Raw genomic sequence first — 56,804 nt, forward strand, 5'->3', positions numbered from 1 at the left:
AGGCCAACCACTGCCAGTAGGCGGTCAATTACGGGACCACACGGTCACCGTCTTGTTCCGACCGGAGTCACTTCAACTACCTCGACCGCCACACATGGCTCGTCGGGCTGGGGCGAAGCCCCATTAGCCGATCGAGTTGCAGGGGCGCTCCCGCAGCTCCTTGACGTAGTCGTCGGGGGCGCCCGCCCGCTCGGCCGCCTCGGCCAGGCTGCCCAGGTAGCGGGCCGACGGCAGGCCGCCCTCGTAGCCGTCGAGCACGTAGAACCAGGCCAGGGCCTCGCCCTCGAGCGTCTGCACCCGCAGCCGCACCTTGTGGTAGGCCCCGCGGACCGCGCCCTCCCACTGGTCGAGCGAGGTCTCCTCCCACTCGGGAACGTCGTAGAGCACCACGAACACGTGCTCGTCGGGATCCTCGACGATCGTGGCGATCGAGCCCTCCCAGGCCAGGTCCATCCCCCCGAACGTCAACCGCCAGCCTTGGAGCCAGCCCACACCCCAGATCGGGGAGTGCGGGGCACGCATGGCCATCTGCTCGGGATCCATGTTCGAGCCGTACGCGGCATAAAGTCTGGGCTCACTGGGCTTTCCCGCAGGATCCGAAAGCCACGCCACGATCCACCCCTCTCGCCGGGTGCTGCTCGTCATCCAGCTACCGCGCCATCCTGCCACGCTGGACCGCCGAGTCGGTCCATCGGGCTCAGGAGGAAGGCCGACGTGTCATCGGCCCGGTTACAGGTTTGCCGAGCTCGTGCGGGACAATGGGATACGTGACGAGGATCGTGATCATCGGTGGCGGACCAGGCGGCTACGAGGCGGCGCTGGTGGCCGCCCAGCTAGGCGCGCAGGTCACCATGGTCGAGCAGGACGGCCCGGGCGGCGCGTGCGTGCTGACCGACTGCGTGCCCTCCAAGACGCTGATCGCGACCTCGGTCCGCAAGCAGGCCCTGCTCGACGCGCCCTCGCTGGGGGTGGCGTTCTCCGGGGGGCCCGACGGTGACGCGGGTGTGGTGGGCGTCGATCTGCCGCTGGTCAACAAGCGGGTGAAGGAGCTGGCCCAGGCGCAGTCCGCCGACATCGCCACGCGGGTGGAGGCCGAGGGCGTCGAGATCATCAGGGCCCGCGGGCGGCTGGTGGATCCGCAGGTGGTGCGGGCCGGTGACCGGACGATCAGGGCCGACGTCGTGCTCCTGGCCACCGGCGCGACGCCGCGCGTGTTGCCCGGCGCCGAGCCCGACGGCGAGCGCATACTCAACTGGCGTCAGCTCTACGACCTGGAAGAGCTGCCCGAGCACCTGATCGTGGTCGGCTCCGGCGTGACGGGCGCGGAGTTCGCCGGCGCCTACCGCTCGCTCGGGTCGGAGGTCACGCTGGTCTCCAGCCGCGACCGGATGATGCCCAACGAGGACGCCGACGGTGCCGAGGTGCTCGAAGAGGTCTACCGCCGCCGCGGCATGAACGTCATGGGCCGCTCCCGCGCCGCCTCCGCCAAACGCACTGACGGCGGCGTGGTCGTGACCCTGGAGGACGGCCGCACGGCCGAGGGGTCCCACGTGCTGATGACGGTCGGCATGATCCCCAACACCCCCGGCATCGGGCTGGAGGAGGCCGGGGTCCAGCTCGACCAGGGCGGCTTCGTCAAGGTCGACAAGGTCTCGCGCACCTCCGCGCCCGGCGTCTACGCGGCCGGCGACTGCACGGGGGTGCAGATGCTGGCCTCGGTCGCGGCCATGCAGGGCCGGATCGCGGTCTGGCACGCGCTCGGGGAGGCCGTCCAGCCGCTGCGGCTGGCCACGGTGGCCTCCAACATCTTCACCGACCCGGAGATCGCCGCGGTCGGGGTCGCGCAGCAGGCCATCGAATCCGGGGAGATCGAGGCCAACGTCGTCAAGCTGCCCCTCGCCACCAACGCCCGGGCCAAGATGTCGGGCTTCAACGACGGGTTCGTCAAGCTGTTCTGCCGCCCGCACACCGGGATCGTGCTGGGGGGCGTGGTGGTGGCGCCGCGGGCGTCGGAGCTGATCCTGGCCGTGTCGGTGGCCGTGCAGCAGCGGCTGACCGTTGACCAGCTGGCGCACACGTTCGCGGTCTACCCGTCGTTGTCGGGCTCGATCACAGAGGCCGCCCGCCGCCTCATGCAGCCCGGCGTCTCCATCTAACTTCCTGCTTTCCGGTACGGCGCCCCGCCGTCATTTCGCCATGCCCGCCGGACGGGGATGGAGCTCGAACGCGAGCTTTTACCGTTGACGTTTGTTGGTATGGACAGCAAACTAACTCACGAGTTGGCGCAGCGTTCGAAGGAGCTTCCATGCCCTATCGCCCCCCACTGGTCGCGCACGAGTACTTCGTCGCGGACCCGCCCGAGTTGCCGGTACGCGCGCGCGGCGAGGGTGGCCTGTCGGCGTTGACCGCCGCCGAGCTGGTCGCGGCCGACGGTGCCGAGGTGATGCTGAAGGCGGTGACCACGGCGGAGGAGACGCTGGTCGTCCAGGTGGGCGTGGCGGGCGAGGGGGTCATCCGGGTGCGGTTGTCGGCGGACGCGACCGCCCGGCCTCGATCGGAGGGGGCCGTCTCGCTGGTGACTCCCGGCACGTATCCAGGGGCACGTGCCGGGGTGGCGCCGGGTGAGCCGATCGTGATCGACGCCGGGTCGTTGCGGGCCGAGATCGACCTCGCGCCGTGGCATCTGCGGTTCACCGACGCCTCGGGTACGACGCTGGTCGAGCAGGATCGCGGGCACACCGACATCTCCGGGCGGCTGCGTACGTTGCCGTTCGGGCGGTCCAGCTCGGGCGGCGAGCCCGTGGCGTACCACGAGAGCTTCGCCGCCGCCCCCGACGAGGCGTTCGCCGGGTTCGGGGAGTCGTTCACCCGGCTGGACAAGCGCGGCCAGCGGCCCGTCATGTGGAACTTCGACGCCTTCGGGGCCGAGTCGCAGCGGGCGTACAAGAACATCCCCCTGTACGTCTCCAGCAGGGGCTATGGCGTCCTCGTCGACAGTGGGGCGCCGACGGAGTTCGACGTGTGCCAGTCCACGCACAGCGTCGTGCAGATCGTGGTGCCCGACGACGTGATGGACTACTACGTGATCGCCGGGCCCACGCCGTCCGAGGTGCTGGACCGTTACGACCTGCTCACCTGCCGGCCCTCCCTGCCGCCGAAGTGGGCGTTCGGCACCTGGATCTCCTCCGGGTTCCGGGTGGACAGCCAGGAGCGGGTGCTGGCCAGGGCGCGGACGATCAGGGAGCGCGGCATTCCGTGCGACGTGCTGCACCTGGACACGTACTGGCAGACCGACGGGCACTGGTCGGACCTGCGCTGGGACCCGGTGAACTTCCCGGACCCGGGCGGGATGCTGGCCGAGCTGGAGGGGATGGGGTTCAAGGTCTGTCTGTGGATGAATCCGTACATTTCCCACCTAAGCCCGACATTTCGCGAGGCCGACCAGGCCGGATATTTCCTGAAAAATCAGGAGGGCGAGACGTATGTCGCCGACTGCTGGCACGGTTCGTACCCGCCCTGCGGGATCGTCGACTTCACCAATCCCGGGGCCGTCGAATGGTTCAAGGGCCTGCTCCGGGCCCTCCTAAGGCAGGGCGTCGCCGCCTTCAAGACCGACTTCGCCGAAGGCGTGCCGAGTGACGCGGTGGCGTTCAACGGGATGACCGGCACTGACCTGCACAACGTCTACACCCTGCTGTTCAACGACGTCGTCGCCGGCGTCACCCGCGAGGTCAACGGGCACGACCTGGTCTGGGCGCGCTCGTCGTACCTAGGGGGCCAGCGCCACAGCGCCCAGTGGGGCGGCGACACCTACACCAGCTACGCCGCCATGGGCAGCACCATCAGGGGCGGGCTCGCGCACGGCCTGTCCGGCGTGCCGTTCTGGAGCCACGACGCCGGCGGCTTCACCGGCCGGCCCACCGACGACCTGTACGTGCGCTGGACCCAGTTCGGCGCGCTCTCCCCGCTGCTGCGCCTGCACGGCACGACCACCCGCGAGCCGTGGGAGTTCCCGGCCGTCGAGGAACAGGCCGTCCAGGCGTTGAAGCTGCGTTACCGGCTGATGCCGTACATCTACTCGGCGGCCGTCGAGGCCGCGCGCACCGGCGCGCCGATGATGCGGGCGCTGTGCGTGGACCATCCGGACGACCCGGTGGCCTGGCAGGCCGACCTGGAGTACCTGCTCGGCCGCGACCTGCTCGTCGCCCCCATGACCGCGCCGGAGGGCACCCGCCAGGTGTACCTGCCGCGCGGCGAGTGGGTGGACTACTGGACCGGCGAGGTGCTCACGGGCTCCCGCTACGTCAAGGTCGGCAAGCCGCTCGACCAGATCCCCCTCTTCGTACGACACGGCGCGCTCATCCCCATGGCCCAGCCGAAAGACACGATCGACGTGCCGGAAGAGATCACCCTCGTCGCCTTCGGGGGCGGCGACGGTACTGCCGAAATCCACGACGCGGACGGCGTGACGGTCGCCGTCGCCACCAGGGACGGCGACGTGCTGCGTGTCGCCGTCACCGGCCCGAAGCGCGTCACCGGGGTCGAGATCGTCCCGGTGACCGGAGCTCCCGCGCGGGCTGAAATCTCGTAACACCCCCTGGAGGGATCATGCTCAAGATGAGAGGCGCGGCGGTGCTGGCTGCCGCCGCGCTCGCTCTGTCGGCTTGCGGCTCGGGATCGGAAAGCCCGCCCGCCCAGAGCAATCAGCCCCGCGTGCTCAAGTTGTGGCACTACGAGTCGGCCGACAGCGCCATGGGCAAGGCGTGGGCCGAGGCGATCAAGAAGTTCGAGGCGTCGCACCCGAACGTGACCGTCAAGTTCGAGGAGAAGGGCTTCGAGAACATCCAGAAGACGGCCAGCATGGTGCTCAACTCGGACGAGGCGCCCGACATCATGGAGTACAACAAGGGCAACGCCACCGCCGGGCTGCTGTCCAAGCAGGGCCTGCTCACCGACCTGACCGAGGAGGCCGCCAAGCGCGGCTGGGACAAGCTGCTGCCCGGCGGCCTGCAGACCACCGCCAAATATGACGACCGGGGCGTCATGGGCTCCGGCAAGTGGTACGGCGTGCCGAACTACGGCGAGTTCGTGATGGTCTATTACAACAAGGACCTGTTCGACGAGCACAAAGTCAAGGTCCCGGCGACGTTCGAGGAGTTCACGGCCGGGCTGGACACGTTCGTCAAGGCCGGAGTGACGCCCATTGCCAACGCGGGCGCCGAATACCCGGCCCAGCAGATCCTCTACCAGCTCGCGCTGACCAAGGCGCAGAAGCCGTGGCTGGACGCCTTCCAGTCCTACAAGGGCAAGGTCGACTTCCACGGCCCCGAGTTCACCTACGGCGCCGACACGTTCGCCGACTGGGTGAAGAAGGGCTACATCGCCAAGAACTCGGCCGGGCTCAAGGCCGAGGACATGGGCGTGGCGTTCATGAACGGCAAGTTCCCCGTCGTGATCAGCGGTAGCTGGTGGTACGGCCGGTTCGCCTCGGAGATCAAGAAGTTCGAGTGGGGCCACTTCCTCTTCCCGGGCGCCACGATGTCGCCGGGTTCGAGCGGAAACGTCTGGGTCGTGCCGGAGAAGTCGCAGAACAAGGATCTGGCCTACGACTTCATCGACATCACGATGAGCAAGGACATCCAGAACCTGCTGGGCAACTCCGGCGGCGTCCCGGTGGCCGCCGACCCGGCCGCGATCACCGACGCGAAGAGCAAGGAGCTCATCGAGACGTTCAACAAGCTGACCACGTCCGACGGCCTGGCCTTCTACCCCGACTGGCCCGCGCCCGGCTACTACGACGTGCTGGTGGCCGGCGTCCAGGAGCTCATCAACGGCAGCAAGACCTCCGCCGAGGTGCTGGACGAGATCGCGAAGCCGTACGAGGACAACCTCGCCGACATTGGCAACTGAATGAGAGTGCGCACCAAGGGGTACTGGCTCTACCTGGTCCCCAGCCTGCTGTTGTTCGTCGCCGTCATCGTCGTGCCGTTCCTGATGAACGTCGGGGCGAGCTTCACCCGCTGGTCGGGGGTGGGCACGCCGCGGTGGATCGGGCTCGACAACTACACCCGGCTGCTGGCGGACGAGCGGTTCTGGAAGTCGTTCCAGCACAACGTGGGGCTGATCGTGGCCATGGCCATCGTGCCGACCGCGATCGGCCTGGTGCTGGCGGCCGCGTTGTTCGACTACATCGGCCGGCGGTTCGGGGCGCGCACGGCCTCCGCGCTGCGCGCCATGTACTACCTGCCGCAGGTGTTGCCGGTGGCGATCGCCGGCGTGGTGTGGGGCTGGATGTTGCACCCGTCGTACGGCGCGGTCAACCAGATCTTCGGGCTGGACCTGGACTGGCTCGGCGATCCCGACCTGGCGCTGGCCACCGTCATGGCGGTCATGGTCTGGTTCCAGCTCGGCTACCCGGTGGTGATCTTCATGGCCGGGTTGCAGCGGGTGGACCCGGCCTACTACGAGGCGGCCGAGATCGACGGGGCCTCGTGGTGGCGCAGGTTCTGGCACATCACGATCCCGCAGATCCGGCCGGAGATCTTCGTGGTGCTGCTGACGTGCACGATCGCGGCGCTGAAGGTGTTCGGGCCGATCTTCGTGCTGACCCGCGGCGGCCCCGGCAACGCGACGATGGTGCCGTCGTACTTCTCGTACCTGAACTTCTTCCAGAAGAGCAACGTCGGGTACGGCTCCGCCATCGCCACCGTGCTGGCCTTGATCATCATCGTGGTGACGTTCCTGTTCCTGCGGGTCCAGGAGCGTGCCGAATGAGGGGCCCGGGACGCTGGGCGGTGTTGTTCGCGCTGGTCGTGCTGGCGGTCGTGATGGTGTTCCCGTTCGTGATCGTGGCGATCAACGCGGTCAAGTCGCCGGCCGAGTACAGCTCCCAGGGGCCGCTGAGCCTGCCTGACGGGCTCTACCTGCAGGGGATCGTGGACTTCTGGAACCGGGTCGAGTTCGGCAGGAAGCTCTGGAACAGCTTCCTGATCAGCGCTTCCGTGTCGGTGCTTGCCGTCGTGTTGTCGGTGCTCAACGCGTACGCGCTGGGCATCGGCAGGGTGCGCGGCCGGCTCTGGATCCTCGTGTTGTTCCTGGTGGCCAACACGCTGCCGCAGGAGGCGCTGGCCTACCCGCTCTACTACCTGGTCAAGGCCGTCGGGCTCTACGACACCCAGTTGGCCGTGATCATCGTCATGACGGTGATCCAGGCGGCGTTCGGGACGTACCTGCTGAGTGCGGTCCTGGGCCAGTTCCCGAAGGAGATCCTGGAGGCGGCGGCGATCGACGGCGCGGGGCGGTTGCGGTCGCTCTGGCGGATCGTGGTGCCGATCAGCCGGCCCACGCTCAACGTGCTGCTGATCTTCTTCTTCATCTGGACCTGGAACGAGTTCTTCCTGCCGCTGATCTTCCTGATCTCGAACGACACCCAGACGGTGCCCGTCGCGCTCGGTGTCCTGCAGGGCGAGAAGTACATGGACGCCACGACGTCCAGCGCCTCGGCCCTGCTCGGCGTCGTACCGGCGATCGCCTTCTTCCTGATCTTCCAGCGCACGCTGACCCGAGGTGTGACGGTCGGCGCCATCAAGTGATGGAGAGCCCTCATGAGAATCCCGTTATTAGCCATCCTCACGCTGGCGGCCTCGGTGCTCGCCGCGCCCGCCGCCCAGGCCGCCGACCTCCCGTTCCAGAACCCCAGATTGCCGCTGGAGCAGCGGGTCGGCGACCTGCTCGGGCGGCTCACGCTGCCGGAGAAGCTCGGCCTGCTGCACCAGTCGCAGCAGCCGATCCCGCGGCTGGGCATCGGATACCACAAGAACGGCACCGAGGCGCTGCACGGCGTCGGCTGGTCCAACCAGCTCAACGACAACTGGAACCAGAAGTTCGCCAGCGGCACGGTGTTCCCGCAGGCCGTGGGGCTGGCCAGCACCTGGGATCCGGCGCTGATCAAGAAGGTCGGCGGCGCGGTCGGCGAAGAGGCCCGCGGGTACAACGCCGTCGATCCCGTCCTGTGGGGGCTGCAGGTGTGGGCTCCCGTGGTGGACCTGCTGCGCGATCCGCGGGCCGGTCGCAACGAGGAGGGCTATTCGGAGGACCCGCTGCTGACCGGGGCGATCTCCACCGCCTACGGCAAGGGACTGCAGGGTGACGACCCCTTCTATCTGAAGACCGCGCCCGTGCTGAAGCACTTCCTGGCCTACAACAACGAGGCCGACCGCAGCCTCACCTCCTCCAACCTGACCCCCAAGCTCAGGCACGAGTACTACGAGCCCGCCTTCAAGGCCGCGATCTCGGCCAATGCCGCGACCGGGGTCATGGCCTCGTACAACCTGGTCAACGGGCGGCCCAACCACGTCAACCCCGACCTGAACGCGACGGTCAGGTCGTGGACGGACAAGACGCTCTACAACGTCAGCGACGCCTGGGGGCCGCACGCGCTCACCGACCTGGAGCGGTACTACGACAACAAGCCAGAGGCGTTCGCCGCCGTGCTCAAGGCCGGGCTGGACAGCTACACGATCGACGGCAGCGACACTGGGCCGATGGTCCAGAACCTCACGGCCGCCCTGAACCAGGGGCTCATCACCGAGGCCGACGTGGACAAGGCGGTACGTAGCGTCCTGTCCATCCGGACCCGGCTGGGGCACTTCGACCCGGACGGCGGGCCGTACCAGAAGATCACCAAAGACGTGATCAACAGCGCCGCGAACCAGCGGCTGAACCGCGAGACCGCGGGCAAGTCCGCGGTGCTGCTCCGGAACTCCGGCGTGCTCCCGCTGGCCAAGCCCCAGTCGGCGGCCGTGGTCGGCCCGCTGGCCGGGACGCTCTACCGGGACTGGTACTCCGGCCAGCTGCCCTACCAGGTGACGCCGCTCGACGGCGTCAAGGAACGCGTCGGGAACGTCACCACCGGCGCCGGCCTGGAACGCATCGCGCTCAAGCACCTGGACTCCGGCAAGTACATTACCGCCACCGGCACCGGCCCCGACAACAACGCGGCCCTCACCGACACCGCGCCCACGGCCGCCTCGCAGTGGGACCTGACCGACTGGACCGGCGGCGTGTCCACGCTGCGCAACGCGGGCAACGGCAAGCTGCTCGGCGGCGACTGGCGCTCGCTCGACACCGACGACGCCGACCCCGACGGCTGGTACGTCTCCCAGCAGTTCGCCCTGGAACGCCAGTCCGACGGCAGCTACCTGATCAGGTACGCCGGCTACGAGGCGGTCGAGAGCTGGTACGCCCTGCCCGACCCGTACGTGAGCGTCGCCGCCGACGGCACGCTCGGCCTGGCGCCCAAGGCCCAGGCGGCCAAGTTCGGCAAGGAGGTCGTGTCCGACGGCGTCGCCGCGGCCGCCGCGCAGGCCGCCAAGGCCGAGGTCGCCGTCGTGGTGGTGGGCAGCCACCCGTTCGTGGCCGGGCGCGAGTTCCACGACCGCCCCAACCTGCGGCTCGGCGACGGACAACGACGGCTGATCGAGGCCGTGCGCAAGGCCAACCCGAAGACCGTCGTCGTCCTGGAGACCAGCTATCCGGTCATCGTGGACGCGCCGAACCTGCTGTGGACCACGCACGCGGGCGCGGAGACCGGTCACGCCATCGCCGACGTGCTCTTCGGCGACGTCAACCCGGCCGGCCGCCTCACCCAGACCTGGCCCGGCACGGACACGTTGCCGAGCATCCTGGACTACGACCTGGCCAAGACCGGGATGACGTACCTGTACGGAAAGGACAAGCCGCTCTACTCCTTCGGGTACGGGCTGAGCTACACGTCGTTCGGCTACCAGGGGCTGGCCGTGCAGGGTGACAAGGTGAGCGTGAAGGTCACCAACACCGGCAAGGTCAAGGGTGACGAGGTGGTCCAGCTCTACACCCACCAGCGCGACTCCCGCTTCCAGCAGCCGGTCAAGCAGCTACGCGGCTTCCAGCGGATCACGCTGAACCCGGGCGAGTCCCGTACGGTGAGCTTCACCCTGAAGAAGTCGGACCTGGCCATCTGGGACCACACCCGGGGTAAGTGGGCCGTCGAGAACGCCACCCACGACATCCTGGTCGGCTCCTCCTCCGACAAGATCCGCCAGTCCACCACGCTGCGCGTCTCCAGCGAGACCATCCCCGTACGCGACCTGGCCAAGAACACCAGGGCGATGGACTTCGACGACTACTCGGGCGTGTCCTTCGCGGACGAGACCAAGGCCAGCGGCGAGGCCGTGGCCGGCACGGCGGGCGACTGGATCTCCTTCACCGGCGCCTCCTACGGGCCCCGCTTCACGGCCGGGGTGTCGTCGGTGAGCGGCGGCGCGTTGGAGCTCCGCCTCGGCTCGCCGACCGGCGCCCTGCTGGGGACCGCGCAGGTGCCCGCCACCGGCGGGATCTACCAGTGGGGTACGGCCAGCGCCTCCGTCAAGGCGGGCAAGGGGAACCTGTACCTCGTGTTCAAGGGCGACCTGCGGATCAAGGACTTCGCGCTCGCCCGGTGATGCTTCGTGGCGGCCATGAGTATGGTCGTGGCCGCCACGAACCGTTCTCAGCGGACCGTCCAGCCGCCGTCCACGACGAGCGTGTGGCCGGTGACCAGCGAGGCGGCCGGTGAGACCAGGAAGAGCACCGCACCGGCGACGTCCATGGGTTCGCCGATGCGGTGCAGGGCCGCGATCCGCTCGATGACGTCCGCCTCGAACGCCGGGTCGGACAGGGCCTCCGCGGTGCCCGGCGTGCGGATGAAGGTGGGGGCCACGTTGTTCACGGTGACGCCGTGGGGGCCCCATTCGACGGCGAGGCAGCGGGTGAGGTGGGCGATGGCGGCCTTGGTCATGCAATAGATGGATTCGCCGGGCAGGGCGACCTCGCCCGCCTGCGAGCCCAGGTTGACGATTCGACCGTACTTCTGCCGGATCATGGCCCGCCCCACGGCCTGGCTGGCCAGGAAAGTGCCCTTCAGGTTGATCTGCAGCGTCCGGTCGAAGTCGTCCTCCGTGACGTCCTCCGCCGGGTTTCCTGGAGCGATGCCGGCGTTGTTGATGAGGATGTCGATCCTGCCGAACCGGTCGAGCACCTCCTGCACCGACTGCGCGATCTGCCCCGGATCGGTCATGTCCATCTGCAAGGGGAGCGCGGTGCGGCCCATCGACTGGACCTCCGGCGCCAGCCCTCCGTCCTCATCGACGTCCCGCAGACCCAGGGCGACCTCGGCGCCCGCGTTGGCCAGGGCCAGCGAGATCGCCCGGCCCAGACCCCGCGCCGCGCCCGTGACCAGGGCAACCTTGCCGTCGACCCGGTATTCGGGAAACTCTGTCATTCCGAACCTCCTGCGTCCATTAATTCGTTGTCTATCCAAACTATTGACCTTCGACGCACGCGTGTGTGAGCCTTCAGATGAGCTCATGCGCGAAGGCGCGGCGACGGTCAGGGTCCTGCACTCTGCTCGTGCATGGCGGTCATCTGGAGCCTTTGGGGAGCCTCCCGGCGCCCCTGGAAAGGAAGAGCCGCGCATGCGAAGAAGATTATTCGTCATGCTCGCGACCGCCGCCGTCCTGCTCGTGGCGGCGGTCGTGCGGATGTCGCCGGTCTCGGCCGTGGCCTCGGATCCGTACGCGTACAAGAACGTACGGATCGACGGCGGCGGCTTCGTACCCGGCATCATCTTCAACCCGACGGAGCGGAACCTCATCTACGCCCGCACCGACATCGGTGGCGCGTACCGGTGGAACCAGTCCACCAAATCATGGACCCCCTTGCTCGACTGGGCCGGGTGGGACAGGTGGGGCTACAACGGCGTGATCAGCCTCGCCACCGACCCCGTGCAGACCAACCGTGTGTACGCCGCCGTCGGCATGTACACCAACAGCTGGGATCCCAACAACGGCGCGATCCTGCGTTCGACCGACAAGGGCGACAACTGGCAGGTCACGCCGCTGCCGTTCAAGCTCGGCGGCAACATGCCGGGCCGCGGCATGGGCGAGGCGCTGTCCGTCGACCCGAACAACAACAGCGTCCTCTACTTCGGCACCCCCAACGGCAACGGATTGTGGCGCAGCACCGACTTCGGGGCGAACTGGGCCAAGGTGGCGAGTTTCCCCAACCCCGGCAACTACGCCCAGGACCCGAACGACTCCAACGGCTACCTCAGCCACAAGCCGGGCGTGATCTGGGTGACGTACGACCCGCGCTCGTCCGCCAAGGGCACCGCCACCAAGACCATCTACGTTGGCGTCGCCGACAAGGAGAACAGCGTCTACCGCACCACGGACGCGGGCGCCACCTGGACCCGCCTGGCCGGGCAGCCGACCGGCTACCTGCCGCACAAGGGCGTGCTCGACCCGGTCAACGGCTATCTGTACCTCGCCACGAGCGACACCGGCGGCCCGTACGACGGAGGCAAGGGCGACGTGTGGCGCTACGCCACCGCCACGGGCACCTGGACTCAGATCAGCCCCATCCCGTCGTCCAGCGCCGACGACTACTTCGGCTACAGCGGGCTGACCATCGACAAACAGAAGCCGGGCACGCTCATGGTGGCCACCCAGATCTCCTGGTGGCCCGACGTGATCTTCTTCCGCTCCACGGACTCCGGCGCCACCTGGACCCGGGTCTGGGACTTCGGCTCGTACCCGAACCGCACCTTCCGCTACAAGATGGACATCGCGGAGAACCCCTGGCTGACGTTCGGCAGCAACCCGCAACTCCCCGAGGTCACGCCGAAGCTCGGCTGGATGACCGAGTCGATGGAGATCGACCCGTTCGACTCCAACCGGATGATGTACGGCACCGGCGCCACGCTCTACGGCACCGAGAACCTGACCCAGTGGGACTCGGGTGGCCAGTTCACCATCAAGCCCATGGCCAAGGGGCTGGAGGAGACGGCCGTACTCGACCTGATCAGCCCGCCGAGCGGTGCGCCCCTGGTCAGCGGCCTGGGCGACATCGGCGGCTTCCGCCACGCCAACCTGGACGCGGTCCCGCCGATGATGTACACCGCGCCCGTCTTCACCTCCACCACCAGCCTGGACTACGCGGAGAAGACGCCGTCAGTCATGGTGCGGGCGGGCAACTTCACCGACGCCGACCGCCCGAACGACAGCCACGTGGCCTTCTCCACGGACGGGGGCGCCAACTGGTTCCAGGCCACGGAGCCGGGCGGCGTCAACGAGGGCGGCACGGTGGCGGCGGCCGCCGACGGCTCCCGTTTCGTCTGGGCACCGAAGGGCGTGACCCCGGTCTACTCGGTCGGCTACGGCAACTCCTGGCAACAGGCGTCCGGCCTGCCCACGGAGGCGATCGTGGAGTCGGACCGCGTCAACCCGATGAAGTTCTACGGCCTCAACGGCGGTCGGCTGTACGTCAGCACGAACGGCGGCGCCACCTTCACCGCCACCGCCGCCACGGGCCTGCCGGCCACCGGCAAGTTCAAGGCCGTGCCCGGCAGGGAGGGCGACCTCTGGCTGGCCGGGGACGGCGGCCTGTGGCACTCGACGAACAGCGGCACGTCCTTCACCAAGGTGTCCGGCATCACCAGTTCGGTGAACGTCGGCTTCGGCAAGGCGGCACCTGGTGGGACGTACCTGGCCCTTTACACGGTGGCCACGATCGGCGGGGTGACGGGCCTGTACCGCTCGGACGACGCCGGGACGAACTGGCTCCGCATCAACGACGACAAACACCAGTGGGGCAACATGGGCGAGGCCCTCACGGGCGACCCACGGGTCTACGGCCGCGTATACGTGGGCACGAACGGCCGAGGCATCCTGTACGGCGACCGCACGGGCCCACCCGTCACCGTCACGCCAACCGTCACCCCCACGGTGACCCCCACGGTCACGCCCACGGTGACCCCCACGGTCACACCGACCGTCACTCCGACGACAGGCACGGGCTGCACGGCGACCTACAAGGCAGGCAACCAGTGGCCGGGCGGCTTCGCGGCGGAGGTCACGGTCAAGAACACCGGAACCGCGTCGATCACAGGCTGGCGGGTCACCTGGACCTGGGCAGGAGACCAGAAGTTCACCCAACTGTGGAGCGGCACCCCGACCCAGACGGGCGCCAACGTGAGCGTCGTGAACGCCTCGTACAACGGCAACCTGGCCGCTAACGGGACGACGACGTTCGGCTTCAACGGCAGCTACACCGGCACCAACACCCCACCCACCACCCTCACCTGCACCCCGGCGTAGAAAGGGCATGGGAAGCCCGCTCGCTTCGCTCGCCGAAGGCCCACCCGTTGCATGGTTAGGCGGTGGGCCTAGGGAGCCGAAACAGTCCTCGCCATCGCTCGGGCTTTTTGCTGGTCAGGCGACGCGTACCGAGTGGGGTCCAACGCTGATCGTCACATCGACGTGGCCGCCCAGAGCGGCGGCATAAGCCCGGATGGTCTCAAGTTCCATCGAGTCCAGGTCACCGTTCTCGATCTGGGAGACACGTGCCTGAGAGATCCCAAGGGCGGCCGCCACGTCAGCCTGCGTCTTGCCGAGGGATTTGCGTAGTTCCTTCAGGTGATGTCCGGCAACGTAGGCATCCAGGTGCACATCGGCAGCGGCCTGGCGCTCCGGGTCACCCAGTTCGGGGTACAACCGGTGTGCTTCCGCTTTGACCTCGCGCCGCCGACGTGGTCGGAGGCATGCAGGGGGACGTCACGGATGGCACGATAGGGCGGGATCGCAGAGAGCTATACGGATGCGACGGAACGTGTCCGATCGCTCTTCTATCGGAGGGCTCCACGTCCGGCAGGTGAACACCCCGCTGCATGATGTGGTCCTGTCCAAGGGCCGAGCTCCTGCCCCGGTTGCGACCGTGACAGGCATCGGGGTGGGAGCCGACCGGTCAGTCCTGGACAGAGCTGTGCCCCGGCTGCTTGCTGAGCAGAGGCACCACCGGGGCTTATGTATCGACCGTACCACGCCATCGAGAGGGCAGTCTGGATGCAAGCGACAGAAGCCAAGCGGCTGAGGGATTTGCTCTCTCCCATGCGCCTGGCCGAGTACGAACTGCGCTGCTCAGGTGATCCCGGCGCTGCCCTGCGCCTGCACTGTTGGAACACCGAGATCAGCGAAGCGTTCTATGGGCCGCTGCAGTCTTGGAGATTTCCATCCGAACGGCTATGACGAGGGAGCTCTCGGCCATGTTCGGGCGCCGGGATTGGTGGTGCCATCCTCAGGCGGCGCTGACGTCCTTGATCGCACGGGAGGTCCCAGAACTCCTAACAGAAGCGATTCATGTGCGCCTACCGTGCCGCCCGCTACCCGCTGAAGATGTCCTCCGGCAGGAACGCCGACACCAGGAAGCTGGGCACGTCCACGAGCTGGCTGACCTTCAGATCCACGGCGACGCTGCAGATCGCGTACGCCTGCTGCGCGCTCCACCCCCGCTCCCCGAGATGATCGATCATGTCCAGCAGCGCGTTGCGGGCCGCCAGCGTGGCGTCCTCGGCCGCCACCTGCCCGTCCCGGCTCACCGACATCCCGGTCGTCGCGTAGAACCTCCGGGGAGCCGCGAACGGTGCCGCCACCCAGTAGTCCGAACGGGCGAACCGCGGCCCTCTGATCCCCTTCTCCGCCGCCTCCCCGGCGTGCACGGTGAACCGCACCCGCAAGGTGGCGGTCATCTCGATGGCCGTCCCGCAGGCCTCGCAGTCCCCTTGCGCGAAGTGCGCGTCCCCGGCCGAGAACAGCGCCCCCGGCGTGTCCACCGGGATGTACAGCCGGGTGCCCGCCCCGAGCTGCTTGATGTCGACGTTCCCCGCCTGCTCCCGGGGCGGGATCGTGCGTAACCCCGTGGCGCCGGCCTCGACCGGCACCGCGCCGTCGGGCGACGGCGGCAACACGAACCCGCCGCGCTCCAGCGCCGCCTGCTCCCGAGCCGTGATCCTGGCCAGTGACGCATGCCCCGGGGACAACCCGATCGTGCCCATGAACGGCGCCGCCGGGATCCGCACCCCGGGCAGATCCTCGGAGACGGCCCACCCGTCGGCCAACTGCCAGCGCACCATGAACGGCTCCGGGAACACCTCACGCAGGAACCCGAAGCCCGGCACCTGCACGGTGTACCCGTAGGAGCCGGGCACGACCTCCAGGATCTCGATCTCCAGCAGGTCCCCCGGCTGCGCGCCCTCCACGTAGACGGGACCGGTCAGCGGATGCACGACGTCGAGATCGGGCGCCTCCACCGTCTTCAACGTGGCGTTCGGCCCCATCTGGCCGTCGAACGCGTCCCGCGTCTCCATGACGACCTCGTCGCCGGGCTCGCACCGCACAACAGGCGAGATATCCGGGTGCCAGCGGTTGTGCCCGGTCCCGGGCTGCTCGCTGAGGGTGAGAGCGGAGTCGATGCGGATCTCGTGTACGGCCATGGCAGGCCCCCTCGCGTGACGCGTGTGAGCGCCACGCTCTGCCCGCTCATCCCGCCTGTCAAGACCTCAACAGCTCGTACGCCACATACGCCGCGACCCCGTACGCCAGATATGAGGCGACGTCCAGCGCGGTGGTACCTGCCGCGCCCGCGATCAAACCTTTCACGAGTGTGTGCATGCGCCGACCGCTACCCCGGCGATCGTCGTACAAGCCCGGGAGCGGGCCCTGATCATCAGCCCACCTTCCGGAAGACGACGGTGGCGCGGTAGTGGCCGTCGCCCTCCGCATCCGGCTCGGCTTCGGCGCTGATGACGTCCAACTCGGCACCATCGCCGAAAAAGATGAGCGCCCGAGCTACGGCCTTCTCTCTGATCTCGTCTGGTGTCGCTTCGCTCACGGTGATGCGCAGGGTAAGCGGGAACGATCTCACGCTCATGGTGATCTTCTTTCAAAGAAGGATTGATCCACTTTCGAGCGTAATGCCAGAAAAAGGGAATATAACGAAAATTGTCCTCTCTGCTAAAAGATCACGCTCGATTTGACCACGGTTATGGAGGTGCTTTTAGCCCTTGATTGCCCCCACGATGACGCCCTTGGTGAAGTGGCGCTGGACGAAGGGGTAGATGATCAGGGCGGGCACCACGGCGATCACCACGATGGCCATTTTGATGGCCAGTGTCGGCGGGGCGTCGCCCGTCACGCCCGCCGTGGCGCTGGGCAGCGGGTTGGAGTCCACCACGTACTGGCGCAGGATCAGCGCCAGCGGCCATTTGCGCGTGTCGTCGATGTACAGCATCGCGTTGAACCACGCGTTCCAATAACCGACCGCATAGAACATCGCGACGACCGCGGTGACGGCCTTCGACATGGGCAGGATGATGCGGAACAGGATGCGGAACTCCCCGGCCCCGTCAATGCGCGCGCTGTCCAGGATCTCCCCGGGGATGCTCATGAAGAACGATCGCAACACGATCACGTTGAACGCCGAAACGGCCGTCGGCAGGATCAGCGACCAGTAGCCGTCCTTCAACCCCAGCCCGCTCACCATCAGGTAGACGGGGATGATGCCGGGAAAGAAGACGAACATCAGCAGGACGCTGAACAGCAGCGGCCGGTGCAGGAACGAGCCGGGCCGGGACAGCGAGTACGCCCCCAGCACGCTCACCCCGGCGCTGATCAGCGTTCCCACGACGGTCACCCCGGTGCTGACCAGCACGGCCCTGCTGACCACGGTGTCGGAGAAGATCTGCCGGTACGCCTCGAACGTGAGCCCGTCGGGCACCAGCACGAGCCCTCCGACGCGGTTGACGGTGGCGGAGGAGCTGAGGCTGGTCAGGACGATCGTGTAGAGCGGGCCGAGCACGACCACGACGATCAGCGTCACCAGCGCGCCCTTGCCGGCCCGGCCGACCGGCGACGGCCGCTCCTCCCAGGGCGCCAGCCCAGAGGGCTTGCCGGAGCGGAGCCTGGAGGTCAGGACTGTCATGATCGCGAATACACCCCTCGCTCGCCGAACGCGTGCGCCACCCGGTTGGCCGCCACGATGAGCAGCAGCCCGACCAGGCCCTTGAACAACCCGGCCGCCGCCCCGTACCCGAGGTCGCCGGTACGCAGGCCCGACCAGTACACGAACGTGTCGAACACCTCGGACGCCTGGCTGCCGACGGCGCTGCGTTGCAGCATGAACTGCTCGAACCCGACGTTCAGCGCGTCTCCGAGCCGCAGGATCAGCAGCAGCACGATCACCGGACGCAGCCCGGGCAACGTGATGTGCCACATGCGCCGCCACCGGCGGGCGCCGTCCACGGCGGCGGCCTCGTACAGGTTCGGGTCGATCGTGCTGAGCGCGGCCAGGAAGATGATCGCGCCCCAGCCCGCGTCCTTCCAGATCGTCTGAGACGTGATCAGCAGGATGAACGTGTCCGAGTTCGTCATCCAGTCGAGGGCTTCGCGGCCGTTCTCCCGCAGGATCTGCGCCAGCAGGCCCGCCCCGCCGAACATCTGCTGGAAGATGGCCACGACCAGCACCCAGGAGAAGAAGAACGGCATGTAGACCACGCCCTGCACGAATGCCCTCAGCCGGGCCGAGACGATGCTGTTCAGCAGCAGCGCCAGCATGATCGGCACGGGGAAGTAGAAGACGAGCTGGAAGGCCGTGATCGACAGCGTGTTCAGCATCGCGCGCAGGAACTGCGGATCCTCGAAGAGCAGCGCGAAGTTGGTGAAGCCGATGACCGGGCTGCCGAGGATGCCGCCGGTGTAGGGGTTGAAGTCCTGGAACGCGATGACGTTGCCGAGCGCGGGCAGCCACCAGAAGGCAAGGACGACCAGCAACATCGGCAGGTTCATCACCAGCAGCGGCCAGTCCCTGCGCAGTTTGCCCCGCCACCCCAACTCGTGCGGAGAGGCGGCCGGCCCTGACGGGGACGCGCCGCGCCGGACCGGCCGCTTGGCTGTCACCGCCCCCACGAAAAGCCCCTCACAACCGGCCGTTCTCGCGGGCGACCTTCATGTAGAACTCGCGCGCCTCGTTCCCGCCCTGCTCCTGCCACTCCTTGACGACCTTCGGCCACTCGGACACGGGCCGCTTGCCGCGGAAGATCTCCTGCATCTTGTCCTCGGTGGGTGTCACCAGGCCCGCCATCTTGGACGGCGTCTCCACCCGGATCCCCACGAACGGGTCCTTCTCCAGGAGCTTCGCGGCCCCGGTCGACCAGTCCCACAACCCCTGGACGAGGCCCTCGTACTGGCTCATCGCGTTGGCGTTCGGCCGCCCGGACAGGAACATGTACGTGGGTGCGACCTCCTTGCGCCCGAGCGCGGTCTGCTTGACCTTGCCGTCCTCGACCGTGTAGTGCTTGCCCTCGATGCCGTTGTTGACCAGCTCGTACTCCTGCGTGCCGAACGGCGCCGAGCACCAGTTGGCCAGCGCCAGCAACTCGCGTGTGCGGGCGTCGCCGAGCCCCTTCTTGATGAAGCAGAACATGCTGGCGGGCTCGTTGCGCCACATGATGGGCGTGCCGCCGGCGTGCGCCGGGTAGGGGGCGACGATCTGCTGGTCGAAGTCGGGGTTATCGGGCTGGAAGCGGCCCAGGTTCTCGTGCCAGGAGCCGAGCCCGTCCCGGTAGATGACCATCTGGCCGCTGCCGAAGACGCCTTTGTTGTCGGCGTCCTTGTTGGCCACGATGTCGGGGTGCACGTAGCCGGCGTCGAACAGCTTGGTGAGGAACTCGATCGACGCGGCGAACTCGGCGGTCTCGTACTTGTACTCGAGGGTGCCGTCGCTCTTCTTGCGCCACTCGCGCGGGGCGCCGAACGCCCGCTGCAGCTCCTGATCCATGCCGCCGCCGAACGCCCAGCGCTTCTTCTTCGCGTCGGTGATCGCCTTGCCGAGCGCGACCAGGTCGTCGGCGCTCTTCGGGTGTTGCAGGCCCAGTTGCGCCAGGATGTCCTGGCGGACGAAGGTGGCGAACGGGAACGGGTCGTTCTGCCAGGGGATGCCCTGCAGCAGGCCGCCGAAGACGCCGTACTGCCAGGCGGCGGTGTCGTAGTTGGCCAGCAGGGGGAACTCCTTGGCCTTGTCCCCCGCCAGGTAGGGGGACAGGTCGGCGAAGAGCTTGTTGGCCGCCTCGGTGAAGCGGGCCTGCTTGATGAGCTCCCAGTTCGGGACCTGGAGCATCTCCGGTACGTCGCCGCTGGCCAGCAGGGTGCTCAGCTTCTGGCCGTAGGTGTTGCCGTCCGAGATGTTGAACCGTACGGTGCCGCCGAGGCGTTCGTTGACGACGTCGTAGTAGGAGTTGTCGCCCAGGCCAGGCGGCACCGTGCCCCACAGAGGCGTCATCGCGGTGACCTCTTTGCCGCTGGTCAGCGGCTTGGCGGTGACCGCCTGCACCATGGCGGCCGGGCGTGTCAGGAAGCCGGGCTGGACGAACTCGCTGCCCGGCAGGTCGGGCTGGAGCCCGGGGATCTGGAACGGGATCCGCGTCGGCACCAGGTTCTTGAGCTTGTCGGCCGCGACGGCCGTGCCCTTGGACAGCTGCTTCTTCTCGGCGCAGCCCGCTACCAGGACGCTCGCACCGACCAGGCCGAGGAACCCGCGGCGAGTCGTGTCATTTGGCATGGCTCGCTCCCTTCTCCGAGTGGGGATGGCCTTATTAAACTTAGTTGGTATTACGACCAAACAAATTAGTAGACTGTGACCGCAGCCACAAGGGATCGCGACGGTCACAGGTTGGTGAAGGGAGCCCACGATGCGGCATGCTGGGGTCATCTCTTGGCGGGAACGGGGCTGATATTGATCACTTCTACGACCGGCCCGCAGCCGGCCGACTTCGCCGACGTACGGGCCACCAACCTCGCGGTCGTGTTGCGGTTCGTCCGCGAGCACGCGCCCTGCTCGCGGGCCGACATCGCGGCCTCCACCGGGCTGAACAAGGCGACGGTGTCCAGCCTGGTCGCGGACCTGATCGACCGGCGGCTGGTGCGCGAGACCGGGTTGACGGAAAACCGGGTCGGCCGGCCGGCCACGATGCTCGTCCTGGACGGCTCGCCGTACGCGGCCATCGGGGTCGAGATCAACATCGACTACGTGTCGGCCGTGGCCGTCGATCTCGCGGGGGAGCGGCTGCTGACGTGGCGGCGCTCGTTCTCGAGCGGAGAGTCCGTCAACCAGGGCGTGGCCGGCGTCGGCGCGATCATCCGGCGCGTGGTCAACCGCATGGCCAAGGAGGAGCGTCAGATCCTGGGCCTGGCCGTGGCCGTGCCGGGACTCGTCGACGTGCAGGGCACCGTGCGCCTCGCGCCCAATCTCGGCTGGCGCGACGCCGACATCGGCGGCGACCTGGCCAAGGCGCTGCGGGACCCAGGATTTCCCATCCAGGTCGACAACGACGCCAACCTCGGCGCCCTGGCCGAGCAGCGCTTCGGCGCCCATGCCGGGGCCTCCGACCTGGTCTACCTCACCGGCGAGGTGGGCGTGGGCGCGGGCATCATCCTGGACGGGCGGCTGCGCCGCGGCGGGCGCGGCTACAGCGGTGAGATCGGCCACGTGCAGCTCGACCCCGACGGCCCGGAGTGCCACTGCGGCCGGCGGGGTTGCCTGGAGGTCATGGCGGGCATCGGCGCCGTGCTGGGCAAGGACCCGTCTCCGGGGGAGATCCAGGTCGAGATCGAGGAGTCGGTGCGCCTGGCCCGCGCGGGCGACGCCGGCACCCTGGCCACGCTGGAGTCGGCCGGCAGGAGCCTGGGCAGGGGCGTGTCCGTTCTCGCCAACCTGCTCAACCCCGAGCTGGTGATCCTCGGAGGCTATTACGTCCCGCTGGCACCCTGGCTGCTGCCCGCGGTCCAGGGCGAGCTGGGCGGCCGCGTCATCGCCTCGGAGGCGGGCGGTTGCCGGGTCGTGGCCTCGACTCTGGGTCACGATGCCGCTGCGCTGGGTGGTGCGGCGAGGGTGCTGGATTCCGTGGATTCGGGAAGATTGCCGGGAGGATTGTCGCGAATCCCTTGACCTTGGTCACCGGGAAGTGCACCCTTCAGTCAACCCACCGAAACGTCCGCGTAACTTCCCCAGGCCGGTCGTCGAAGCGCTTCGACACTCTCAGAGGGATGACCATGCACGAACCCTTCCGCGACCCATCGGTCCCGCTGCCCGACCGGATCGACGACCTGATGCGCAGGCTCAGTCTCGACGAGAAGGTGGGCCTGCTGCACCAGTACCAGGCCCCGGTCGAGCGGCTGGGACTCGGCGCGTTCCGTACGGGCACCGAGGCGCTGCACGGCCTGGCCTGGCTCGGCCCGGCCACGGTGTTCCCGCAGGCCGTGGGCCTGGCCACGACCTGGGAACCCGACCTCGTACGCCGGGTGGGCGAGGCGACCGGTGACGAGGTGCTGGCCTTCCACCACAAGGACCCGGCCGGCGCGGGGCGCAACGTGTGGGCCCCCGTGGTGAACCCGCTGCGCGACCCTCGCTGGGGCCGCAACGAGGAGGGTTACTCCGAAGATCCGTGGCTGACCGGCGTCATGGCCACCGCCTACGCGCGGGGGCTTCGTGGGAGCGCTCCCGAAACTTTCAAGACCGCGCCCACGCTCAAACACTTCCTGGCCTACAACAACGAGACGGACCGCTGCACGACGTCGAGCAACCTGCCGCCCCGGGTGTTGCGCGAGTACGAGCTGCCCGCCTTCAGGCCGGCCATCGAGCAGGGCGCGGCGGTGGCCGTGATGCCGTCGTACAACCTGGTCAACGGCCGTCCCGCGCACCTCAGTCCGCTGATCGGGCAGGTCCTGCGGGACTGGGCGCCGGACGACCTGCTGGTGGTCAGCGACGCGTACGCGCCGGGCAACCTCACCGGCCCGCAGGGGTACCACGACACGCTGCCCGAGGCTTACGCGCACGCGGTCAAGGCCGGGATCGACAGCTTCACCCAGGACGACGACCGCTCGGAGGCGACTCTGGGGCACCTCCACACGGCGCTCGATCTGGGCCTGCTGGCCGAGGAGGACGTCGACAGGGCTGTGCGGCACACGTTGTCGATCAGGTTCAGGCTGGGCGAGTTCGACCGGGCGACGCCGTACGAGGACATCACCGACAGCGTGGTCAACTGCCCCGAGCACCAGGCGCTGGCCAGGGAGGCGGCGCGGCGCTCGTTCGTGCTGCTGCGGAACGACGGGCTGCTGCCGCTGGCCGGCGCGCCGAAGGTCGCGGTGCTCGGGCAGCTTGGCGACCTGCTGATGGAGGACTGGTACAGCGGCACCCTGCCCTACGCCGTCACCGCCCGCACCGGGCTGGCCGAGCGGTGCGAGACCGTGTTCTGCGAGGCCGTGGACCGGGTGACGCTGACCTCCGACGCTGGAGCCGTGACCGCCGATCCCGCGGGCGGGCCGCTGCGCGTGGGGGCGTTCGAGGTGGGCTCGTTCGACCTGCTTGACTGGGGTGGCGGCGCCTACGCGCTGCGGGCCGTGGCGACCGGGCGGTTCGTGTCGGTGGACGGCGTCACGCTGGTGAACGACCAGCCGGGGCCGAACGGGTGGGAGGTGCGGCAGACGTTCCGCATGGAGGAGCGCCCACGCGGCACCCTCGCTCTGCGCCACATCTCGACGGGCTGTTACGTCGGCGCGGGTGAGGACGGCGTGTTGCGCCTGGTGGACGACGCCGACCAGGCCGTGTGGCTGGCCATGGACGTGGTCAGGAGCGGCACCGAGCAGGCGGCCCGCCTGGCCGCCGCCGCGGACGTGGCGGTCGTGGTGGTCGGCGACCACCCTCTCGTGAACGGCCGCGAGACCGAGGACCGCATGACCCTGGCCCTCGCGCCCGCCCAGGACGCCGTGATCAGGGCCGTGCGCAAGGCGAACCCGCGCACCGTCCTGGTGATCACCAGCGGCTACCCGCTGACCTGGACCGACGACGAGGTCCCCGCCGTGTTGTGGTCGGCGCACGGCGGCCAGGAATACGGCCACGCCCTGGCCGAGGTGCTCTTCGGCGACGCCGACCCCGAGGGCCGCCTCACCCAGACCTGGTACCGCTCCGAGCAGGAGCTGCCCGACCTCCTCGACTACGACATCATCGCCTCCGACGCCACGTACCTGTATTTCCGGGGCGTCCCGCTGCACCCGTTCGGCCACGGCCTCAGCTACACGACCTTCGAGTACGCGGACCTGCGCGTGCACCTGGACGGCGACCTGGTCAGAGCCGAGGCCACGGTGACGAACACCGGCATGCGGCCGGGCGTCGAAGTCGTCCAGTTCTACACCCACCAGCAACGCTCGCGGGTCAAGCAGCCGCTGCGCCGCCTGCGCGGGTTCGAGAAGGTACGCCTCGCGCCCGGCGAGAGCCGTACCGTCGCCCTGGCGTTGCCCGTCTCCGAGCTGGCGTTCTGGGACGTGACGCGGAGCAGGTTCGTGGTGGAGAGCGCGCCGCACCGGATCATGGTCGGCCGCAGCGCCACCGACGTGCGCCTGAGCGCCCGCTTCGAGATCGCGGGCGAGACCATCCCGCCCCAGTCGGGGCTGCTGCGCGCGGCCGACCACGACGAGTACGACGCGGTCACGTTCGTGGACGAGACCAAGGTGGACGGCGACGCCATCCGGTCCGACGCGGAAGGCGCCTGGATCCTGTTCCGGCAGGTGGACCTCACCGGTAGCGCGCAATGCGTGGCGACGGCGGGCAGCGCGGAAGGCGGCATGATCACCATCCGCCGCGGCGACCCCCTCTACGGCCAGGCGCTGGCCACCTTCCCCGTGCCCAGGACCGGCCGTTACACCTATCAAGACATCACGGCATCCCTTGCGGCTGTGGACGGGGTGCACGATCTTTATGTGGTGTTCGAGAACGACGGGGTGACGCTGGCCCGGATCGACTTCGGAGCCGGGGCTTGAGCGGGCGCGCGGTCACGATCGCCGAGGTCGCCAAGCACGCGGGCGTGGCCGTCAGCACGGTCTCCTACGTGCTCAGCGGCAAGCGTACGATCTCGGCCGGCACCAGGCGGCGGGTGCTCGACAGCATCTCGGCGCTCGGCTACCACCCGAACGCCGGCGCCCGCGCCCTGGCCAGCAAACGTTCCAACGTGATCGCGCTGGTGCTGCCGCTGCGGGCGGGCATGCACGTGCCCGTGCTGATGCGCTTCGCCAGCGCCGTCGTCACCGCCGCCCGCCGCTTCGACCACGACGTGCTGCTGCTGACCGCCGACGAGGGCACGCAGGGCATCCGGCGGGTGGCCGCGAGCGCGCTGGTGGACGCGCTGGTCCTCATGGACGTCGAACTCGACGATCAGCGGGTGCCGCTGCTGCGCGAGCTGGCCGAGCCGAGCGTGCTCATCGGCTTCCCCGCCTCGCCGGCCGGGCTGACGTGCGTGGACCTGGACTTCGCCGCCGCGGGCGCGCGCTGCGTGGAGCACCTGGCCGAGCGCGGTCACGAGGAGATCGCCCTGCTCGGGGCCCCTTCCGTGGTGTACGAGCGGGGGACCGGCTTCGCCAAGCGGACCCGTGAGGGATTCGTGGCGGCGCTGGACTCCCACGGGCTCGCGGGGGTGGCGCTGCCGTGCGAGGAGACGTTCGACGAGGTGTACGAGACCGTCCGCGACCTGCTCCTCGACCGGCCAGGGCTGTCAGGTCTGGTCGTGCACAACGAGGCGGCGGTCGGCCACGTGCTGGCGGCGCTGCGCCAGCTCGACCGGCGGGTGCCGCACGACGTGGCCGTGGTGGCGATCTGTCCCGACGACGTGGCCGACCGGGCCGGCCCGCCCCTCACCTCGGTGCTGATCCCCGCGGAGGAGGTGGGCAGGGAGGCGGTCCGCCTGGTCATGGACAAGTTGGAAGGCCGGGCCGTCCCCGACTCCACCCTCCTCACCCCCCTCCTGGCGGTCCGCGCCAGCACCTGACCCCAAACACCGCCGAGCCCCAAGTTTGCGCAGGTCATCAGGCACAGGCGTCAAGTATGGGGACTTTTCCGTCGTATGCAGTTCTGTGCCGGTTTCCCTGGGCAGGCTCGCGGAGGTCGAGAGGGGAAGCCTTATGAGCACGGCTGCGCAACCGGCGGAGGACCTGGATGTCTGACTCCGGCACGTACCTGTACGCGGTCGCGGGCGATTCGATCCCCCTGGGGCTGACCGGTGTGTCCGGGATGGCCGTACGCACGATCTCCTGCGCCGGCCTCGTCGCCTACGTGAGCACCGTGCCCTTGGCCGAGTTCGGCGAGGAGCCCCTGCGCCGCTCCCTGGAGGACCTGGACTGGCTGGCGGAGACGGCCAGGGCCCATCACCGCGTGGTGGAGGCCGTGGCCGGGGCCCCGGTGGCCCCGGTGCGGCTGGTCACGGTGTACGGGGACGACGACCAGGTACGCGAGCTGCTGAACCGCCGCAGGGCCGACTTCCTGGCGGTGCTCTCCCACGTCACGGGGCGCCGGGAGTGGGGCGTCAAGGCGTACGCGGGACAGGCGGCGGGACCGACGGCGTCCCCCGTGAACGGAAGCGGCGGCCGGGCGGCCCCGGCGAGCCTGCGCGGCCGGGAGCGAGCCCGCCACCAGGCTGTCACCTGGGCGGACCACATCCACGCCGCTCTGTCGTCCGTCGCCGCCGGGAGCCGCCGCCACCGCGCCCAGGACCCCCGGCTGTCCGGCCGCGACGAGTGGATGTTGCTGAACGGCGCGTACCTCGTCGACGAGGGCCGCGACGAGGAGTTCGCCGCCACGGTCGAGGCCCTCGGCGGAAAGGGCGTGGACGTACGCCTCACCGGCCCTTGGGCGCCCTACTCCTTCACGGTGCTGGAAGCCGCGACCTGACCCAGCGGACCTGAACCTCGACCTCGGCCCCTCAGCGCCGATATCCGGTGACCCCAACGGGCACACCGGACTCCACAGCCCGGATAACCGATTCGGCACCTTCGGGCCCGGACCCGCCGTACAACTCGAACTCCCAGTTCAAGGGCACAGAGACCCCTGGGACCGGTTCATCTCGACGGTGACGGCCCAGCGCTCGTGGTCCCTCCATGCCCCGTCGATGAACTGGAAGTTGCTCGAATAGCCCTCTCGCCGGAAGCCGACGCGTTTGATCAGGCTCAGGGAGGGCGCGTTCGCCGGCTGGATGTTCGCTTCGATGCGGTGCAGCCCCAGCTCACCGAAGGCGTACGGGACGAGCAGCCCGAGCCCTTCGGTCATGTATCCGCGACCGGTCGTGGAGGCGTAGGCGCAGTAGCCGAGGGTTCCGGCCTGGTGGCTGCCCCGGACGATGTTGTTGATGTTCGCGCGGCCCACGATCGCATCGGTGTCCAGCCGGCAGATGACGAAGCCTTCGTTCGCCGGCTCGTCGAAGCGCGCGACGTACGCCTCGAAGGCTTCGTCGGTGGTGACGGGCCCGCCGGGCATCCACTGACCGAGCAGTTCGGCGCTTTCCCGGTTCAGGGCCAGGAATTCCGTGCGATCCCGCCGATCGATGCGGCGAATTCCGGTACGAGTCCCCCGGGCAAGGTAGATCATTCGCGGGATCGTACTCAAAACGGCCACGACGCACACCGCCACGCGCGCCCGTCCCACTCGACGAGGAACGGCACCGCGTGCGGGAGACGCGCCCTCCAAACCTGTGCCCGCCCCTTGCCGGTCAGGTTCGCGGGGGCGGCGGTCTGTGCTGTGACGTTCTCCGACACTCATGGTGCCAGGGTCAGGCCACCACCCTGATGGCCCGGCTCAGGCCGGTGACGTGCAGCAGGCTGACCATGTACGGGCTGGGCGCCGTCAGGGCGAACGTGATGCCCATCGATCTGGCCCGGCGTTGCACGCCCACCAGCACGGCCAGCCCGGAGACGTCGCAGAACACCAGGCCGGACACGTCCAGGACGAGCGGCCCGCGGCTGGAGTCCAGAGCGTTCAGCAACTGCTCGCGCAGAGCCCTGCTGGTGAAGATGTCGATCTCGCCGGACGGGCGGACGGTGGTCACGGTTTTGCTGGGAGTCGAGGCGTCGAGGATGGTCATGCGGTGCTCCGATCCAGCGAAGAAAGCCACTCAGACCGCGTCGGTCTATGGATTTGACCTGGGAGAATCGCAGCGGCGCTGACACTCGGCGACTTGAGGCGGGAACGGAACGTCGGCATCATGTTTGCCCGGCCTGTCAGGCCCCAGCAGGGCCGAAGCGTTATATCGCCGCGGGCGACGCCAGCCCAAATGCCAACGCACGAGATGTCCTCGGTACTTTTCACCCTACCTTGCCGTATCCGTCACCGCCCCTCGGCCGTCACGTGAACCATCCACAACCGTCGCGTGAACCGTGCCGTATTTCGCCGGAAACCGGGGGCGCCAGCCCGGCATCGCCCGCGTCCGTCTGGTGAACCGGCAGCACCATGTGGCCGACGCGTGTGCTACGTTGTGGAGTGTTGCACTTGTGGTACCCATAAAGACTTTGCGCGCATCTGACTGAGTCGGATTCTTCAGGTGCGTTTTTCTTTACCGGTCATCTCCGGATGGGCTTATCGCGGCGCACATGGGATTCGCACAGGGTGAATTCCCTATGCACGTATCTAGAGGAGATCGGCATGGCAACCGGAACCGTGAAGTGGTTCAACTCGGAAAAGGGCTTCGGCTTCATCGCGCAGGACGGCGGCGGCGCCGACGTCTTCGCGCACTACTCCAACATCGTCTCCAACGGCGGCTACCGTGAGCTGACCGAGGGCCAGAAGGTGTCCTTCGACATCGTCCAGGGCCAGAAGGGCCCGCAGGCGGAGAACATCGTCCCCGCCTGACACCGCACACGGAGCTCGCCACTGGGCGAGCAGCGCGTCACCGTCCTCGTTGACGGTCCCGTCGGGCGGCTTGTCGGCCACATCGTTGGCCGCGAGCCGCCCGACGCAAATCAGGCGGGCAGGCTCCAGCCCCCATCTTCTCCGCCGAAGGCGCACCGAGCTGGGCGACGAACAGCCCGGTCCAGTCGTCGAGCAGGTTCGGATCGATCGCGCTGTCGCGCTCCTCGCCCACCCCGATCAGGTACGACGACCGCAGCGGCCGGGCATGCGGGCGAGCGAACATGAACGCCACATCGTCGGCCAGGAACCGCCCGCTGGCACTGCCGTCGCCGTGATCAACTGCGCGAGCCAGTTGATGGCGATCTAAGGCGGCCAAGAGTCTGAACCAGAGCACTGAACGATTCCTCCGGGGTTTGCCCGGCGGTGTCGATGATGATGTGCTCCCGGTTCCAGGGCTCGTATTCGCGGTCGATGACCTGCCGCCAGTCGGGCGGTCGCAGATCGGGAATGTCGATTGTTCGCGAGGTCACGCGCCGCTGGTGTTCAACGGGGTCGGAGCAGGTCACTTCCACCTCGACCACCGGTACGTCCGCCTTGGCTCCGACTTCTCGCCAGGCGTCACGGGTGATCGCCAAGGGGTTCACCGACTCCGCGATCACGGTCAGCCGTTGGCGCAGGTGCTCTTCGGCCAGGGCGTAACCGACGATGTAGCCGACGGGGCCGAGGGGTTGTCGAGCCAGGCCCGAGCGGACGATCGCCTGTTCGATGGTGTCGATTCGCAGGTGAACCGCGCCGATGTGCGTGGCCAGGGGGCGCGCGAGCGTCGTCTTGCCCGTTGCGGGAAGGCCGCCGATGACGATGAGCATGCATCTCATGTTGCCTGATGCTGAGAAGACCGACGGGCAAGCTCAACTCGCTCACCCATCAGAAAGCGTCATGGGTGATTTATCGCCAAGCTCTGATGATCATGTCATGTACGGCCTGCGCATCGGGGTCCGCCTGGTCCATCCAACCGACAAGAACTCAGCCACCGGTCGGAGGAAGACGCGCAATAACCACAGCTTTCGCGCTAACAGCTCGTTTCAAAATGAGCGGTGCATCGGTTGGTGACGGCAGAGCTGCCTGAAAAGATCGACTGTGTGGGAACGCGTAACCCCCCGGGTCGTGGAGCGCGCCTTCGCCTGGCTACCCGCGTTCAAGCGTCCGCGCACCCGCTACGAACGCCGCGCCGACGTCCACCTCGGGCTGCCACCGCAGACTCGTTATGAAACGAGTTCTTGGCCCAGCGCTCAAATGCACGCCAGCTTCGTCCCACTTTCAACGTATAGCGGAGAGGGGGACTTGCCGCAAGGCCCCGGTGTTGGCCCAGAATACGGGGCCGTGAGCCGAAGCGGCCCGAGGCAAACGGAGCCGGATGCGTACGCGGCCTCACATTCACGATGCGGTCGGTCGACCGTAGCCGAAGCCGTTGCAGGAGGAGTTTTTATGCGCGTGCTGCTGTCCACAATCGGGTCGCGTGGCGATGTCCAGCCGGTGGTGGCGCTGGCGTCGGAGTTGAGGACTCTCGGTCAGGAAGTCCGCGTGTGCGCGCCCCCCGACTTCCGTGACTGGATCGAAAGCCTCGGGATCCCCTTCGTGCCCATCGGAGCCGAGGTGCGCCAGACCGCGTCAGCCAGCCCACGAGCCGCGCGGCCCACGCCGGAGCAACTGCGTCAGCTGACGGAAGCCACGGTCGCCACCCAGTTCGCCACGATCCCGGCGGCAGCCCAAGGTTGCGACGTCATCGTGGGAGCTACAGCCCTGCAGATCGCCGCTCGCTCGATAGCCGAGCAGATGGGGATCCCCTACGTCTACGCGAGTTACTGCCCGATAGCCCTGCCATCCCCCCACCACGCACCACCCCCAGTGTCAGTGTGGAGGCCGGCGAACGAAACGGCCGACAATCGCACGCTCTGGGCCGAGGACGCACGACGCTGGAACGACACCTGGGGCGCCGCTCTCAACTCCCATCGGTCATCAGCCGGCTTGGCCCCGGTCGCTGACGTGCGAAGCCACATCTTCACCGACCGCCCCTGGCTGGCCGCCGACCCGGTGTTGGGGCCCTGGCCTGAGCCTGCGGACCCGCCCGTCGTACCGACCGCCGACTCGCTGGCCACGGCTCTCAGCCACGCTCTCCAGCCTGATGTCGCGGACCGTGCCCAGATCATCGCCGCCGCGATGCGCACTGACGGGGCCAGGACCGCCGCGCAACGCTTGCTGGCCCCGGACTCCCAGAAATCAACCTGAGGAAGTGTCATTCTTCTGCCATGGCGATCAAGGGGGTAGCCGAGTGAGTGTCAAGCAACAGGTCATCACCGATGAGCAGTGGCGGCACGCCCGTACGATCTGGGACTACCTCCACATGCACCACCGGGTACGCCGGTGCGACGCGGCCATCGGCCTGGGCAGCCACGACCTGGGCGTGGCGACCGCTGCGGCCGAGTTGTACCACGCCGGCTGGTTCCCGCTGCTCGTCTTCTCCGGCGGCACCACCCGTACCACCGCCGCACGCTTCCCCCGGGGCGAAGCCGTCCACTACCGGGAACGAGCCCTGGAGCTCGGCGTGCCCGATGAGGCGATCTTGATTGAGCCGAACGCGACCAACACCGGACAGAACATCAGCCTGTCGCGGCAAGTCCTGGCCGACGCGGGGATCCGGCCCGCTTCAGTGTTGCTGGTCTCCAAGCCGTATGTGGAACGCCGGGCCTACGCCACCGCGCGGAAGGTGTGGCCCGAGGTCGAGGTGACGTGCGCGTCCGAGTCGGTGGAACTCGACGACTACGCCGACTCGATCGGCAATCCGAAGCTGGTCATCGACATGCTCGTGGGCGACCTGCAGCGCGTGATCGAGTACCCCAAGCTCGGCTACGCCATCGAGCAGACCGTCCCAGGGCAGGTTCGTGACGCCTACCAGGTGCTTCTCCACTCCGGGTTCGACAGCAGGCTCCTCACGCCCTGACCCGCCGCAGAGCTCTCACGCCCGGCCATCGGGGACAGATTCCAGGCCGGGTACGTCCTTCACCTCGGTAGGACGAATCTCCCCTCGGGCGATCGCATCTACTTCTCGCCGCTGTCAGACGGCTATACGCGCGAAGCGCTCCCTGCGGAGGCACATCCTTGTGGCCTCCGCGGGAGCGCTCCTGGTTGTGGATTTACCAGTCGCCGCCGCCGAAATCTCCGCCGCCGAAGTCGCCGCCGCCGCCGAAGTCGCCCCAGCCGCCGCCGTCTCCGCCGCCGCCGCCGAAGTCGCCCCCGCCGTCCTGGTAGCCCTCCGCGTAGCCGGCGCCGTAGCCGCCGTAGCCGAAGCCGCCGCCGAGCATGCTGCCCATCATGGTGCCGATGAACATGCCGGTCATGATGTCGCCGAAGCCGCCGTAGTAGCCGTACGCGTACGGCTGGTACGCCGGGCCCGCGTCGTAGTACGGGCGGCGCTGGCCGTCCACCATGACCTCGCGCATCTGCGGGTCGAAGCCGCGCTCCACGGCCTCCGCGTCCATCTTGCAGGCGGGCACGTCGCGGACCGCGCCACCGGGCGGGGCCCAGCGGACGTCACGGATCGAGGGGCCGTGCTGCGGGTTGAAGAAGCAGGGGGCCCGCCGCTCGGGAACCGGGTCGTTGTGGACCTTGGCCTTCACCACGGCCAGTGAGTAGCGGCCGTCCTCAAGGGTCTGGGTGACCTCGCGGACCTGGTCGGCGCGCTGCACGGTGGCCAGCTGGGTCTTGGCCTTCTCGTAGGAGTCGAGCGCCGTCTGCCACTCGTCGATGTGCTTGCCGCCGTCGCCGGCGAGCGTCACGTCGGTGTCGAGCGCGGTGATCTCCTCGCCGAGCTTGGTGACGTCCTCGTCCACGGTCTGCTTGACCGCGGCCAGGTCCTTCGCCTCCTGGATGGCGCGCTTCTTCTTCCTGTTGCTGGAGTAGAGGAAGTAGCCACCGCCGCCGACCACCACGAGCGCGCCCAGGGCGATCAGCGCGGCCGTGCCGCCCGCGCCCGGGTTGGCCTGGCTGCCGGGGTCGAGCGCCGTGCGCTTGCCCGCCACGGCCATGTCGACGCGGTTGGCGAAGTCCTTCATCCCGGCCGTGACGTCGCCCGGGTTGGCATTGACCGCGAGGCGAGACAACTCGGCTGCGAGACCGTCCCGGCGGATGGAGGTCGAAGCCGCGTACAGCGTTGTGCCGTCCAATACGGCCATCGTGGCCGAGGGGGCGCTCGCGGCGACCATCGCCGAGTTGAGCTGGGTCATGTAGGCCGCAATGGTGGAGTTGCTCACCGTGCCGTCGGGGAGCGCCACAGCGTAGATCTTGCTGTCGGCCCCCTCCAGGGCGTCACGGATCTCACTCTGCTGGTCCGACGTCAGCGGGGAGCCGGACTCTACGTACAGCGGGTCCTTCTTCCAGTTGGACACCACCGAGTTAGCGTCAGGTGGAGCCGCCGCGTTGGCGGCAGGGGACAGCGCAAGAACGACGATTAGACCGGCGATCAGAGCCGCGATCGCGGCCCCTGCTCGGCGCAGCGAATGGGTCATTGGCAGCAAGCCTCCTTCGCCCATGAGGACGAACGGGCGATCGGCAAAGTTCCTCACTGCGCACGTTACCTGTCGGGGATCGGACGGGCGCGTACTGTGACCGAAGAACCTGGGCGGTAAATGCCCCTGGAATGCCCCTTCCTGGTGCGGCTGGAGGAAGATCCAGAGGCGGTGCCGGTCAAGCTGAGGTATCAGGTACGCACCTCGCCGTAGACCAAAAGATCCGGGTACGTCAGCTGTCCTTGATCTCGCAGATCGTCGCGCCCGAGGTCACCGTCTGCCCGACCGCCGCCGTCAACCCCGTGATCGTCCCCGCCTTGTGCGCGGTCAGCGGCTGCTCCATCTTCATGGCCTCCAGCACCACCACCGTGTCACCCTCGTTTACGACATCCCCGTCCGAGGCCACGACCTTGACGATCGTCCCCTGCATGGGACTGACGAGCGCGTCCCCGCCGGCCAACGACTTCTTCGAGCCGCCGCTGCCGCCACGCCGGGACGTCTTGTTCGCGGTGGGCGTAGCGGAGGACGTACCGAGACCGGCGGGGAGGACCACCTCCAGGCGCTTGCCGCCGACCTCGACGGTCACCGTCTCACGTGTCGCGGCCTCGCCGGAGGCGAGGTCCCCGGAGTATGGCGCGACCGGGTTGTCCCATTCGGTCTCGATCCACCGTGTGTGCACGGTGAACGGCGACGAGACGAAGGCGGGATCGGCGACGACCGCCCGGTGGAACGGCAGCACGGTCGGCATGCCGGAGATCTCGAACTCCGCCAGCGCCCGCCGCGACCGCTCCAGCGCCTCCTGCCGGGTGCGCCCGGTCACGATCAGCTTCGCCACCAGCGAGTCGAACGTCTGCGGCACCGTCATCCCCGCCTCGTAACCGGCGTCGACCCGCACGCCAGGCCCGGAAGGGGCGCGCATGACGGTCAATGTGCCGGGGGCGGGCAGGAAGTTGCGGCCCGCGTCCTCGGCGTTGATCCGGAACTCGATCGAGTGCCCGCGCAACACCGGGTCGCCGTAGTCCAGCGTCTCCCCGTCGGCGATCCTGAACATCTCCCGCACCAGGTCGATCCCCGACACCTCCTCGGTGACCGGGTGCTCGACCTGCAGGCGCGTGTTCACTTCGAGGAAGGAGACCGTCCCGTCCTGCCCGACCAGGAACTCGCAGGTCCCCGCCCCGACGTAGCCGGCCTCCTTCAGGATGGCCTTCGAGCTGGCGTAGAGGATCTCGACCTGCTCCTCCGACAGGAACGGCGCGGGCGCCTCCTCCACCAGCTTCTGGTGGCGGCGCTGGAGCGAGCAGTCGCGGGTGCTCACCACGACCACGTTGCCCGCGTGGTCGGCCAGGCACTGCGTCTCGACGTGGCGCGGCCGGTCGAGGTAGCGCTCGACGAAGCACTCGCCGCGCCCGAACGACGCGACCGCCTCGCGCACGGCCGACTCGTACAGCTCGGCGACCTCCTCCAGCCGGCGCGCGACCTTGATGCCGCGCCCGCCGCCGCCGTACGCGGCCTTGATCGCGATCGGCAGCCCGTGCTCCTCCGCGAACGCCACGACCTCGGAAACGCCCCCCACCGGGTCCTTGGTGCCCGCGACCAGCGGCGCGCCGACCTTCTGCGCGATGTGCCTGGCCTGCACCTTGTCACCGAGCGCCGCGATCGCGGCCGGCGGCGGGCCGATCCAGACGAGGCCGGCGTCGATGACGGCCTGGGCGAAGGCGGCGTTCTCGGCGAGGAAGCCGTACCCGGGATGAACGGCGTCCGCTCCGGCCCGCCGCGCGACGTCGAGTAGCTTGCCCATGTCGAGGTAGGTCTCGGCGGGGGACTGGCCGCCCAGCGCGTACGCCTCGTCGGCCACCTTGGCGTGCAGGGCGTCGAGGTCCTGGTCGGCGTAGACGGCCACGCTGCCGATCCCGGCGTCTTTGCACGCGCGGGCCACCCGCACGGCGATCTCGCCGCGATTGGCGATCAGAACCTTCCGCACCGACCTCGTCCTTCCTGAGATTTTCAGCGACCCAGGTACGCGCCGCCGTTCACGTGAACCACCTGCCCGGTGACGTGCCTGGCTCCCGCGGAGGCCAGAAAGAGAACGGTATCCGCCACGTCATTGGGAGTGCCAGGGCGGCCGTTGCGGGTGTTCTGCACGCGGGCCCTGATTCCGTCCTCCGTCAGGCGGCCGCGGAAGAACTCGGTGTCCACGACGAGGCCGGGGGAGACGACGTTCGCGGTGATGCCTTTGGGGCCCAGCTCGGCGGCCAGGTCGGCGGTCCAGGACTCCATGGCGGCCTTGGCGGCGCCGTACGAGCCCGAGCCCGTGCCCCGTGCGGCGATCGAGCCGATCGAGACGACCCGGCCGCCCTTGCCCATGCGCGGCGCCAGCGCGGTCGTGACGAGCACGGCCGACATCAGGTTGGCGTTGAGGTTGGCCCACCACGCCTCGGCGACGTCCATCAGCTCGCCGGACTGCCTGCGGTCCAGGTTGGTGTTGCCGCCCGCGTTGTTGACCAGCACGTCCACATGCGGCGGCAGCCCGTCGAGCGCCTCTTTCACGGCGACGGGGCTGGCGGCGTTGAAGGCCGTGTACGCCGCCCCGAGCTTCGCGGCGGCCTCCTTCAGCACGTTCTCGCGGCGGCCGGTGATGGTCACGTGGTCGCCGAGCGAGACGAACGCCGCGGCGACCGCGTAGCCGATCCCGGTGCCGCCGCCGGTCACCACAACCTCGCGCATGGCAGAACAGCTCCCGATAAAGCCGAACAATCCTCGGGTAGACCATAGCCGCTCGGCATAACCCGGACGACGGCCGGGCGCCCCCCTTAGGGTGAGGGCGCTTTCACATGGTCCAGGAGGTATGCATGAGCCAGAGTATGCTCGGCGGCGACCCCGCGGAAATGCAGCAGATGTCCACCCAGTTCACCCAGCAGTCCGAGGCGGTGCGCACCACGATGACCGCGCTCGACCGCGAGGCGGCCAAGGTCGGCACCGCGTGGACGGGGCCGGGAGCGCAGCGTTTCCAACAGGCTTGGCAGAACTACCGTACGGCCTTCCAGCGCATGACCGAGGAGCTCCAGGAAGCCTCGCGGGTCATCGGCACCTACCGGCAGAACATCGAGTCCGCCACGAAATGAGCAACGGACGGGGCCCTGGCAAGGACGCCGGGGCTTCCATCCGTTGAATCACTGCCAACCACGGCAAGCTACGCTTCTTCGCCATGATTGGTCGCGCCCTCGTGGCGAGCTCGCTGGCCCTTCACCTGGCGGCCGCGCCGGCGTTGGCGCAGGCCCCCGCACGATGCGAGCCGAAGAGGGCCAGCCCCGCGATCGCGGAGAGCTGGGCCCAGCGGCGGCTGAACCTCCAGAGCGTATGGCACCTCACCAGGGGTGAAGGCGTCACCGTGGCCGTCATCGACAGCGGCGTGGACGAGACGCATCCGCAGCTCCGCCTCGCCGGCAAGGCCGACCTGTCCGGCACCGGCTACCGCGACTGCGTCGGCCACGGTACGGCGGTCGCCGGCATCATCGCCGGCCAGCCACGCGATGGCGTTCCCTTCTACGGCGTCGCGCCGGGGGTCAGGCTCCTGTCGATCAAGGAGTCCAATGACACGCGGGGCGAGGTGTCCGTGCTGGCCAAGGCCATCCAGACCGCCGCCGACGAGGGCGCCGACGTGATCAACGTCTCCATCCAGGCGTTCGACCAGCCCGACCTCAAGGCGGCCGTCAACTACGCGCTGGGCAGGGACGTGGTGATCGTGGCCGCCGCGGGCAACCAGGAGAAGGACGACGGCACGTCCACCCCCTGGTATCCCGCCGCGTACGACGGCGTGCTCGCGGTGGGCTCGGCGACGCCCGAAGGCGGGCGCTCGACGTTCTCCAGCCCGAACGCCGTCGCCGTGCTCGCCCCCGGGCAGGATCTCAGCTCGACGTGGACCGGCCGGGGCTACCAGAGCAAGCTGGAGGGCACGAGCTACGCGGCGCCGTACGTGGCGGGCGTGGCCGCCCTCGTCCGCTCCCGCTTCCCCAAGCTCAACCAGCTCCAGGTACGCCGGCGCATCGCGCTGACCGCGGACGGCGCCTCCGGCAAGGGCACCGGGGCGGGCATGGTCAACCCGCTCCTGGCGGTCACCATGGTGCTGCCGTCCGAGCAGGTGGCCGTCGCGCCGCCGGTGCCGCCCCCGTTGCCCGCCTCGGCCGTGCGCAAGGCCGTTCCCCCTGACCAGCGTTCCATCGACGTGGCGACGATCGTCGCGGCCGGTGGGTTGTCGCTGGCCGGAGTGGTGATCGCGGCCTGGATCCTCGTGCCGATGGGGCGTAGGCGCGGCTGGAGACCCGGATCAGCTCAGGCGCCAATTGACGGTTAATTGTCAGAGTGAGCAACCGAAACTACTGATGCGTATGGGGCTTATTTGGTTAAATATCCCTCGATCATGAGGGATTCCTGGAAGGACGGTCATGGCGGACACGGAGCCTGAGCGGATCGGCGGCCACGAGATCGTGGACCGGCTCGGCGAGGGACCGCGTGGCGTCGTCCACCTGGGCCAGGAGTCCGAGGGCGCGGCTCGCGTGGCCATCAAGACGCTGCCCGGCACCGACCCCGAGTTCGTGGCCAGGCTCAAGCGCGTCGCGAAGGTCTCCAGCTCGTACGTGGCCCGCACGCTCGACGCGGGCACCGAGAACGGCCTGTCGTACGTGGTCAGGGAGCACGTCGAGGGCCGCTCGCTGGCCCAGGCGGTGGCCGAGGACGGCCCGCTGACCGGCGACGCGCTGGACCGGTTGGCCGTGGGGATGCTGACCGCGCTGACCGCGGTCCACCTCGCCGGGTTCGCGCACCGCGGCCTCACCCCGTCGAACGTGATCCTCACCGGCGAAGGGCTCAGGGTCACCGACATCGAGATCGGGGACCCGGCGGGCGAGGTCGGCTACCGGGCGCCCGAGCAGATCAACGGCCTGCAGTACGGCCCGTACGCGGACGTGTTCGCCTGGGCCGCGACCGTGGTGTTCGCGGGCACCGGCCGCGCGCCGTTCGGGCACGACGCCCAGGCGGTGCTGAACGCGGAGCCCGAGGTGGGTGAGCTGCCCGAGCCGCTGCGGCAGGTCGTGCTCGCCGCGCTGGCCAAGGACGTGGCGGGGCGGCCGACGACGTATACGGCCCTGCTGCGGCTGCTCGGCGACGACAACGCGCCGATGCCCGCGGCGCCGATCGAGGGCGTGCCGGTGCCGCCGCCCACGCTGATCGGCGGTCAGCCGGTCCCGGCGGCCGAGGCGCCACCGGCGATCCTGCCCATCCAGTTGTCCATCGAAGGTGCGCGGCAGCCCCAGGCGCCGCTGCCCCAAGGACCGATGGTCCCGATGCAGCCCGGGCCGATGGACCAAGGCCCCATGCACCCAGGTCCCATGCAGGGTCCTGCCGGCCAAGGTCCCGTGCACCAGGGCACGATCGGCCAGGGTCCCGTGGAACAGGGGCCCGTGCAGCCCGTACCCGCTCCTCAGACCTGGGGACCCCCGCAGGGGCACCCGCAGCAGGGTTGGACGCCTCCCGTCGTGCCCAGGCAGGGCGACGGACAGGCGCGCAAGCCGTTCCCGATCGGCCTCGTGGCGGGTGTGACCGCGGTCGTGCTGCTGTCCGGCCTGGGCCTGTGGGGCGCGAGCCAGTACTCCTCCAACGTCACCTTCGCCCCCGCCGCCGCGGCCACCAAGCAGGCGCAGCCGGGTGACGCCTCCGCCGACCAGGGATCGGTGACCGGCGCGCCCACGCAGCCGCAGGCCGAGGTGACCGCGCCGTGGGCGACGACGCCCAGCCCCGACGACAGCGGCGTGGGCCCGATGTTGCTCCCGAGCGACGGCCCCACGGGAACGCCCGAGGTCCCGGTGCTCACGTCGGTGCCGACGCCGGCGCCGATCGCGACCCAGCCGGTCGTCCCCACGGTGACCGCGCAGCCGACCCGGACGGCGAGCTCGAAGCCCACCAAGACGGCCAAGCCGAAGGCCACCGTGACCAAGACGGTGCAGCCCAGCAAGACCCCGACCCAGAGTCCCACTCCGACGAAGAAGCCGACGCAGGAGCCAGAGCCGACCCCCACGAAGACGACCCAGAAGCCCGCGCCGACGAAGACCACGCAGAAGCCGGCGCCCACGAAGTCGTCCGCACCGGTGGCGAAGAAGAACCCCTACACCGCGACCCAGGTGTGCGGAGGCGGCTTCAGCGTCCAGCGGCAGAGCTCGTTCAGCGGCGGGACCACGTACCAGCTCTGGAACAACGGCACCGGGCAGAACTGCGTGGTCACCATCAAGTCGGGCACCGACGTCGGCAAGGCCACTCCGATGAGCGCCACGCTGGAGGTGCAGGGCGGCGGGAGCCAGACCGACTCGGGCAACTTCGAGTACTACGCGGGTCCGGTCAAACTGTCCGCCAAGGGCAAGTGCGTGCGCTACTCCGGCAGCTCGGGCTCGGGCAGCACCAGTGCCGGCTGGGGCAACTGCGGCTAGGGTTCAGTAACCGCGGTAGCCGGATCCGGTCTTCATGCCCACGACCCCCGGCACCGCGGACACAGAGCCGTAGCGTTCGACGGCGTAGCGCACGCCCGCGACGATGTTGTCCACAGGGTTGTAGACGTCCTTGTGACCGGCCAGCGAATAGGCGTTGAAGGTCGGGTCGATGGTCTGCATCAGGCCCTTCGACGGGTGGCCCGCGGCGGCGTTGGAGTCCCACAGGTTGATCGCGTTCGGGTTGCCGCCCGACTCGTGCTGGATGATCATCCAGATGTCGTCGGGGTTCATCTTGTCGACCGGATAACCGTGCTCGCGCAGGATCGCGATGGCCTGCTCGATCCACTCCTTGACCCGGCCGGAGGGCGCGGGACCGCCGCCCGCCGGAGGCAGGCCGCTGGGGCCGTACCCGCCGACCACCATGGGGCTGCCGCCGGGGCCGCCGGCGGCGGTCTGCGCGGTGTAGCTCTCCGTGCGCCGCCAGTCGAGCGTGTGCCCGGGCCCCGGCACGAACGTCTGCTCCCCGGCCAGATGGATCTGCGCGAACCTGGTCCGCCGCTCCCGCATGAAGGTGGCGATGGCGTCCTTGGCGCCCGTGACGGCCTCCTTGGCGTCGCGCACCGGCCTGCGGGCGTTCTCGGTCTCCTCGCCAACCATGCGGCCGATCTCCCGGTCGCGCTCGTCCTGCGTGGCGTCGGGGTTGTCGTTCTGGTACATGTCCACCCGGGTCAGCAGCCGGTCGCAGATGCCGTCCACCCGGCCCTGGGAGGACTCCAGGACGGTGGCGGCGTTGTCCAGCGACGTGGCGCAGCTGGTCAGCGCGTCGTGCAGGTCCTGCCCGGCCCTGCCGTAGCCCGCCATGTAGGTCACGAACGCGTTCGCCGACTCGCCTTCCCAGGCCAGGTCCACGGTGGCCACGGCGGAGGCGAGGGAGCCGGTGTTGCCGAGGACCTTGTTCGCGGCCGTGCGCCAGCGCGTGGCGAGGTCGCGGATGGCGGACGGGCTGCCGGTGACCTGGTCGGCCATGGTCGCCAGCTCCGAGCCGCCGGGCAGCTCGCGGAGGCCTTCCGGGGCGCTCATGAGGGGCCGTTCGCTCTTCGCACGTTGTCCTGGACCAGGTCGAGCGCGCGTTCGACGCTCTCCATGAGGCTCTTGGCCTTGCCGAACTCGTTGTCGGCCGTCGTCTCCACTGAGCGGACGGCGTCCGCGAGGGCCGAGGAGTCGCCCAGCCTGCCGAAGATGGTCGAGTCGGGCCGGTCGGCGGGGTAGTCGTCGGCGAGGTCGCCGAACTTGCCCTTCAGCGTCTTCGCCGACGTGCGGCAGTCGTCCAGCGCGTCGAAGTGGATGTCCAGTCCAGCCATCTCAGTCCTCCGCCGGTGGCCAGAACGCCGTCTGCGACAACCGCGAGCCGAACCTTCTGTCCACGATGAAGCCGCGTCCCGGTGGTTGCGGCTGCGCCCGTACGTTGCCGAACAGGAAGCCCTCGTCCTTGCTGCCCGAGAGGATCACGGCCGGGCTGGCCATGTCCTTGATCCGCTGGATCACCGGGTCGAACATGGCCCGGCCCAGGCCGCCCATCGCCCGCGACATGACCAGATGCAGCCCGATGTCGCGGGCCTGCGGCAGCAGCTCGACCAGCGGCAGCAGCGGGTTGTTCGAGGTGGCCACCAGGTCGTAGTCGTCGACCACGAAGTACAGGTCGGAGCCCTTCCACCAGTCGCGCGCCCGCAGCTGCTCGGGCGTGAGGTCGGCCGGCGGCAGGCGTTTGAGCAGCGCGCTGCGGGCGTCCTTGACCAGTTCGAGCGCCGCCGAGCTGGAGGCCGCGTAGCCGATGCGGTGCTCGCTGACGGCCGTGTCCAGCAGCGAGCGGCGGTAGTCGATCACGATCACCATGGCCTCGCGCGGCGTGTACCTGGCCACCACGTTCTCGGCGATGACCTTCAGCATGTTGGACTTGCCGCTCTCGGTGTCGCCCACGACGACGAAGTGCGGATCGGCGTCGAAGTCGATCAGCACGGGCGAGAGCGTGGCCTCGTCCACGGCGATCGCGATGCGGCTCCTGCCGGTCTCCTCGGCCGTGGGCAGCGAGGCGGCGGGCAGCACCGACGGCAGCAGCCGGACGCGCTTGGCGGGCGGTCCCTGCCAGGAGTCCCTGACCGCGGTCACCAGCGCCTGCACGCCCGTGGCCAGGTCCTCGGCGTCCTGCACGCCGTCGATCCTGGGCAGCGCGGCCAGGAAGTGCAGCCCGTCCCTGGTCAGGCCGCGCCCCGGCACGCCTTCCGGCACGGCCAGGGACTTCTTCCTGTTGATCTCGGACTCGTACGCGTCGCCGAGCTTGAGCTCCACCCTCGTGCCGAACAGGTCGCGGATGCCGGGCCGGAACTCCGACCACTTGTTCGTCGCGGCCACCACGTGAATGCCGTAACCTAGGCCGCGCGCCGCCAGGTCGGTGATGACCGGCTCCAGGGCCTCGAAGTCCTGCCTGATCGTCAGCCAGCCGTCGACCACGAGGAAGATGTCGCCCCAGCCGTCACCCTGGAGCGAGCCGTCGGCCACCCGCCTGCGGTAGGTGACCATGGAGTCGACGCCGCTCTCGGTGAACTCCCGCTCGCGTTGCTGCAGCACGGTCGCGATCTCGGCCACCGTACGGCGTACCCGGTCGCCGTCGAGCCTGCTGGCCACGCCGCCGACGTGCGGCAGCCCCTCCAGCGACGACAGCGCGCCGCCGCCGAAGTCCAGGCAGTAGAACTGCACCTCGCGCGGCGAGTGCGTGAGCGCCATGCTGGCGACCAGCGTGCGCAGCACCGTGCTCTTGCCGCTCTGCGGCCCGCCCGCCACGCCCACGTGCCCCGCCGACCCGGACAGATCCAGCCAGTACGGGTCCCGCCGCTGCTCGAAGGGCCGGTCGATGAGCCCCACCACGGCCTGCAACCGGCCGCGCCCCGGCCAGCCGGGAGTCGTCAGGCCGAGCTCGGGCGTGATCGACAGCGGCGGCAGCAGGTGCGCCAGCGTCGGCGGCTCGGCCAGCGGCGGCAACCAGATGCGGTGCGCGGCGGGCCCCTGCCCGGCCAGGCGGCCCACGACGATGTCGAGCAGGCTCTGCCGCGACTTGCTCTCGTCCTGCGGCGTGTTCGGCTCCAGCGGCTCGTCGACGAGCGGCACGGGCACGAACTCGGGCCCGTACTCCACGACCTCCCTGATCGGCACCGTGCCGTCGCTCGCGGCCACGCGCAGGGGGTCGGCCTGGTGCACGCCCGACACGTACGCGGCCTTGAACCTGGTCATCCCCGAGGTGTCGAACTTCAGGTACCCGTTGCCGGGCGCCGAGGGCAGCTCGTAGGCGTCGGCCACGCCCAGCACGACCCGGCTCTCCATGGCCGAGAACGTCCGCAGGCCGATCCGGTACGACAGGTGCGTGTCCAGCCCGCGCAGCCGCCCCTCCTCCAGCCGCTGCGAGGCCAGCAGCAGGTGCACGCCGAGCGAGCGACCGAGCCGCCCGATCATCACGAACAGGTCGATGAACTCCGGCTTGGCCGTCAGCAGCTCGCTGAACTCGTCGAGGACCACGAACAACGTCGGCATCGGCCGCAGGTTCGCCCCCTGCTCGCGGGCGCGCTCGTAGTCGCGCAGCGAGGCGTAGTTGCCGGCCGAGCGGAGCAGCTCCTGCCTGCGTACCATCTCGCCGTGCAGGGCGTCGTGCATGCGGTCGACCAGCGGCAGCTCGTCCTCCAGGTTCGTGATGACCGCGGAGACGTGCGCGAGGCCGTCCAGGCCGAGGAACGTCGCGCCGCCCTTGAAGTCGACGAGCACGAAGTTGAGGATCTCCGAGGAGTGCGTGACCGCCAGGCCCAGCACCAGCGTGCGCAGCAGCTCGCTCTTGCCCGAGCCGGTCGCGCCGATGACCAGCCCGTGCGGCCCCATTCCGCCCTGCGCGGACTCCTTGATGTCCAGCTCGACCAGCCGCCCGTCGGCGCCGAGGCCGATCGGGACGCGCAACCGATTCCGGCCCGCGCGGGGGCGCCAGGTCTGCGCGGTGTCCAGTCTCGTAGGGTCGCCGACGCCGAGCAGGTCGGTCAGGGTCGTGTTCGTGGCCAGCACGTCCTGCGACTCGCCGCCCTTGGCCGTCGAGGCGCGCAGCGGCGCGAGCTGCCGGGCCAGCCCCTCGGCCCGCAGGTAGTCGAGCGCGTCGGGGTCGCCGAGCCGGTTCGTGCTCTCCTTGCCCGCGTGGTCCAGCTTGACCATGTGGAACCCGTCGGGCTTGATCCGCAGCCGCAACGTGCTGCGCTCCTCGACCACGCCGGCCGAGTTCGACAGGTCGATGACGGTCACGCCCTCGATGGCGTCCGCGCCGAGCTGGGAGTCCTGCGGCACGTGCCCGCCGTCCAGGATGAGCACGTGGTACGGCAGCGCGGCCGATCCCGCCCCCGGCTTGAACCGCGCCCGCTCCTTCAGCTCCCCGCCGACCAGCCGGTCGAGCTGGGCCAGGTTCTCGGCCATGAGCCTGACCTGCCCGGCGCCATCGGTCTCCTCGGGGTGCAGCGCGTGCGGCAGCCACTTGACCCACTCCCAGTGGCCCATCCACTCCTTGCTCGCGCACACCATGATCCGCATGTCGTCCGGCGAGTGGAAGACCGTCATCTGCGCCACCATCGCCCGGACCAGGTCGCGGACCATGGCCCGGTCCCCGTCCAGCTTGATCCGGGCGAACGAGTGCAGCGCCACGGCCACCGGCAATTGCGAGACCGTCGAATGCGTGCGGATGAACCTGCGCAGCGCTCCCGCCGACAACGCGTCCAGGTCCTCGACCGGCTTGGAGTCCGGCGGGATGAGCTGGACGGCCAGCTTCTGGATGCCGGTGCCCAGGCGTACGGTGCTGAAGTCCTCGTCGCGGGGGCGGCGCTCCCACAGGCGGGGGCCCATGGCGGCCCACCAGAGCGTGTCGGGGGCCGGGCCGCTCCATTCGAGGGCCTCGCGCTGCTGGATCGCCGCCTTGCGCACCCGCTTGCGGATCTGGGCGAGGTAACGGAAGTAGTCGCGCCTGGCGCCGTTCAGCCGGTGCCTGCGCTCGCCCGCCTGGCGGCCCATCTGGCCGACCGTCATGCCGACCATGGAGAACGCGAACAGGCCGCTGGCGACGTACATGATGGGGTTGGAATTGCCGCCGGAGGTGAACATCAGGCCCATCGCGGCCGCTCCCGCCACCATCGGCAGCCACGTGAGCACCGCCATCATGCCCTGTGACTGCACCTCGGGGATCTCCGGCGGCGACTCCAGCAGGATCTCGCCGCGCGGCGGCTTCGGGCTGGGTCGGCGCTCGGGACGCCTTACGACGACGATGCTCACCCTTTGACAGGCCCTTCTGATGCTCTGGAAGAACCTTCTTACCAGATGTGCCTTACGTCCGAGTTGAGGTCCTAGTTAACTCCTTCTCGCTATGTTGTGCCTGTGACATCGCTGGCTGAGATCCCGCCCACGCAGCAGGGCGCGTTGCACCAGATGCCCGCTCCACTCCCGCCGCTGTGCCACGTCACGGTGGTCGGGCCGCATAGGAAGGCGGACCTGGCGCTGCCCGCCGACATTCCGCTGCCGCACGTGCTGCCGGGGCTGCTGCGGGCCCTGGGCGAGCTGGGCGGCGAGACGGCGTCGGCCCCCGGCTGGACGCTGCAGCGGCTCGGCGGGGCGCCCTTCGACCTCGGGCAGAGCCTGGGCGCGCTGGGCGTGCTCGACGGGGAGATCCTCTACCTGCGGCCACGCTCGGTGTCGCTGCCGCCCGCCAGGTTCGACGACGTGGCCGACGTGGTGGCCACCGGAATTCGCGAAGGCAGGGGCAAGTGGGAGGCCGGGCACACGCGCATGCTGGGCGGCGGGGCGGCCTGCGGGCTGCTCGTCGCGGGCACGGTGGCGCTGGCGTTCGGCGGGCTGGCCCCGCTCGTCACCGCGATCGTGGCCGCCGCGCTGGCGTTGCTGCTGGTCGGGGTGGGGATGGCCGTCTCCAGGGCGGTCGGCGACTCCGGCGCGGGCGCCATGGTCGGCTACGCCGCGCTGCCGTACGCGTTCCTGGCCGGGCTGCTCGCCCCGGCGGCGGGCGGCGGGCTGGCGGCCGTGGGGCCGCCGCAGCTGCTCGGGGCGCTGGCCTGCACCGCGCTGGTGGCCACGATCGGCGGCACCGCCATCGCCGACGGCGTGCCCGCCTTCCTCGGCACGGCCATCGCCTCCATGGTGGGAGCCGTGGGCGCGGCCGTGGCCATGGTGAGCGGGGCGCCCGCGGCGGGTGTGGCGGCGGTCTGCGCGGCCGTCGTGATGGCGCTCAGTCCGCTCATCCCCGTGTTGTCGTTCCGGCTGGCCAGGGTGCCGCTGCCGTCGATGCCCACCAACGCCGAGGAGCTGCGTAGCGACAACCAGCAGCTCGACAGCGTCTCCGTGCTGGAGCGCACGGGAGCCGCGCAGCGGTACGCGACCGGCATGATCATCGGGATCTCGCTGGTCGGGATCGGGACGCACGCGCTGCTCGTGACCGAGGGCCGGTGGATCTCGGTGGCCATGTCCGTGGTGTTGTCGCTCACCCAGCTCATGCGGGCGCGGGTGTTCCAGGGGGTCGGGCAGCGGCTCTGGCTGCTGCTGGCGGGGCTGGGCGGGCTGGCCGCCGTGGCCGTCGAGATCGGGATCGTCGTCGGCGGGGTGGCCTCGGTGGCCGTGGTGCTCGGGCTGCTGTGGACCGCGATGGTGGTCGTCGGCATGGGGGTGTGGCTGCCCACCGGGAGGCCCTCGCCGTTCTGGGGGCGGGCGGCCGACATCGTGGAGTGGTTGCTGATCGTGGCGCTGGTGCCGGTGGCGCTCGGGGTGCTGGACGTGTACGCCTGGGTACGCGGGCTGGCCGGCTAGTCGCCTGACTGGGCGCGGCGCCGGATGGTCTCCATGCCGGCGATCCGGTCGTTCAGCTGCCTGGAGAAGGAGTCCTGCAGGTCCTGGAACTGGCGGCTGACCGCCTCGAAGGACAGGCCGCCGTAGGAGGGCTGGGGGATCAGGTCCAGGGCCTTGCGCGCCTGGTCGTCCTGGGCGGCGCGGACCGCCTGGAGGATCTCCTCGGTCAGCTCGTCCAGCTCCATCCGGCCGGCCCTCGCCCCGAGTCGCAGGTCGTCGAGCCTGCCGTCGGCGTCCACCCGGGCGGTGACCGTGCCGCTGCGGCTCTCGCCCTCGCCGATGACCGTGCGCAGCTCGTCCATCGCGCCGGCCAGCTCGCGGATCGAGCGTTCGCTCTCCTGCAGGACGCGGTCGAGGTCGTCGGGGTCGAAGCCGGTGGAATCCATGGCAGCACGCCACCGCTCGCAGGTTAACGCTCGGGGAGCGAAATCTGTCGGATTGCTGAAGTGATCAAAAAAATCCCGGTATGAATCCTGAAATGGGGGCAAATCGCCGCAAGAATCGGGCGTCGTGGCAACCAATCGTGAAATCCACATCACGTCCGACGGCATCGCGAGCACCCGGCGGCGCGTGGAGCGCGAGCTGAAGGACGAGATGATCGGCTTCGTCAGGAGCCTGGTTCCGCTCACGGCCCTGGGCGGCCTCGGTTTCGGCGTCATCGGAAACCAGATCATCGGGAGCACGTACGAGGGCATCATGGAGCAGGCCGACGGGCTGCTGGGGGACGCCCAGGGAGCGCTCGACGGCTGGGACGGAGCCCTGGCCATCTGCCAGCGCAACTGGCGGGCCGCCGAGGACCACAACATCGTCCAGTACCGCGCATGAGCGATCGCTACCTCGACGCGATCAACAAGGGCCGCGGCGTCCGCCCCCGCGATCCCTACCTGGACGCGATCAACCGGGGCACCTCGGTACGCCCCCCGCGCACGCCCTCGGTCCCGCTCAACCCGGCCACCGGCCGGATGGGACCGATGCCGGCCGCCTCCGAGGGATCCATCAGCGGCAAGGTGCTGGAGTCCCTGAAACGGCTCGCCAGGCTCTCGCCCTACCTGATCCCGGTCGCCGCCATCGCGGCCATGGCGGTGGCCGACGAGGTGGGCATGGCGCAGGCGGCCAGCGTGTGGAAGTTCGGCATGGGCGCCCGGCTCGACGACGGCGTGAAGAACCTCATGCCACAGATCCTCGCCACGTCGAAGAGCGGCTGGATCGCCCAGGACCAGGAGGAGTTCGCGCGGGTGCAGGCGGCCTTCCACGCGGAGATCGGCGTGCTGCGCAACACGTTCAACGAGATCGGGGGCGTGGTCGACGAGGTCGCGGCCGGCTTCCGTAACTACTGGCTGCAACTCGGGTCGACGGTCGTGTCGGCGACCACGCTGCTGATCGGGGTCATCCGGATGAAGTTCTCGCCGGTACCCATGGTGTCGGCGGCGGGGATGATCCTGGAGCACCTCGTCGGCACGATGATGGTCAGCATCGTCACCGTCTTCACGGGGCTGCTGGGCTCGATGCTCAAGAACGGCGTGGACGTGCTCGGGACCCTGTTCAAGAAGGCGCACCAGTTCGGCTTCGTGTTGCCGCCCGGGGCCGCGGCCATCGACTTCGGCCGGGCCACCATCCACACCGCGAACTTCCCCTCCTTCCAGGAGCCGCACGCCCGGGGGCAACTGCCCGCCGGCTACCAGAAGTTCGACTGGGTCGCGCCGGATGTGCAGACAACCACGCCCTGATTGTGGCTTCTGAGGCAGGATTAGGCCTGTGACGGATTTCGGGGACTTCGGCAACATCGACATGGACAAGCTCCTGCACGGGGTGGACCTGCAGGTCGCCAAGGCCGAAGAGCTGCAGAAAGCCATGACGAGGCTGGTCGGCCGGGGGGAGGACGAGGACGGCCTGGTCGTGGCCGAGTACGCGCAGGAGGGCCTGCGTACCGTGGACATCCACCCGAAGGGCATGCGTCTGAGCGCGGAGGAGTTGTCGGAGAAGGTCAAGATCGCCGTAAGCGAGGCGACCGCCGATCTGCAGCGTCAGGTCGGCGAGCTGATGGCCGAGTTGTTCGGTGAGCAGGGGAGCCCCGAGGCGATGCTGAAGCGGGTCAACCGGGCCGAAGCCAGCTACGACCGCGCGTTCGAGGACGTCATGGGCGAGCTCGACCGGATCCGCCGCGATCTCGACCTCTAGCTTGACCAGCAGGTTTGCTGCTGTGTCGGGAACCTGTTACATCTTGGCCATAGGGACGCCTGTTACTCAAGTGGCAAATGGTGCTTATATGGGTAAGAAAACCGAAATGCTCGGAGGTGACTAGTGTCCGAAATGTTTGGCGCGAGCCCGGGTCAGATCTCGAAGGCGTCCGGCCATGTCGTCGACACCGCCCAGTACATCGAGGGTCTGCGGTCCGCGGTGGAGACCACGGCGAACGGTCTGCTCAGCACGGGCTGGCTCGGTCCTGCGGCGGCCAAGTTCAGGACCGCCATGACCAACTGGGACACGAACATGCGGAACGTGCGTACCGACCTGGAGCGCATCGCCGAGAACATGGGCGTCAACGCGATCACCTACAGCGCCGCCGACCAGGACGTGCAGGCCGGTGTGGGGCGCGTCGAATCCCTCATCAACGTCGACGTCAAGTAGGAGGGGGGACCACGATGTCCGCTGAGCTCGACTTCACCAAGGTCAACTTCGGGCAGATGGAGCTCGCCCAGGGCGACATCATCTCGATCCTCGGCTCCTTCGAGAGGGCCACGGACGACCTGCTCGTCAAGTTGAAGCAGGACCTGGCCGGTCACTGGGAGGGCCCCGGTGGCGCGGAGGAGTTCTTCAGGCAGCACGAGGTGAAATGGCAGCAGGCCGCCGCGCAGATGCGCTCGCATCTGAACGAGCTGCAGAGCGCCGTCCAGATCGCCAATGAGAACTACCGGGCGGCCGAGAACCGCAACAGGGCCATCTGGGTCGACGGCTGAGCCGTACCGGCAGCCGGACCATGGGAAAGGGGGGATCATGGCCGAGGAGTCGTGGCCGGGGCTCGACGACACGGACGACGAGCTCTACTACGACGTGGGCAAGATGCGCTCCGTCGCCGACGACCTGGAGATCGCCCTGGTCCCCACCCAAGGGCCGGGCGGGACCCGGGAGGGCGGCACGGGCGCGGTGGAGGCCCTCACCAAGTATTTCTCCCTGGACGAGGAGCACATCGGGCGGTGGCCGGCCGCAAGCGCGTTCGCGCACAGCGTGGGCACCACGGTCCTGGCTCCGGGCGAATACGGCCCGGTCTTCGCCGCGCGAGGAGAGCGCCTCGCCCAGCTCTACCAGGAATACGTCGAGTGCTGCCAGGCCGTCATCCGGGCGATCAGGGACAGCGCCGACACCTACGAGAGAACGAACCCGACACAGGGTGACGCCTGAAAGTGAGAGGCCGTGGCAGAGCGGACAGTTGACATCCGCGACCCCGACTACGAACCGAAAGTCGAGTGCGTCACCGAGTCGCGGGAGCAGATCCAGGCGTGGTTGGAGGCCACGTCGCCGCTCGAAGTGCAAGACAGAGGCTTGACCTACGGGCGGGTGGCAGGCGCGATCAGGGCGGTGGCCGAAGCCCTCCCCGAGATCGGGACGGTGCTCCAGGGGGCGTGGAGGTCCACCAACTCCGCCCAGGCCCAGCGGGCGCTGCGCATGCTCAACACCAGCGGGGTCGAGCTGGCGGCCGCGATGGACAAGGTGTCCGGGGCTCTCACCTCCTACGGGGAGGTGGACCTGCCCAACGCGATCGACGCGGTGCGGCACGCGTCGGAGGGGCCGACGCCGGAGCCGTCGCCCGGTCCCTCGCCGGCATCCTCCGCCGAGCCGACCGTGCAGCCGACGATCGGCTCGCAGCCTTCGCCTGGGCCGAGCTCGCAGCCCTCGCCCGGGTCCAGCACCGCGGCGTCCGAGGCGGACCGGAAAGCCAGGCAGGCGATGCAGGATCTCAACAGTCGCATCGCCGTGCTGTACCGATCGATCCCCGCAAGCGTGACCATCGATCTGCCGGAGGTGTCGCCGGCCGGGGGTCCCGCGCCGGAGCGGCCCCTGCCGCTGCGCGAGCAGGCGTCGTACCGCGAGGGGGACTACTGGAACGGCGGCGGGTCGGGCTCGTCCGGCGGCGGCTCGCACGCAGGTGGCGGCGGTGCGGGCGGCTCCGGGAGCTCGGGCGGCCCCGAGGGCTCGCGTGGCCCCGACGGCGGGTCCGGCGACGATTCCGGCCACGATTCCGGTACGGGCACGGACGATCGCCCGGGCACTGACCCGCCAGGTGCTTCGGACGACCAGGGCGGCTCCTCGTCCACGGATCAGCGCGACCAGGACGGCACCACGCCTCCCGTGATCGACAACAGCACCCCCGACGAGGATCGGACCACGCGGACGCCGGGCGACACGCAGGACCCGCGCGGCACCGAGGCGGCGAGCACGCCCGTCAATCCCCCCGCCCACACCCCCACGACCGGTTACACCACGCCGCCCGCCGGGACGCCCGCGGTGATCGGCGGCGGCGGGTCATACAGCCAGCCCGGTGTGGCCGCGGCCGCGGCGAGCCGGGCGGGGGTGAACGGCATGGGCATGCCGTTCATGCCGATGGGCGGCGCCGCGGGTGGCGAGCAGGAACAGGACCACGAGCGCTCTACGTACCTGACGGAGGACCGCGACATGTGGAAGCCGGGGGAGAGCGCCACATCGCCGGTGATCGGCGCCTGAGGGAGGCGGCATGGCACTCGAACTGGACCCGGACTGGCCGGGCACCTCGGACAAGGATGAGACCGCGGACCCGTATACCCACCGTCCGGAGGTCAGGCGCATCGCCGGAGAGATGAACGAGCTGCTCGACAAGCTCACCACCTCCTCCGGGATCCCCGTGACCGAATTCGCCATCGCGCCGGGTGCGCCGGTGCCCGACCCGCAGCTCCCGACGGGCGCCGGGTCGCTGCCCGACCTGCGGCAATACTGCGCGCTCAGCGAGACCCAGCTGGGCGAATGGCCCACGGCCCTGCAGTTCTCGTTCTCCATCAGCTCGGCCTATTCGGTGCTGGTCGGTGAGCCCGGCACCACCTCCGGCCTGTACGCGAGCCTGGTCGACACGGCCGGCCGGACCTTCGACGCGCTGCTGGACATCGCGAAGACCTCGGAGGGTGCCGAGCAGGCCTCGCAGGAAGCCGCGGCGCGGCAGGAAGTCTGAGACGGAGATCACCATGGCTGAGCCCGACAGGCAGACCATCCCGCTCACCTACAACAACAACGAGCCCCTCGACACCTCGACGCCCGATCCCTCGTTCCTCGAGAGCATGATCACCAGCACTCTGGACCAGGTCAAGGAGTGGATCGACGCCACGAACCCTGGTTCGGTGCGGCTCGCGGGGATGTACTACACGGCCGCCGAGTCGCTGCTGAACGGCTTCGCCGGCGATCTGAAGGCGAAGTCGACGGAGCTGGCCGACCACTACAAGGGCCCGGTCGCCGTCGAGACGCAGAAGCAGTTGCGAAGCCTGCACGCCAGCGCGCGTGAGCTGGCTCAGAAGCTCGGCGCCGTGGGCAGGGTGTTGACGGACTACGCGGAGACGCTGACGTGGGCTCAGGCGAACGTGGTCGAGTCGCCCGGCCGCGACTCCCGCTCCGACAATGACATCGACTGGGCTGGGCAGATCCCGTTCTACCGGCTGCACCGCGGCGACCAGCGGGCGGTCGATCACCTTAAAGAGGTGAACGAGCGGATCGTCGGGCACTACCAGCAGTTGCCTACCGAGGTGCAGCAGGCGCTGCCGGACCCGAACGTTATCCCGATCCCGAACTTCGACGACGGTGGCGGAAGAATCCCCACGATGCCGAACGTGGGCGGAAATCCCGGCCTGGGTGGCTACCAGGGGGCCTCCTTCGACCCCGGCTCGATTCCCGGTGGCTTGCCGGACACGCCGGGCGCGGGCGACGGATCCTATCCGTCCGGGCAATACCCAACCGGCTCAGGACCCGGCGGCCCGAACGCCGGCGGACTCGACGGGAGCAATCCGTACGCAGCGGGCGACCCGTCCGGCCTGACCGACACCACGCTCGGAGCGACCCCCGGCCCCTCCGCCGGGACACCCGGAAACTACGGCACCACCAACCTGGCGGGCTACGACCCCTCGCTCGGCGCGCCCAACGGCGGGAACACCACGACGACGGGCGGCCCAGGCATGGGGCCGGGCACGAGCGCGGGGTCCGGCGGCGGTGCGGGCGCGGGTGCAGCGGTCGCGGCGGGCCGAGCCGGGGCGAACGGCATGGGGTTCCCCATAGTGCCCGCGGCGGGCGGGACCCGCGGCGGCGGGGAGGAGACCGGCAGGGAGAGCACGACGTGGCTCGCCGAGGACGACGACGTGTGGGGCGGGCCCGAGGGCACCACCCCGTCCACGCTCGCCTGATCTCAGTCGCAGTGCTCGAACGGGCTGTCGTACGACGCCGAGCCGATGGCGCCGCCCCACTTGACGCAGACCCGGGGGGCGGCGGCGCGGACCGGGCCCGCGTAGTACTGGAAGCTGCCCGCGTCGGTCTTGCGCGCCTTGCCCTTGACCTCCAGGTAGGCGCGCATGGCGGCCTTGCCGGAGGTGCCGCGGCGCAGGGTCGTCACGCAGTTCTGGCCGGTGGCGGCCGAGTACAGCAGGACCACCTTGCCCTGCGAGCCGAGGGAGGCCGAGTCGACCGGCTTGTAGCCCGCGCCGCAGACCTGCTCGGCCGAGTACGGGTTGCCGCTGCTCGGCGGCGGTGTGCCGGTGCCGCAGTTCTTCGAGGTCAGCGTCTGGTTCGGGTAGCCGAACGTGGCGCCGTTGAACCTGGCGCGGACGATCGTGCCGGACGACGTGCGCTGCTCGTAGTGGAGGTGGGCCACGAGCTTGTACTTGGCCGACGACTTGCCCACGGTGCCGATCTTCTGGCCCTGCCGCACGGTCGCGTTCTTGGCCACCGATCGGGCGTTCAGGTGCCCGTACAGCGTGACGGTGCCGTCGGAGTGGCGGATCTTTACCACGTTGCCCAGGCCGTCCGCCGTCCGGTATTCGGACATGATGACCGTCCCGTCGGCCGCCGCCACCACGGTCCGGCCGATATCCGAGTTGCCGTCGTTCTTGCTGCGGTTGAAGTCGATCTCGTAGCCGGTGTGTGCGGAGCTCTGGCTGCTGCCCACCGCGGTCTCTCCGCAAGAGAAGGGGAGCTGGAACGTGGGTGCGGCCGCCGCGGCGCTCGCCGTGCTGGTGCCGGCAAGGGGGAGTACGGCGACGCCGCACAGGCCTGCCATCAGGGTCTTGATCCGCATGGGGAAAGGCTGCCAGCCGGATCATGGAACCGTCTAGATCATTTGCTGTCTGTTCACGTCAATAGTTGATATTTGTCGATATTGTTTGCCAGGTCCGGACATAAGGCGACTTATGGCCAGGGAGGGTGATTATGGGCGCTGGGGATGACTACCTGGCCGGCCTGCAGAGCGGTGCCGGGGTCACGATCCACTTCAAGGAAGGCAAGATCGAGGACCTGGGCGAGGACCTCGGTGAGCAGGCGCCCGGTGTGCAGACGATGGCCAGGAACACCGGAGGCATCCGGGTCGAACCTCCCGCGTTCGGCGTCGTCGGGATCGGCCTGAACTACGCGCACGACCGTACCAAGGACGGCGCCGCCGGCGCGCTGGACATGGCCAGGACCGCGCTGGAGGATTACCGGACCGCGCTGGCCAAGCTCGACAAGAACTACCAGAAGGCCGACAAGGACAACGACGGCATCATCAAGGTGGACTCCGGCGGCGACGGAGGCGACATAGGGGCCGGCAGCGGCTTCGACCCCAGCGCGTACAAGATGCCCAAGACGCCCATGCCCGACGCGGGCGGCCTGGGGAAGACGGACGTGCCCACGATGCCGACCGCGGAACTGCCGCGGACCGACCTCCCGTCGTCGGACGTGCCGAACACCGATCCTCCGACCTCGAACGTCCCGCCCCCCAACATCGCCGACCCGAGCGTCCAGAATCCGGACATCTCCCAGCCCAACGTGCCGTCCATCGAGGACCAGCTCAACCACAACGTGCCGGCCCTCGACCCGAACTCGCTCCCGGCCGACCCCGGCAAGACGGACCTGGCCTCGTTCGACCCCTCCGCCCTGGGCACCCCTGCCACCCCGAACGCGACCACGTCCGTCGGCCCGGGCATGTCCACCGGCGGGCCGTCGGGCGGCGCCGCCGGGGCCGCGCCCGCCGCGGCGAGCGCGGCCGGCCCGCGCGGCGGGATGAACGGCATGAACGGCATGCCGTTCATGCCCATGATGGGAGGCACCGGCGGCGAGCAGGACCGCGAGCGGGACAAGCCCGAGTACGTACGCGGCGACGAGGACGACTGGCTGGACGACATCGACATCGCACCCCCGGTGATCGGCGAGTAGGAGCTGTCGCATGGAATTCGCGGAATATGACTCCAACAGGTGGAAGTCCATCGCGGCGGCCGGGATGGCGACCACGGCCGCCGGGGTCCTCTGGCGATATCCGCTGGCCAAGAGCATCGCCGTGATGATCGGCTCCCTGGTTTCGAACCCCGGGAGCATGAAGGAGGCGGCCAGGACATGGGCGGATCCTACGAACGGCGACGGCTGCCTGGCCTTCGACGGCATCAAACAGGAGCTGCTCAGCCTGAAGCAGCACATCCACGACAAAGAGTGGTGGAAAGGGCCCGCGTGGCAGGTGTTCAGCGACTCGATCGACACGTTCGTCGACCAGCTGGACGCGGCCAAGAGGTATCACGAGGGCGTCGGCAGCGGCATGGACCTGATCGGCACCCTCTACCACTGGGCCGTGGAAGTGGCCTGGCTGGTCGCCAACATCCTGACCACGATCGCCGCGTGGCAGGTGCTGACCTACATCTTCCCTCCACAGGCCCAGCTCGCGACCCAGGTCGCGACCAACGGCATCCTGACGAGCCTCGCGCAGGCGCTCAGGGGCCTGCTGGGCAAGCAGATGAAGGGCGTGGCGGTGCTCTCGGGCCTGCTGCTCACCGTCAACCTCATGTGCGGCACGATGACCCAGCTCATCGACAAGAACCGCCCCAGGCCCGACTACGAGCCCGCGGACCTGGAGTACATGGCCCCCGAGGACGATTCGGGCGTAGGCACCCTGCAGCCGAAGAACGGCGGTATGCCGAACGTGGGCTCGATGAGCATCTAGCCCTTACTGGGCGGTGACCTGCAACGGCGACCGCGCCACCGCCGGATCGAGGGTCGGCCCCTCGGGGATCAGGTGGGCGAGATTGAAGGGCACGGGCGCGACGTCCTCGGCCCCGTACCCCAGCTTGTTGACCTGCTCGGCCGACTGCAGGGGATATTTTCGACCTTGGTCGCTGATGATGAAATAAGTCTGGACGAATCCCTTCTGTCCATCTCCCGGCAGTAGCCCGCCCAGCGCCGCCGACCCCGCCGGCATCAGCACCTGGTCGAAATGCTCCTGATCGCCCCGGGCGCTCGGCGCCGGGATGTTCATCGTGCCACCGACCGTGACCTTCGCCCGGGCCGACCCGTTCTGCGTGTCGGCGTACACCGCGCAGAGCGGAGCCGACGACGCGCCCACGACCTTGGGGAAGCTGGTGGGCAGCCCGCCGACGGTGAGGCTGCGGGCCGACGTCTTGGCGTTGGCCGTGGCGGCGTCGATCTCCACCGGCTTGGCGCCCCGGCCGCCGTACGCGCGGGTGAGGCCGGGGTCTTCGAGCAGCAACGTCGCCTGCGTGAGGTTGATGGGCGCCAGGCCGTCGGCGAGCAGCACGTACCAGCGCGTGGCGGCCCCGCCCACCCCCTGCACCGTGTAGACCTGGCCGACCGCCGCCGTCCCCCCGCTCGGCCCGCGCACCTTCTTGCCCAGACCCTGGATCTTCGGAGGCAGGAAGTCCGGTCCCTGGGGGATCGCGTTGATCCAGGTCGCAGGCACCTTCCTGGGCCGGGTATTGAGGGCGCGCACGCCGCTGTCGTTCGCCTTCATGCGCTGGTCGTTCCAGACCACCCACGGCTGCTGACCGTCCGTGACGACCAGCGCCCCGCCGCCGACCGGCGTGCCGCCGACGTCGCTGCCGCCCACCAGCGTGACGTACGGCACCCGCGTCCCCGCGGCGTCGGGGGCCTCGGTCACGCATACCGACCACGGCCCCTTGACCAGCTTCTCCCTGGCGGGCAGCGAGTCGGGCGCTCCGGCGATGCCCACCAGGGGGCCGCGCGGGTATTTGGCGAGGGAGGCGGCGGACACGTTGCGTACCTTGAAGTCGGACGC

Annotated in this window: 50 protein-coding genes and 1 pseudogene (1 of these 51 running past the window's edge); 30 read left to right on the plus strand and 21 right to left on the minus strand. The window is 69.2% G+C overall.

Annotation, left to right across the window (positions count from 1 at the left end):
- Window positions 1-123: 123 nt before the first annotated feature.
- Window positions 124-612, minus strand: a complete 489-nt coding sequence (locus ACFLIM_RS09305; protein ID WP_393164049.1) for a gamma-glutamylcyclotransferase — start codon at window positions 610-612, stop codon at window positions 124-126.
- Between the two features lie 155 nt (window positions 613-767).
- Between ACFLIM_RS09305 and ACFLIM_RS09310 the strand changes: the two genes are divergently transcribed.
- The 6 genes from ACFLIM_RS09310 to ACFLIM_RS09335 all read left to right on the plus strand — a co-directional run bounded on the left by ACFLIM_RS09310 (window position 768) and on the right by ACFLIM_RS09335 (window position 10,481).
- Window positions 768-2,156 carry an NAD(P)H-quinone dehydrogenase gene (locus ACFLIM_RS09310; protein WP_393164050.1) on the plus strand — a complete coding sequence of 463 codons (1,389 nt, stop codon included), beginning with the start codon at window positions 768-770 and terminating at the stop codon, window positions 2,154-2,156.
- 149 nt (window positions 2,157-2,305) lie between these two features.
- Window positions 2,306-4,591 carry a TIM-barrel domain-containing protein gene (locus ACFLIM_RS09315; RefSeq protein WP_393164051.1) on the plus strand — a complete coding sequence of 762 codons (2,286 nt, stop codon included), beginning with the start codon at window positions 2,306-2,308 and terminating at the stop codon, window positions 4,589-4,591.
- 17 nt (window positions 4,592-4,608) lie between these two features.
- Window positions 4,609-5,910, plus strand: a complete 1,302-nt coding sequence (locus ACFLIM_RS09320) for an ABC transporter substrate-binding protein (RefSeq protein ID WP_393164052.1) — start codon at window positions 4,609-4,611, stop codon at window positions 5,908-5,910.
- Window positions 5,911-6,774 carry a carbohydrate ABC transporter permease gene (locus ACFLIM_RS09325; RefSeq protein WP_393164053.1) on the plus strand — a complete coding sequence of 288 codons (864 nt, stop codon included), beginning with the start codon at window positions 5,911-5,913 and terminating at the stop codon, window positions 6,772-6,774.
- Window positions 6,771-7,592 carry a carbohydrate ABC transporter permease gene (locus tag ACFLIM_RS09330; RefSeq protein ID WP_393164054.1) on the plus strand — a complete coding sequence of 274 codons (822 nt, stop codon included), beginning with the start codon at window positions 6,771-6,773 and terminating at the stop codon, window positions 7,590-7,592. Before ACFLIM_RS09325 ends, ACFLIM_RS09330 begins: the two co-directional genes overlap by 4 nt.
- A gap of 12 nt (window positions 7,593-7,604) precedes the next feature.
- On the plus strand, window positions 7,605-10,481 hold the full coding sequence (locus ACFLIM_RS09335) for a glycoside hydrolase family 3 protein (RefSeq protein ID WP_393164055.1): 2,877 nt from the start codon (window positions 7,605-7,607) through the stop codon (window positions 10,479-10,481).
- A 47-nt stretch (window positions 10,482-10,528) separates the two neighbouring features.
- Here ACFLIM_RS09335 and ACFLIM_RS09340 read toward each other — a convergent pair whose 3' ends face one another.
- Window positions 10,529-11,299: an SDR family NAD(P)-dependent oxidoreductase gene (locus tag ACFLIM_RS09340; protein ID WP_393164057.1), complete on the minus strand. Its 771-nt coding sequence runs from the start codon at window positions 11,297-11,299 to the stop codon at window positions 10,529-10,531.
- Window positions 11,300-11,492: 193 nt separating this feature from the next.
- On the opposite strand from ACFLIM_RS09340, the gene ACFLIM_RS09345 reads away from it, so the two are divergent.
- Window positions 11,493-14,174 (plus strand): cellulose binding domain-containing protein, encoded by a 2,682-nt coding sequence (locus tag ACFLIM_RS09345; RefSeq protein WP_393164058.1) that lies wholly within the window; start codon window positions 11,493-11,495, stop codon window positions 14,172-14,174.
- A 114-nt stretch (window positions 14,175-14,288) separates the two neighbouring features.
- Here ACFLIM_RS09345 and ACFLIM_RS09350 read toward each other — a convergent pair whose 3' ends face one another.
- From ACFLIM_RS09350 to ACFLIM_RS09375, 6 genes are all read right to left on the minus strand, one after another.
- On the minus strand, window positions 14,289-14,570 hold the full coding sequence (locus ACFLIM_RS09350; protein ID WP_393164060.1) for a helix-turn-helix domain-containing protein: 282 nt from the start codon (window positions 14,568-14,570) through the stop codon (window positions 14,289-14,291).
- A gap of 665 nt (window positions 14,571-15,235) precedes the next feature.
- Complete coding sequence (locus ACFLIM_RS09355; protein WP_393164062.1) at window positions 15,236-16,345, minus strand: acetamidase/formamidase family protein; 1,110 nt, start codon at window positions 16,343-16,345, stop codon at window positions 15,236-15,238.
- A 233-nt stretch (window positions 16,346-16,578) separates the two neighbouring features.
- Window positions 16,579-16,782, minus strand: a complete 204-nt coding sequence (locus ACFLIM_RS09360) for a hypothetical protein (RefSeq protein ID WP_393164063.1) — start codon at window positions 16,780-16,782, stop codon at window positions 16,579-16,581.
- A gap of 126 nt (window positions 16,783-16,908) precedes the next feature.
- Entirely contained in the window at window positions 16,909-17,832 is a 924-nt protein-coding gene (locus ACFLIM_RS09365; protein ID WP_393164064.1) for a carbohydrate ABC transporter permease, read from the minus strand.
- The gene (locus ACFLIM_RS09370) at window positions 17,829-18,815 is read right to left on the minus strand and encodes an ABC transporter permease (RefSeq protein WP_393164065.1); all 987 of its coding nucleotides are present in this window, start codon (window positions 18,813-18,815) and stop codon (window positions 17,829-17,831) included. Before ACFLIM_RS09370 ends, ACFLIM_RS09365 begins: the two co-directional genes overlap by 4 nt.
- Before the next feature lie 10 nt (window positions 18,816-18,825).
- A complete protein-coding gene (locus ACFLIM_RS09375; RefSeq protein ID WP_393164066.1) occupies window positions 18,826-20,466 on the minus strand; it encodes an extracellular solute-binding protein in 1,641 nt (546 codons plus the stop codon).
- A gap of 174 nt (window positions 20,467-20,640) precedes the next feature.
- On the opposite strand from ACFLIM_RS09375, the gene ACFLIM_RS09380 reads away from it, so the two are divergent.
- From ACFLIM_RS09380 to ACFLIM_RS09395, 4 genes are all read left to right on the plus strand, one after another.
- The gene (locus ACFLIM_RS09380) at window positions 20,641-21,852 is read left to right on the plus strand and encodes an ROK family protein (RefSeq protein WP_393164067.1); all 1,212 of its coding nucleotides are present in this window, start codon (window positions 20,641-20,643) and stop codon (window positions 21,850-21,852) included.
- 104 nt (window positions 21,853-21,956) lie between these two features.
- The gene (locus tag ACFLIM_RS09385) at window positions 21,957-24,719 is read left to right on the plus strand and encodes a glycoside hydrolase family 3 C-terminal domain-containing protein (protein WP_393164419.1); all 2,763 of its coding nucleotides are present in this window, start codon (window positions 21,957-21,959) and stop codon (window positions 24,717-24,719) included.
- The gene (locus ACFLIM_RS09390) at window positions 24,716-25,720 is read left to right on the plus strand and encodes a LacI family DNA-binding transcriptional regulator (RefSeq protein WP_393164068.1); all 1,005 of its coding nucleotides are present in this window, start codon (window positions 24,716-24,718) and stop codon (window positions 25,718-25,720) included. The genes ACFLIM_RS09385 and ACFLIM_RS09390 overlap by 4 nt, the downstream gene beginning before the upstream one ends.
- A gap of 167 nt (window positions 25,721-25,887) precedes the next feature.
- Window positions 25,888-26,619: a GvpL/GvpF family gas vesicle protein gene (locus ACFLIM_RS09395; RefSeq protein ID WP_393164069.1), complete on the plus strand. Its 732-nt coding sequence runs from the start codon at window positions 25,888-25,890 to the stop codon at window positions 26,617-26,619.
- A gap of 138 nt (window positions 26,620-26,757) precedes the next feature.
- Here the strand turns inward: ACFLIM_RS09395 and ACFLIM_RS09400 are convergent, their stop codons facing one another.
- Together ACFLIM_RS09400 and ACFLIM_RS09405 are read right to left on the minus strand one after the other, a co-directional pair.
- Window positions 26,758-27,312, minus strand: coding sequence for a GNAT family N-acetyltransferase (locus ACFLIM_RS09400; RefSeq protein WP_393164070.1), 555 nt, complete (start codon window positions 27,310-27,312; stop codon window positions 26,758-26,760).
- Window positions 27,313-27,493: 181 nt separating this feature from the next.
- Window positions 27,494-27,805 (minus strand): STAS domain-containing protein, encoded by a 312-nt coding sequence (locus ACFLIM_RS09405; protein ID WP_393164071.1) that lies wholly within the window; start codon window positions 27,803-27,805, stop codon window positions 27,494-27,496.
- A gap of 557 nt (window positions 27,806-28,362) precedes the next feature.
- Between ACFLIM_RS09405 and ACFLIM_RS09410 the strand changes: the two genes are divergently transcribed.
- Complete coding sequence (locus ACFLIM_RS09410) at window positions 28,363-28,569, plus strand: cold-shock protein (protein ID WP_349453914.1); 207 nt, start codon at window positions 28,363-28,365, stop codon at window positions 28,567-28,569.
- A 37-nt stretch (window positions 28,570-28,606) separates the two neighbouring features.
- On the opposite strand, the gene ACFLIM_RS09415 is transcribed toward ACFLIM_RS09410, so the two are convergent.
- Both ACFLIM_RS09415 and ACFLIM_RS09420 read right to left on the minus strand, forming a co-directional pair.
- Entirely contained in the window at window positions 28,607-28,963 is a 357-nt protein-coding gene (locus ACFLIM_RS09415; protein ID WP_393164434.1) for a hypothetical protein, read from the minus strand.
- On the minus strand, window positions 28,905-29,435 hold the full coding sequence (locus ACFLIM_RS09420) for an AAA family ATPase (RefSeq protein WP_393164072.1): 531 nt from the start codon (window positions 29,433-29,435) through the stop codon (window positions 28,905-28,907). Before ACFLIM_RS09420 ends, ACFLIM_RS09415 begins: the two co-directional genes overlap by 59 nt.
- 295 nt (window positions 29,436-29,730) lie before the next feature.
- Here ACFLIM_RS09420 and ACFLIM_RS09425 point away from each other — a divergent pair.
- From ACFLIM_RS09425 to ACFLIM_RS09435, 3 genes and pseudogenes are all read left to right on the plus strand, one after another.
- Window positions 29,731-29,817 (plus strand): annotated as a pseudogene (locus ACFLIM_RS09425) (IS5/IS1182 family transposase); the annotation flags it as partial.
- Window positions 29,818-30,054: 237 nt separating this feature from the next.
- The gene (locus ACFLIM_RS09430) at window positions 30,055-30,855 is read left to right on the plus strand and encodes a glycosyltransferase (protein ID WP_393164420.1); all 801 of its coding nucleotides are present in this window, start codon (window positions 30,055-30,057) and stop codon (window positions 30,853-30,855) included.
- Between the two features lie 43 nt (window positions 30,856-30,898).
- Window positions 30,899-31,567, plus strand: coding sequence for a YdcF family protein (locus ACFLIM_RS09435; RefSeq protein ID WP_393164073.1), 669 nt, complete (start codon window positions 30,899-30,901; stop codon window positions 31,565-31,567).
- A 193-nt stretch (window positions 31,568-31,760) separates the two neighbouring features.
- Here ACFLIM_RS09435 and ACFLIM_RS09440 read toward each other — a convergent pair whose 3' ends face one another.
- The 3 genes from ACFLIM_RS09440 to ACFLIM_RS09450 form a co-directional block, all read right to left on the minus strand.
- The gene (locus ACFLIM_RS09440; protein ID WP_393164074.1) at window positions 31,761-33,131 is read right to left on the minus strand and encodes a hypothetical protein; all 1,371 of its coding nucleotides are present in this window, start codon (window positions 33,129-33,131) and stop codon (window positions 31,761-31,763) included.
- Between the two features lie 232 nt (window positions 33,132-33,363).
- On the minus strand, window positions 33,364-35,112 hold the full coding sequence (locus ACFLIM_RS09445) for an acetyl/propionyl/methylcrotonyl-CoA carboxylase subunit alpha (RefSeq protein WP_393164075.1): 1,749 nt from the start codon (window positions 35,110-35,112) through the stop codon (window positions 33,364-33,366).
- Between the two features lie 23 nt (window positions 35,113-35,135).
- Window positions 35,136-35,855, minus strand: a complete 720-nt coding sequence (locus ACFLIM_RS09450; RefSeq protein WP_393164076.1) for an SDR family NAD(P)-dependent oxidoreductase — start codon at window positions 35,853-35,855, stop codon at window positions 35,136-35,138.
- 125 nt (window positions 35,856-35,980) lie between these two features.
- Here ACFLIM_RS09450 and ACFLIM_RS09455 point away from each other — a divergent pair, with 125 nt between their 5' ends.
- The 3 genes from ACFLIM_RS09455 to ACFLIM_RS09465 all read left to right on the plus strand — a co-directional run bounded on the left by ACFLIM_RS09455 (window position 35,981) and on the right by ACFLIM_RS09465 (window position 39,607).
- Entirely contained in the window at window positions 35,981-36,253 is a 273-nt protein-coding gene (locus tag ACFLIM_RS09455; protein WP_165960088.1) for a WXG100 family type VII secretion target, read from the plus strand.
- 83 nt (window positions 36,254-36,336) lie between these two features.
- Window positions 36,337-37,482, plus strand: a complete 1,146-nt coding sequence (gene mycP, locus ACFLIM_RS09460; protein ID WP_393164077.1) for a type VII secretion-associated serine protease mycosin — start codon at window positions 36,337-36,339, stop codon at window positions 37,480-37,482.
- Window positions 37,483-37,573: 91 nt separating this feature from the next.
- On the plus strand, window positions 37,574-39,607 hold the full coding sequence (locus ACFLIM_RS09465; protein WP_393164078.1) for a protein kinase domain-containing protein: 2,034 nt from the start codon (window positions 37,574-37,576) through the stop codon (window positions 39,605-39,607).
- Between the two features lie 3 nt (window positions 39,608-39,610).
- Here ACFLIM_RS09465 and ACFLIM_RS09470 read toward each other — a convergent pair whose 3' ends face one another.
- Genes ACFLIM_RS09470 through eccCa form a run of 3 tightly spaced genes read right to left on the minus strand, consistent with a single transcriptional unit; the run spans window position 39,611 to window position 44,950 of the window.
- A complete protein-coding gene (locus ACFLIM_RS09470; protein WP_393164079.1) occupies window positions 39,611-40,687 on the minus strand; it encodes a transglycosylase SLT domain-containing protein in 1,077 nt (358 codons plus the stop codon).
- Complete coding sequence (locus tag ACFLIM_RS09475) at window positions 40,684-40,968, minus strand: hypothetical protein (RefSeq protein WP_393164080.1); 285 nt, start codon at window positions 40,966-40,968, stop codon at window positions 40,684-40,686. Before ACFLIM_RS09475 ends, ACFLIM_RS09470 begins: the two co-directional genes overlap by 4 nt.
- Window position 40,969: 1 nt before the next feature.
- Window positions 40,970-44,950: a type VII secretion protein EccCa gene (eccCa, locus tag ACFLIM_RS09480; protein ID WP_393164081.1), complete on the minus strand. Its 3,981-nt coding sequence runs from the start codon at window positions 44,948-44,950 to the stop codon at window positions 40,970-40,972.
- A gap of 102 nt (window positions 44,951-45,052) precedes the next feature.
- Here eccCa and eccD point away from each other — a divergent pair, with 102 nt between their 5' ends.
- Window positions 45,053-46,489 (plus strand): type VII secretion integral membrane protein EccD, encoded by a 1,437-nt coding sequence (gene eccD / locus ACFLIM_RS09485; protein ID WP_393164082.1) that lies wholly within the window; start codon window positions 45,053-45,055, stop codon window positions 46,487-46,489.
- Here the strand turns inward: eccD and ACFLIM_RS09490 are convergent.
- Entirely contained in the window at window positions 46,486-46,914 is a 429-nt protein-coding gene (locus ACFLIM_RS09490; RefSeq protein WP_393164084.1) for a YbaB/EbfC family nucleoid-associated protein, read from the minus strand. The two genes, eccD and ACFLIM_RS09490, sit on opposite strands and share 4 nt — an antisense overlap.
- Window positions 46,915-47,038: 124 nt before the next feature.
- On the opposite strand from ACFLIM_RS09490, the gene ACFLIM_RS09495 reads away from it, so the two are divergent.
- The 9 genes from ACFLIM_RS09495 to ACFLIM_RS09535 all read left to right on the plus strand — a co-directional run bounded on the left by ACFLIM_RS09495 (window position 47,039) and on the right by ACFLIM_RS09535 (window position 52,941).
- Window positions 47,039-47,353, plus strand: coding sequence for a hypothetical protein (locus tag ACFLIM_RS09495; protein WP_393164086.1), 315 nt, complete (start codon window positions 47,039-47,041; stop codon window positions 47,351-47,353).
- Window positions 47,350-48,255: a WXG100 family type VII secretion target gene (locus ACFLIM_RS09500; RefSeq protein WP_393164087.1), complete on the plus strand. Its 906-nt coding sequence runs from the start codon at window positions 47,350-47,352 to the stop codon at window positions 48,253-48,255. Before ACFLIM_RS09495 ends, ACFLIM_RS09500 begins: the two co-directional genes overlap by 4 nt.
- A gap of 28 nt (window positions 48,256-48,283) precedes the next feature.
- Window positions 48,284-48,706, plus strand: coding sequence for a YbaB/EbfC family DNA-binding protein (locus ACFLIM_RS09505; protein WP_393164088.1), 423 nt, complete (start codon window positions 48,284-48,286; stop codon window positions 48,704-48,706).
- A 132-nt stretch (window positions 48,707-48,838) separates the two neighbouring features.
- Window positions 48,839-49,156 (plus strand): WXG100 family type VII secretion target, encoded by a 318-nt coding sequence (locus ACFLIM_RS09510; RefSeq protein ID WP_393164421.1) that lies wholly within the window; start codon window positions 48,839-48,841, stop codon window positions 49,154-49,156.
- A 14-nt stretch (window positions 49,157-49,170) separates the two neighbouring features.
- On the plus strand, window positions 49,171-49,485 hold the full coding sequence (locus tag ACFLIM_RS09515; RefSeq protein WP_393164089.1) for a WXG100 family type VII secretion target: 315 nt from the start codon (window positions 49,171-49,173) through the stop codon (window positions 49,483-49,485).
- A gap of 37 nt (window positions 49,486-49,522) precedes the next feature.
- Entirely contained in the window at window positions 49,523-49,927 is a 405-nt protein-coding gene (locus ACFLIM_RS09520; protein ID WP_393164090.1) for a hypothetical protein, read from the plus strand.
- A gap of 12 nt (window positions 49,928-49,939) precedes the next feature.
- The gene (locus tag ACFLIM_RS09525) at window positions 49,940-51,247 is read left to right on the plus strand and encodes a hypothetical protein (protein WP_393164091.1); all 1,308 of its coding nucleotides are present in this window, start codon (window positions 49,940-49,942) and stop codon (window positions 51,245-51,247) included.
- Window positions 51,248-51,257: 10 nt separating this feature from the next.
- A complete protein-coding gene (locus ACFLIM_RS09530; protein WP_393164092.1) occupies window positions 51,258-51,725 on the plus strand; it encodes a hypothetical protein in 468 nt (155 codons plus the stop codon).
- A 13-nt stretch (window positions 51,726-51,738) separates the two neighbouring features.
- Window positions 51,739-52,941: a hypothetical protein gene (locus ACFLIM_RS09535; protein ID WP_393164093.1), complete on the plus strand. Its 1,203-nt coding sequence runs from the start codon at window positions 51,739-51,741 to the stop codon at window positions 52,939-52,941.
- A gap of 2 nt (window positions 52,942-52,943) precedes the next feature.
- On the opposite strand, the gene ACFLIM_RS09540 is transcribed toward ACFLIM_RS09535, so the two are convergent.
- Window positions 52,944-53,828: a M23 family metallopeptidase gene (locus ACFLIM_RS09540; RefSeq protein WP_393164094.1), complete on the minus strand. Its 885-nt coding sequence runs from the start codon at window positions 53,826-53,828 to the stop codon at window positions 52,944-52,946.
- 131 nt (window positions 53,829-53,959) lie between these two features.
- Between ACFLIM_RS09540 and ACFLIM_RS09545 the strand changes: the two genes are divergently transcribed.
- Together ACFLIM_RS09545 and ACFLIM_RS09550 are read left to right on the plus strand one after the other, a co-directional pair.
- Window positions 53,960-54,940, plus strand: coding sequence for a hypothetical protein (locus ACFLIM_RS09545; protein ID WP_393164095.1), 981 nt, complete (start codon window positions 53,960-53,962; stop codon window positions 54,938-54,940).
- Between the two features lie 10 nt (window positions 54,941-54,950).
- Window positions 54,951-55,715: a hypothetical protein gene (locus tag ACFLIM_RS09550; protein WP_393164096.1), complete on the plus strand. Its 765-nt coding sequence runs from the start codon at window positions 54,951-54,953 to the stop codon at window positions 55,713-55,715.
- Window positions 55,716-55,718: 3 nt separating this feature from the next.
- Here the strand turns inward: ACFLIM_RS09550 and eccB are convergent, their stop codons facing one another.
- Window positions 55,719-56,804, minus strand: the 3' portion of a protein-coding gene (gene eccB, locus ACFLIM_RS09555; RefSeq protein WP_393164097.1) for a type VII secretion protein EccB. It continues 324 nt past the right edge of the window; the window shows 1,086 of its 1,410 coding nt (coding positions 325-1,410); its start codon lies beyond the right edge, outside the window; it ends in the stop codon at window positions 55,719-55,721.

It is taken from the genome of Nonomuraea marmarensis, assembly GCF_043197025.1.
Taxonomy (GTDB): domain Bacteria; phylum Actinomycetota; class Actinomycetes; order Streptosporangiales; family Streptosporangiaceae; genus Nonomuraea; species Nonomuraea marmarensis.

Excerpts from the sequence above, each read along its gene's own strand:
- ACFLIM_RS09355 (WP_393164062.1), bottom strand. The coding sequence starts at position 16,345 with ATGGCCGTACACGAGATCCGCATCGACTCCGCTCTCACCCTCAGCGAG.
- ACFLIM_RS09465 (WP_393164078.1), top strand. The coding sequence starts at position 37,574 with ATGGCGGACACGGAGCCTGAGCGGATCGGCGGCCACGAGATCGTGGAC.
- ACFLIM_RS09315 (WP_393164051.1), top strand. The coding sequence starts at position 2,306 with ATGCCCTATCGCCCCCCACTGGTCGCGCACGAGTACTTCGTCGCGGAC.
- ACFLIM_RS09430 (WP_393164420.1), top strand. The coding sequence starts at position 30,055 with ATGCGCGTGCTGCTGTCCACAATCGGGTCGCGTGGCGATGTCCAGCCG.
- ACFLIM_RS09360 (WP_393164063.1), bottom strand. The coding sequence starts at position 16,782 with ATGAGCGTGAGATCGTTCCCGCTTACCCTGCGCATCACCGTGAGCGAA.
- ACFLIM_RS09515 (WP_393164089.1), top strand. The coding sequence starts at position 49,171 with ATGTCCGCTGAGCTCGACTTCACCAAGGTCAACTTCGGGCAGATGGAG.
- ACFLIM_RS09365 (WP_393164064.1), bottom strand. The coding sequence starts at position 17,832 with ATGACAGTCCTGACCTCCAGGCTCCGCTCCGGCAAGCCCTCTGGGCTG.
- ACFLIM_RS09335 (WP_393164055.1), top strand. The coding sequence starts at position 7,605 with ATGAGAATCCCGTTATTAGCCATCCTCACGCTGGCGGCCTCGGTGCTC.
- ACFLIM_RS09475 (WP_393164080.1), bottom strand. The coding sequence starts at position 40,968 with ATGGCTGGACTGGACATCCACTTCGACGCGCTGGACGACTGCCGCACG.
- ACFLIM_RS09320 (WP_393164052.1), top strand. The coding sequence starts at position 4,609 with ATGCTCAAGATGAGAGGCGCGGCGGTGCTGGCTGCCGCCGCGCTCGCT.
- ACFLIM_RS09535 (WP_393164093.1), top strand. The coding sequence starts at position 51,739 with ATGGCTGAGCCCGACAGGCAGACCATCCCGCTCACCTACAACAACAAC.
- ACFLIM_RS09405 (WP_393164071.1), bottom strand. The coding sequence starts at position 27,805 with ATGACCATCCTCGACGCCTCGACTCCCAGCAAAACCGTGACCACCGTC.
- ACFLIM_RS09520 (WP_393164090.1), top strand. The coding sequence starts at position 49,523 with ATGGCCGAGGAGTCGTGGCCGGGGCTCGACGACACGGACGACGAGCTC.
- ACFLIM_RS09395 (WP_393164069.1), top strand. The coding sequence starts at position 25,888 with ATGTCTGACTCCGGCACGTACCTGTACGCGGTCGCGGGCGATTCGATC.
- ACFLIM_RS09550 (WP_393164096.1), top strand. The coding sequence starts at position 54,951 with ATGGAATTCGCGGAATATGACTCCAACAGGTGGAAGTCCATCGCGGCG.
- ACFLIM_RS09385 (WP_393164419.1), top strand. The coding sequence starts at position 21,957 with ATGCACGAACCCTTCCGCGACCCATCGGTCCCGCTGCCCGACCGGATC.
- ACFLIM_RS09455 (WP_165960088.1), top strand. The coding sequence starts at position 35,981 with ATGAGCCAGAGTATGCTCGGCGGCGACCCCGCGGAAATGCAGCAGATG.
- ACFLIM_RS09325 (WP_393164053.1), top strand. The coding sequence starts at position 5,911 with ATGAGAGTGCGCACCAAGGGGTACTGGCTCTACCTGGTCCCCAGCCTG.
- ACFLIM_RS09510 (WP_393164421.1), top strand. The coding sequence starts at position 48,839 with ATGTTTGGCGCGAGCCCGGGTCAGATCTCGAAGGCGTCCGGCCATGTC.
- ACFLIM_RS09490 (WP_393164084.1), bottom strand. The coding sequence starts at position 46,914 with ATGGATTCCACCGGCTTCGACCCCGACGACCTCGACCGCGTCCTGCAG.
- ACFLIM_RS09375 (WP_393164066.1), bottom strand. The coding sequence starts at position 20,466 with ATGCCAAATGACACGACTCGCCGCGGGTTCCTCGGCCTGGTCGGTGCG.
- ACFLIM_RS09410 (WP_349453914.1), top strand. The coding sequence starts at position 28,363 with ATGGCAACCGGAACCGTGAAGTGGTTCAACTCGGAAAAGGGCTTCGGC.
- ACFLIM_RS09500 (WP_393164087.1), top strand. The coding sequence starts at position 47,350 with ATGAGCGATCGCTACCTCGACGCGATCAACAAGGGCCGCGGCGTCCGC.
- ACFLIM_RS09450 (WP_393164076.1), bottom strand. The coding sequence starts at position 35,855 with ATGCGCGAGGTTGTGGTGACCGGCGGCGGCACCGGGATCGGCTACGCG.
- ACFLIM_RS09345 (WP_393164058.1), top strand. The coding sequence starts at position 11,493 with ATGCGAAGAAGATTATTCGTCATGCTCGCGACCGCCGCCGTCCTGCTC.
- ACFLIM_RS09540 (WP_393164094.1), bottom strand. The coding sequence starts at position 53,828 with ATGCGGATCAAGACCCTGATGGCAGGCCTGTGCGGCGTCGCCGTACTC.
- ACFLIM_RS09545 (WP_393164095.1), top strand. The coding sequence starts at position 53,960 with ATGGGCGCTGGGGATGACTACCTGGCCGGCCTGCAGAGCGGTGCCGGG.
- ACFLIM_RS09530 (WP_393164092.1), top strand. The coding sequence starts at position 51,258 with ATGGCACTCGAACTGGACCCGGACTGGCCGGGCACCTCGGACAAGGAT.
- ACFLIM_RS09400 (WP_393164070.1), bottom strand. The coding sequence starts at position 27,312 with ATGATCTACCTTGCCCGGGGGACTCGTACCGGAATTCGCCGCATCGAT.
- ACFLIM_RS09440 (WP_393164074.1), bottom strand. The coding sequence starts at position 33,131 with ATGACCCATTCGCTGCGCCGAGCAGGGGCCGCGATCGCGGCTCTGATC.
- ACFLIM_RS09340 (WP_393164057.1), bottom strand. The coding sequence starts at position 11,299 with ATGACAGAGTTTCCCGAATACCGGGTCGACGGCAAGGTTGCCCTGGTC.
- ACFLIM_RS09470 (WP_393164079.1), bottom strand. The coding sequence starts at position 40,687 with ATGAGCGCCCCGGAAGGCCTCCGCGAGCTGCCCGGCGGCTCGGAGCTG.
- ACFLIM_RS09330 (WP_393164054.1), top strand. The coding sequence starts at position 6,771 with ATGAGGGGCCCGGGACGCTGGGCGGTGTTGTTCGCGCTGGTCGTGCTG.
- mycP (WP_393164077.1), top strand. The coding sequence starts at position 36,337 with ATGATTGGTCGCGCCCTCGTGGCGAGCTCGCTGGCCCTTCACCTGGCG.
- ACFLIM_RS09420 (WP_393164072.1), bottom strand. The coding sequence starts at position 29,435 with ATGCTCATCGTCATCGGCGGCCTTCCCGCAACGGGCAAGACGACGCTC.